47 protein-coding genes (2 of these 47 cut by a window edge) are annotated in these 57259 nt (G+C 68.3%); 21 read left to right on the forward strand and 26 right to left on the reverse strand.

Annotated features, from left to right (window positions below; all coding sequences use genetic code 11):
• On the forward strand, window positions 1-961 hold the 3' portion of the coding sequence (locus tag QHF84_RS37040; RefSeq protein ID WP_281318256.1) for an acyltransferase family protein. 857 nt of this gene lie to the left of the window's left edge; the window shows 961 of its 1818 coding nt (coding positions 858-1818); the start codon falls outside the window, past its left edge; the stop codon is at window positions 959-961.
• A complete protein-coding gene (locus QHF84_RS37045; protein ID WP_281318257.1) occupies window positions 925-2784 on the forward strand; it encodes a hypothetical protein in 1860 nt (619 codons plus the stop codon). The genes QHF84_RS37040 and QHF84_RS37045 overlap by 37 nt, the downstream gene beginning before the upstream one ends.
• Before the next feature lie 7 nt (window positions 2785-2791).
• Here the strand turns inward: QHF84_RS37045 and QHF84_RS37050 are convergent, their stop codons facing one another.
• The 3 genes from QHF84_RS37050 to QHF84_RS37060 form a co-directional block, all read right to left on the reverse strand.
• A complete protein-coding gene (locus tag QHF84_RS37050) occupies window positions 2792-3979 on the reverse strand; it encodes an NAD-dependent epimerase/dehydratase family protein (RefSeq protein ID WP_281318258.1) in 1188 nt (395 codons plus the stop codon).
• Window positions 3980-4036: 57 nt separating this feature from the next.
• Entirely contained in the window at window positions 4037-4963 is a 927-nt protein-coding gene (locus QHF84_RS37055; protein ID WP_281318259.1) for an exopolyphosphatase, read from the reverse strand.
• A gap of 71 nt (window positions 4964-5034) precedes the next feature.
• On the reverse strand, window positions 5035-5631 hold the full coding sequence (locus tag QHF84_RS37060; RefSeq protein ID WP_281318260.1) for a hypothetical protein: 597 nt from the start codon (window positions 5629-5631) through the stop codon (window positions 5035-5037).
• A 149-nt stretch (window positions 5632-5780) separates the two neighbouring features.
• Between QHF84_RS37060 and QHF84_RS37065 the strand changes: the two genes are divergently transcribed.
• Entirely contained in the window at window positions 5781-6920 is a 1140-nt protein-coding gene (locus tag QHF84_RS37065) for a cysteine desulfurase family protein (RefSeq protein ID WP_281318261.1), read from the forward strand.
• A 3-nt stretch (window positions 6921-6923) separates the two neighbouring features.
• Here QHF84_RS37065 and QHF84_RS37070 read toward each other — a convergent pair whose 3' ends face one another.
• Window positions 6924-7886: a tetratricopeptide repeat protein gene (locus QHF84_RS37070; RefSeq protein ID WP_281318262.1), complete on the reverse strand. Its 963-nt coding sequence runs from the start codon at window positions 7884-7886 to the stop codon at window positions 6924-6926.
• 146 nt (window positions 7887-8032) lie between these two features.
• On the opposite strand from QHF84_RS37070, the gene QHF84_RS37075 reads away from it, so the two are divergent.
• The gene (locus QHF84_RS37075; protein ID WP_281318263.1) at window positions 8033-8866 is read left to right on the forward strand and encodes an SAM-dependent methyltransferase; all 834 of its coding nucleotides are present in this window, start codon (window positions 8033-8035) and stop codon (window positions 8864-8866) included.
• 10 nt (window positions 8867-8876) lie between these two features.
• On the opposite strand, the gene QHF84_RS37080 is transcribed toward QHF84_RS37075, so the two are convergent.
• On the reverse strand, window positions 8877-9356 hold the full coding sequence (locus tag QHF84_RS37080; protein WP_281318264.1) for a hypothetical protein: 480 nt from the start codon (window positions 9354-9356) through the stop codon (window positions 8877-8879).
• Between the two features lie 100 nt (window positions 9357-9456).
• Here QHF84_RS37080 and QHF84_RS37085 point away from each other — a divergent pair, with 100 nt between their 5' ends.
• Window positions 9457-10800, forward strand: coding sequence for an alpha/beta hydrolase fold domain-containing protein (locus tag QHF84_RS37085; RefSeq protein ID WP_281318265.1), 1344 nt, complete (start codon window positions 9457-9459; stop codon window positions 10798-10800).
• Between the two features lie 7 nt (window positions 10801-10807).
• On the opposite strand, the gene QHF84_RS37090 is transcribed toward QHF84_RS37085, so the two are convergent.
• Window positions 10808-11359 (reverse strand): TlpA disulfide reductase family protein, encoded by a 552-nt coding sequence (locus tag QHF84_RS37090; protein WP_281318266.1) that lies wholly within the window; start codon window positions 11357-11359, stop codon window positions 10808-10810.
• Between the two features lie 119 nt (window positions 11360-11478).
• Here QHF84_RS37090 and QHF84_RS37095 point away from each other — a divergent pair, with 119 nt between their 5' ends.
• Window positions 11479-14241, forward strand: a complete 2763-nt coding sequence (locus tag QHF84_RS37095) for a HEAT repeat domain-containing protein (RefSeq protein ID WP_281318267.1) — start codon at window positions 11479-11481, stop codon at window positions 14239-14241.
• A gap of 72 nt (window positions 14242-14313) precedes the next feature.
• Here the strand turns inward: QHF84_RS37095 and QHF84_RS37100 are convergent, their stop codons facing one another.
• Window positions 14314-15525 carry a cytochrome P450 gene (locus tag QHF84_RS37100; RefSeq protein ID WP_281318268.1) on the reverse strand — a complete coding sequence of 404 codons (1212 nt, stop codon included), beginning with the start codon at window positions 15523-15525 and terminating at the stop codon, window positions 14314-14316.
• A gap of 88 nt (window positions 15526-15613) precedes the next feature.
• Here QHF84_RS37100 and QHF84_RS37105 point away from each other — a divergent pair, with 88 nt between their 5' ends.
• Window positions 15614-17443 carry a TIM-barrel domain-containing protein gene (locus tag QHF84_RS37105; RefSeq protein ID WP_281318269.1) on the forward strand — a complete coding sequence of 610 codons (1830 nt, stop codon included), beginning with the start codon at window positions 15614-15616 and terminating at the stop codon, window positions 17441-17443.
• Window positions 17444-17446: 3 nt separating this feature from the next.
• On the opposite strand, the gene QHF84_RS37110 is transcribed toward QHF84_RS37105, so the two are convergent.
• The 4 genes from QHF84_RS37110 to parA all read right to left on the reverse strand — a co-directional run bounded on the left by QHF84_RS37110 (window position 17447) and on the right by parA (window position 20956).
• A complete protein-coding gene (locus QHF84_RS37110; RefSeq protein WP_281318270.1) occupies window positions 17447-17905 on the reverse strand; it encodes a VOC family protein in 459 nt (152 codons plus the stop codon).
• 147 nt (window positions 17906-18052) lie between these two features.
• The gene (locus QHF84_RS37115; RefSeq protein WP_281318271.1) at window positions 18053-19441 is read right to left on the reverse strand and encodes a hypothetical protein; all 1389 of its coding nucleotides are present in this window, start codon (window positions 19439-19441) and stop codon (window positions 18053-18055) included.
• A gap of 218 nt (window positions 19442-19659) precedes the next feature.
• Window positions 19660-20322, reverse strand: a complete 663-nt coding sequence (locus QHF84_RS37120; RefSeq protein WP_281318272.1) for a hypothetical protein — start codon at window positions 20320-20322, stop codon at window positions 19660-19662.
• Window positions 20273-20956, reverse strand: a complete 684-nt coding sequence (gene parA / locus QHF84_RS37125) for a ParA family partition ATPase (protein ID WP_281318273.1) — start codon at window positions 20954-20956, stop codon at window positions 20273-20275. Before parA ends, QHF84_RS37120 begins: the two co-directional genes overlap by 50 nt.
• Before the next feature lie 138 nt (window positions 20957-21094).
• Here parA and QHF84_RS37130 point away from each other — a divergent pair, with 138 nt between their 5' ends.
• The gene (locus tag QHF84_RS37130) at window positions 21095-22021 is read left to right on the forward strand and encodes an STAS domain-containing protein (protein WP_281318274.1); all 927 of its coding nucleotides are present in this window, start codon (window positions 21095-21097) and stop codon (window positions 22019-22021) included.
• Between the two features lie 28 nt (window positions 22022-22049).
• On the opposite strand, the gene QHF84_RS37135 is transcribed toward QHF84_RS37130, so the two are convergent.
• The 5 genes from QHF84_RS37135 to QHF84_RS37155 form a co-directional block, all read right to left on the reverse strand.
• Window positions 22050-22802: a hypothetical protein gene (locus QHF84_RS37135; protein ID WP_281318275.1), complete on the reverse strand. Its 753-nt coding sequence runs from the start codon at window positions 22800-22802 to the stop codon at window positions 22050-22052.
• 61 nt (window positions 22803-22863) lie between these two features.
• The gene (locus QHF84_RS37140) at window positions 22864-23664 is read right to left on the reverse strand and encodes a hypothetical protein (protein WP_281318276.1); all 801 of its coding nucleotides are present in this window, start codon (window positions 23662-23664) and stop codon (window positions 22864-22866) included.
• A gap of 537 nt (window positions 23665-24201) precedes the next feature.
• Window positions 24202-25248: a hypothetical protein gene (locus QHF84_RS37145; protein WP_281318277.1), complete on the reverse strand. Its 1047-nt coding sequence runs from the start codon at window positions 25246-25248 to the stop codon at window positions 24202-24204.
• 127 nt (window positions 25249-25375) lie between these two features.
• Window positions 25376-30379, reverse strand: a complete 5004-nt coding sequence (locus QHF84_RS37150) for an AAA family ATPase (RefSeq protein WP_281318278.1) — start codon at window positions 30377-30379, stop codon at window positions 25376-25378.
• Between the two features lie 165 nt (window positions 30380-30544).
• Entirely contained in the window at window positions 30545-31348 is an 804-nt protein-coding gene (locus tag QHF84_RS37155) for an SUMF1/EgtB/PvdO family nonheme iron enzyme (RefSeq protein ID WP_281318279.1), read from the reverse strand.
• Here QHF84_RS37155 and QHF84_RS37160 point away from each other — a divergent pair.
• From QHF84_RS37160 to QHF84_RS37185, 6 genes are all read left to right on the forward strand, one after another.
• The gene (locus tag QHF84_RS37160; protein WP_281318280.1) at window positions 31332-31610 is read left to right on the forward strand and encodes a hypothetical protein; all 279 of its coding nucleotides are present in this window, start codon (window positions 31332-31334) and stop codon (window positions 31608-31610) included. The two genes, QHF84_RS37155 and QHF84_RS37160, sit on opposite strands and share 17 nt — an antisense overlap.
• Window positions 31611-31628: 18 nt before the next feature.
• The gene (gene sucC / locus QHF84_RS37165) at window positions 31629-32822 is read left to right on the forward strand and encodes an ADP-forming succinate--CoA ligase subunit beta (RefSeq protein ID WP_281318281.1); all 1194 of its coding nucleotides are present in this window, start codon (window positions 31629-31631) and stop codon (window positions 32820-32822) included.
• Window positions 32823-32862: 40 nt separating this feature from the next.
• Window positions 32863-33735 (forward strand): succinate--CoA ligase subunit alpha, encoded by an 873-nt coding sequence (gene sucD / locus QHF84_RS37170; RefSeq protein WP_281318282.1) that lies wholly within the window; start codon window positions 32863-32865, stop codon window positions 33733-33735.
• A gap of 267 nt (window positions 33736-34002) precedes the next feature.
• Window positions 34003-35040 (forward strand): alpha/beta hydrolase, encoded by a 1038-nt coding sequence (locus QHF84_RS37175; RefSeq protein WP_281318283.1) that lies wholly within the window; start codon window positions 34003-34005, stop codon window positions 35038-35040.
• Window positions 35041-35140: 100 nt separating this feature from the next.
• Window positions 35141-35761, forward strand: coding sequence for a DUF4360 domain-containing protein (locus QHF84_RS37180; RefSeq protein WP_281318284.1), 621 nt, complete (start codon window positions 35141-35143; stop codon window positions 35759-35761).
• 247 nt (window positions 35762-36008) lie between these two features.
• A complete protein-coding gene (locus QHF84_RS37185; protein WP_281318285.1) occupies window positions 36009-37775 on the forward strand; it encodes a GMC oxidoreductase in 1767 nt (588 codons plus the stop codon).
• Window positions 37776-37787: 12 nt separating this feature from the next.
• Here QHF84_RS37185 and QHF84_RS37190 read toward each other — a convergent pair whose 3' ends face one another.
• Together QHF84_RS37190 and pip are read right to left on the reverse strand one after the other, a co-directional pair.
• On the reverse strand, window positions 37788-38516 hold the full coding sequence (locus QHF84_RS37190; protein WP_281318286.1) for a protein phosphatase 2C domain-containing protein: 729 nt from the start codon (window positions 38514-38516) through the stop codon (window positions 37788-37790).
• A 52-nt stretch (window positions 38517-38568) separates the two neighbouring features.
• The gene (gene pip, locus QHF84_RS37195; protein WP_281318287.1) at window positions 38569-39543 is read right to left on the reverse strand and encodes a prolyl aminopeptidase; all 975 of its coding nucleotides are present in this window, start codon (window positions 39541-39543) and stop codon (window positions 38569-38571) included.
• A gap of 111 nt (window positions 39544-39654) precedes the next feature.
• On the opposite strand from pip, the gene QHF84_RS37200 reads away from it, so the two are divergent.
• Together QHF84_RS37200 and QHF84_RS37205 are read left to right on the forward strand one after the other, a co-directional pair.
• The gene (locus QHF84_RS37200; RefSeq protein WP_281318288.1) at window positions 39655-41496 is read left to right on the forward strand and encodes a hypothetical protein; all 1842 of its coding nucleotides are present in this window, start codon (window positions 39655-39657) and stop codon (window positions 41494-41496) included.
• 290 nt (window positions 41497-41786) lie between these two features.
• Window positions 41787-42248: a hypothetical protein gene (locus QHF84_RS37205; RefSeq protein WP_281318289.1), complete on the forward strand. Its 462-nt coding sequence runs from the start codon at window positions 41787-41789 to the stop codon at window positions 42246-42248.
• Between the two features lie 72 nt (window positions 42249-42320).
• On the opposite strand, the gene fumC is transcribed toward QHF84_RS37205, so the two are convergent.
• Window positions 42321-43709 (reverse strand): class II fumarate hydratase, encoded by a 1389-nt coding sequence (gene fumC, locus QHF84_RS37210; protein WP_281318290.1) that lies wholly within the window; start codon window positions 43707-43709, stop codon window positions 42321-42323.
• Between the two features lie 86 nt (window positions 43710-43795).
• On the opposite strand from fumC, the gene QHF84_RS37215 reads away from it, so the two are divergent.
• Window positions 43796-44806, forward strand: coding sequence for a fatty acid desaturase (locus QHF84_RS37215; RefSeq protein WP_281318291.1), 1011 nt, complete (start codon window positions 43796-43798; stop codon window positions 44804-44806).
• 7 nt (window positions 44807-44813) lie between these two features.
• Here the strand turns inward: QHF84_RS37215 and QHF84_RS37220 are convergent, their stop codons facing one another.
• Window positions 44814-45239, reverse strand: a complete 426-nt coding sequence (locus QHF84_RS37220; protein ID WP_281318292.1) for a hypothetical protein — start codon at window positions 45237-45239, stop codon at window positions 44814-44816.
• 264 nt (window positions 45240-45503) lie between these two features.
• Here QHF84_RS37220 and QHF84_RS37225 point away from each other — a divergent pair, with 264 nt between their 5' ends.
• Window positions 45504-46472 (forward strand): hypothetical protein, encoded by a 969-nt coding sequence (locus QHF84_RS37225; protein WP_281318293.1) that lies wholly within the window; start codon window positions 45504-45506, stop codon window positions 46470-46472.
• A gap of 15 nt (window positions 46473-46487) precedes the next feature.
• On the opposite strand, the gene QHF84_RS37230 is transcribed toward QHF84_RS37225, so the two are convergent.
• The 4 genes from QHF84_RS37230 to QHF84_RS37245 are packed head-to-tail and all read right to left on the reverse strand — an operon-like array spanning window position 46488 to window position 51134.
• On the reverse strand, window positions 46488-47525 hold the full coding sequence (locus tag QHF84_RS37230; protein ID WP_281318294.1) for an SUMF1/EgtB/PvdO family nonheme iron enzyme: 1038 nt from the start codon (window positions 47523-47525) through the stop codon (window positions 46488-46490).
• Complete coding sequence (locus tag QHF84_RS37235) at window positions 47522-49426, reverse strand: M20/M25/M40 family metallo-hydrolase (protein WP_281318295.1); 1905 nt, start codon at window positions 49424-49426, stop codon at window positions 47522-47524. Before QHF84_RS37235 ends, QHF84_RS37230 begins: the two co-directional genes overlap by 4 nt.
• Before the next feature lie 40 nt (window positions 49427-49466).
• Window positions 49467-49880 (reverse strand): hypothetical protein, encoded by a 414-nt coding sequence (locus QHF84_RS37240; RefSeq protein WP_281318296.1) that lies wholly within the window; start codon window positions 49878-49880, stop codon window positions 49467-49469.
• Window positions 49881-49940: 60 nt separating this feature from the next.
• Window positions 49941-51134 carry a mechanosensitive ion channel family protein gene (locus QHF84_RS37245; protein ID WP_281318297.1) on the reverse strand — a complete coding sequence of 398 codons (1194 nt, stop codon included), beginning with the start codon at window positions 51132-51134 and terminating at the stop codon, window positions 49941-49943.
• 46 nt (window positions 51135-51180) lie between these two features.
• On the opposite strand from QHF84_RS37245, the gene QHF84_RS37250 reads away from it, so the two are divergent.
• Window positions 51181-52068 carry an alpha/beta fold hydrolase gene (locus QHF84_RS37250; RefSeq protein WP_281318298.1) on the forward strand — a complete coding sequence of 296 codons (888 nt, stop codon included), beginning with the start codon at window positions 51181-51183 and terminating at the stop codon, window positions 52066-52068.
• Window positions 52069-52071: 3 nt separating this feature from the next.
• On the opposite strand, the gene QHF84_RS37255 is transcribed toward QHF84_RS37250, so the two are convergent.
• Complete coding sequence (locus tag QHF84_RS37255) at window positions 52072-52788, reverse strand: hypothetical protein (protein ID WP_281318299.1); 717 nt, start codon at window positions 52786-52788, stop codon at window positions 52072-52074.
• Between the two features lie 145 nt (window positions 52789-52933).
• Here QHF84_RS37255 and QHF84_RS37260 point away from each other — a divergent pair, with 145 nt between their 5' ends.
• Window positions 52934-54496 (forward strand): 4-hydroxyphenylacetate 3-hydroxylase N-terminal domain-containing protein, encoded by a 1563-nt coding sequence (locus tag QHF84_RS37260; RefSeq protein ID WP_281318300.1) that lies wholly within the window; start codon window positions 52934-52936, stop codon window positions 54494-54496.
• Window positions 54497-54509: 13 nt separating this feature from the next.
• Here the strand turns inward: QHF84_RS37260 and QHF84_RS37265 are convergent, their stop codons facing one another.
• The gene (locus QHF84_RS37265) at window positions 54510-55364 is read right to left on the reverse strand and encodes a hypothetical protein (protein ID WP_281318301.1); all 855 of its coding nucleotides are present in this window, start codon (window positions 55362-55364) and stop codon (window positions 54510-54512) included.
• Window positions 55365-55467: 103 nt separating this feature from the next.
• On the opposite strand from QHF84_RS37265, the gene QHF84_RS37270 reads away from it, so the two are divergent.
• Window positions 55468-57259 carry the 5' portion of an alpha-1,4-glucan--maltose-1-phosphate maltosyltransferase gene (locus QHF84_RS37270; RefSeq protein WP_281318302.1) on the forward strand. 221 nt of this gene lie beyond the right edge of the window, so the window shows 1792 of its 2013 coding nt (coding positions 1-1792); its start codon is at window positions 55468-55470; its stop codon lies beyond the right edge, outside the window.

Genomic DNA, 57259 nt, shown 5'->3' on the forward strand with positions numbered 1-57259 from the left:
CGCCTGGGTGGGGCTCGTGAGTTACGGGCTCTACCTCTGGCACTGGCCGATCTACGTGGTGCTGCGGCCGGAGCGAATTGGTTTGTCCGGGCTCGGGCTCTCGGCGCTCCGGTACGCGGCGACGTTCGGGGTGGCGCTGATCTCGTATCATTTCCTGGAGCAGCCGATCCGGAAGCGCGGCGCGCCGTTCGGGCGGCCGGCGATCGTGCTCTCGTCGTCGGTGGCGCTTTGCCTCGGCGCGCTGCTCGTCGGCACGCAGCACCGGGCGGTGATGCGGATCGGGCTCCAGCTCTTGCCGTGGCCGGCGAGCCCGAACGCGGTGAAGATCTTGATCATCGGCGACTCGGTGGCGGAGTCGCTCGGCGAGCGCATGCAATCGGTGCAGGCGGGCACGGGGACGATCGTGATCCAGCGAGGCACGCCGAATTGCAGCATCATGGAGGGGAAGCTGCCGACGCGCTCCTTGACGAACGAGCCCCATGCCGGCGGCGATTGCGGCAAGAACTGGGCGAGCGACGTGGAGGAGCTGCGCCCCGACGTGACGCTCGTGGTGCTCGGCGGCGGGTATTTCGCGCCGGTGGAGATCAACGGGCGCTGGCAACACGTGTGCGACGCGGAATGGGATGACGCGTACGCGGACGAGCTCGAGCGCAAGCTGAAGATCCTCGCGGACAAGAGCGGGCGAGTGATTCTGGCGCGCGTGCCGTATCCGGTGGGCGGGTGGCAGAGGCCGGGGCTGAACGCAGAGGTCGATTGCTACAACACGCTGCTCGAACGGACGGCGAAACGTGAGCCGCGCGTGCGCATGTTCGACCTCGGGACGCACCTCTGCCCCGGGGGAGAATGCACGATGGAGAGCGAAGGGGCGGCGATCCGGCCGGATGGAATGCATTTCGCGGGGCCCGGGGCGAAGGAGATCGCGCGATGGGTGATCGAGCAGGTCAAAGAGCCGGTGCGATAGGGCTTCTTTTCGCCCTCGCCGGTTGCGCTGCCTCGCCGTCGCCTGCCGCGGAAAACCCGGCGGCATCCGCGCCTCCGGCGCCGCTCACGCAGGAGCGAATCCAGGCGCTCGTCGCCGAGGTCGCGCATCTGCGTGGATTGCCGCAGCGCGCGCCCGTGCCGGTGTATTTGCTCGACGAGCCGGCGTTCCTCGCGGCGTTGCGCGAGCGGGCCGAGCGAAAGGCGGCCGCGGCCGAGAACGAGGCGCGTACGGCGTTTCATCTGGCGTTCGACCTCTTGCCCGACGGAAAGCCGGGCGCCGCGCCGCCGAGCTCCACGCGCGAGGTGCTCGAAGAGCAGGTGCGCGGGTTTTACGATCACGAACAAAGGATCATCGTGGTGCGAGCGTCCCGGCCGCGGAACGAGGCCGAGGCCGAGAAAGAGCGGGCGATCCTCGCGCACGAGATCGAGCACGCTCTGCAGGATCAGAGCTTCGGTCGGCCGGATGTGCAGAAGCAGGCGACGATGGGCGCGGACGAGTTTCTCGCGTACGGGTCGCTGCTCGAAGGCGACGCGATGCTCACGATGTTCGCGTATCTCGCGTCGACGCGCGGCGTGCCATTTCAGCGCATGGTGCGGCGGGCGGCGGACGTGATGCGGGACGTGCCGGCCGAGCGGTTTGTCGCAGGCGATGGGGACGCGGCGCTCTTTCGCGCGCTGCCGATCGTGCGCGAGCGGCTCCTCTTCCGGTATCACGCCGGGACGGCCATGGTCGCGGAGCTTTATCGCGCGGGTGGGCTCGATCTCGTCAATCGAATGTTCGTGTCGCCGCCGGTGTCGACCGAGCAGGTGATCCATCCGGAGAAATACCTCGCGGGGGAGCGGCCGGTCGTGCTCGCGGCGCCGCGGGCGCCCGAGGGGTATCGGACGCTCGATGAAGGGACGCTCGGCGAGCTGGAGACGCGTGTCGTGCTCGATCGGTGTTCGCCCTTTTCCGCCGCGGCGGCCGCGGGCTGGGGCGGCGATCGGTACACGCTGGTCGCGGCGCCGAACGGCGGCGTGGGGCTGCTCTGGAGCACGGCGTGGGATTCGGAGAGCGACGCGGCCGAGTTCGTCGCGGCCATCCAATCGAGGCCCGGTTGCCTGCGGGCGCTCGCGCTCGGGGCGACGTCGATCGACGGCGGGATCGTGGTGCGCGTCGAGAAGAACCGCGTGGCCGTGGTCCGTGGTTTGTCAGGGACGCTCGCCGAGGCGGCCGTGAAGCAGATCCTCGACGCGCCGATCGTCGCGCCCACGAGCCCGCCCGTGGTGCTGCCCTACCAGCTCCTGCCGCGCGCGCCCTTGCCGCAGCGGGAGCCTGGTTGGCTCGTGGGTCACGATTACCATAGCCGGTGGCTCGGCGTCGCTGGGCAGATCCCGCTCGGGGTGAACGCCGTCGTCGGATACGAGGGGCTCGAGCTCCGGATCAGCCGCCCCGACGTGCTCGTCAGCGGGGCCCTGTTCGTCTCGGACCTCGTGACGACGCCACGATTCCAGGAAAAACTCTTCGCCGATGTAGCGGGCGGGCTCGCGAAGGGCGCGGAAGGAAAGCAGGTGGTCGCCGCGAGGACCGGGCCCGTGGCGACGCCGCTCGGGGCCGGGATCGAGCGGTGGTGGACGATCGGAGAGACGGCCATTTCGGTGCGCGCCGTCATGGTCCCGATCTGCGGCGGGACGGGGTCGCTCGTGTTCCTGCAATCGTTCAATGACCCGACGGCGCAGCGCACGCTCGACGGGTGGCTTCAATCATTTCGCTGGAACACGAACGTGAAGCCGCCCGTCTGCGAGGCGCTCGATCCGCGTTGAGGCGCGGCTATTTCTTCTTCGATTCTTCGTGGAACGCGCGGAGCAGCTCGGCCTCGCGCTCGGGCGAGAGGCCCGCGCGGCGCTTGGCCTGGCGCTCCGGGGGCAATGCATTGAACCAGGCGAGCAGGTCCGTGACCGTCGTATCGATCGGGCGGAACGTGAGGCCCGCCTTGCGCGCGCGCTCGATGTTGACGAGGTGGAAGCCCGCCGTCTCGCCCTCGGCCGGCGCCCAGATGGGCAGGTCGATCGGCTCGCCGCCGCCCGATTCTTTCGACTTCAGCCACGAGGGCGGGACCCAGGTGAGCTTGACGTCGCTCTTCGGCGAGGCCTTTTTGCTGGCCTCGATCACGCCGCCCATCGTGAGCGGCGAGCCCGGGCCCGTCGCATTGAAGACGCCAGTCGTGCCGTCCGCGACGAGCTTGACGAGCCACTCGGCGAGGTCGCGGACGTCGATGACCTGAATCGGGTCGTTCGGCGTGCCGGGGACGAGCATTTCACCGCCCTTCGCGACGCGGAGCGGCCAGTACGTGAATCGATCGGTGCCGTCGCCCGGGCCGACGATGTACCCGGGCCGCACATTGGCGACGCGGCCGGGCATCGCTTTTTCGGCGGCCTGCTCGCAGAGCGCCTTCAAGGGGCCGTAATTCTCGAATTCCTTGCCCATGGTCTCGACCGTGGGATCGGGGATCGTCCCGACCGTCGCGGTCTCGTCCATGTTGGGCTTGGAGTTGTCCTTGTAGACCGAGATGCTGGAGATGAAGATGTATTGCTTGACGTTCTTCGCGAGCAGCTCCGCCGAGGCGCGGACGATACGCGGGACGTAGCCCGAGGTGTCGATGACCGCGTCGAAGCTCCGGCCTTCGAGGGCTTTCAGGCCCTCGTCCTTGTTCGGGTCGCGGTTGCCGCGGAGCTTCTCGATGTCGGGGAAGAGCTCGGGGCGGGTCTTGCCGCGATTGAAGAGGGTGATGGCAAACCCGCGCGCCCGCGCCGCCTCGACGACGGCGGGCCCGACGAACCCCGTGCCGCCGAGGATGAGCAGGCTCTTCTTCTGGTTCGTCGGGGGCGGAGGCGCCGCGCCCGCGCCCGCCGCAGCCGCAGGATCCGCGGGCGGCGTGGGGGGCTGAGACGCGCAGCCGAGGGTCGTGGACGCGGCCGCGGCGAGCGAGCCGACGAGAAACGAGCGACGTTTGATCATGGCGAGGGATGGACGATGGCCCGGGAAGGTTGTGAACGACGATCGCGCGAGGCGTGATCAGCCGTCGGCGTTGATGCGGCCGATGAGGGTCTTCAGCACGTCGTCGGCCTTGTCGTTGTCGATCTGGCAGGTGCCGGCCGCCTCGTGCCCGCCGCCACCGTATTCGAGCATGAGCGTGCCGACGTTCGTCTTGCTGCTGCGATCGAGGATCGATTTGCCGGTGGCGAAGACGGTGTTTTGCTTCTTGAGGCCCCACATCACGTGGATCGAGATGTTGCACTCCGGGTGGAGCGCGTAGATCACGAAACGGTTGCCCGCCCAGATCGTCTCCTCGTTCCGGAGGTCGAGCACGACGAGGTTCTTGTGCACCGTCGAGCAACGGCGGATCTGCTCCTTGAACCGCTCCTCGTGCTCGAAATACATGTCGACGCGCTCCTTGACGTCGGGCATCTCGAGGATCTCCTCGACCGAATGCTGGAGGCACGCGTCGATGAGGCGCATCATGAGGTCGTAGTTCGAGATGCGGAACTGTCGGAATCGGCCGAGGCCGGTGCGCGCATCCATGAGGTAGTTGAGCAGGACCCAGCCCTTCGGCGAGAGGATCTCGTCGCGGGAGAACTGCGCGGCGTCGGCCTTGTCGACCGCCTCCATCATCTCGTCGGGGATGTCGGCGAACCTTTCTTTGCCGCCGTAATGGCGCCACACGACACGCGCGGCCGAGGGGGCGTGGGGGTCGATGATGTGGTTGTCGCGCTTGCCAACCCGCTGCGTCTCGCTCGCGTGGTGATCAAAGGCGAGGTGGACACCCTCGACGTAGGGGAGGTTCGTCGTGATGTCCCGATCGGTGACGGGGACCTTGCCGTCCTGCATGTCCTTCGGGTGGACGAACTTGATTTCGTCGAGGATGCCGAGCTTCTTCAAGAGGACGGCGCACACGAGGCCGTCGAAGTCGCTCCGCGTCACCAGCCGGTACTTTTCCGCCATGATCTTGCCCTCCGGACCGCTTTTCGCGCCGGAGGATAACCGAGGCCGCGCGCGCGGGGAAGCCCCGAGGATCAGGGGACCTTGTCGCTGCACCACGGCTCGGCGCTCGCCGTGGAGAGGACGACCTCACCCGAGCCGGCCGTGAGGTCGACCATGCCCTCCCAGACGAGCGTGATGGCCGGGTCCTGGTCCGTCACGTTGCGCAGGATGCGCATCGATATCGTGGAGCTCTCGACGGGCGCGACGTCGGCCGCATAATCGAAGACACACATGCAGCCGCAGCGGGCCTCCGAACCGTCTTCGAGTTTTTCCGGGGCGTCGGTCTGCGTGACGACGTGGACGCCTTCCTCGACGGCGACGGCGATCGAGTGCCGGCCACAGCAATTGAGCTGGATGCGCGCGTCGAGCAGGCCGAGCGTGCGCGTTTCGGCGTCGTAATTCCAGAGGAGGCGCTCGGCCTCGCAATACGTGGCCGGATCGGGGGACGGCGGGATCTTCGCGCCCTCCGAGCCGGCGAGGAAGCCGCCGCACGCGCTGATCGAGGGCGTGACGTCGAGCGAAGAGGCGGGAGGCGTATTGTCGCTCCCGCTCGAGCCCTCGCCGCCGCTGCAGGCGAGGAAGGAGGTTGCCGAAAGGATCAGAAGTCCAAGGATGCCAAGCATTTTCATCGTACGTCTCCAGATCGAGCGGGCGCCGGAGCGCGACGCCCATAACGAATGGACGCACGAGCAGGAGCGACGCGTCAAGGCAGGCGCACGGGCGCTACCACGAAAGGCGCGCTTGACGCGAAGGCCGGGGCTGAGTACCGCGAGATATCGTGCGCGCCGAAGATCCGATCTACCTCGACTACAACGCATCGACGCCGCTCCTGCCCGAGGTGGTCGACGCCATGTTGCCCTGGCTGCGCGGCGGATTCGGCAATCCGTCGAGCAGCCACGTGTACGGAAGACGCGCGCGGGCCGCGATCGAGGCGGCGCGCGCGGAGGTCGCGGCGCTCATCGCATGCACGCCCGAAGAGCTCGTCTTCACGTCGGGCGGGACCGAGGCGAACAACCTGGCGATCCGAGGCGTGGCCGAGGCGCTGCCCGATCGAAGGCACATGATCACGTCGTCGATCGAGCATCCGGCGACGTCGAAGCTCTGCGCGTGGCTCGCGCGGCACGGGCATCGGGTCGATGTCGTGGGCGTCGACGCGGATGGTCGGGTGCGCGCGGAGGAGGTCGCCGCGAAGCTCGGCGACGAGACGGGCGTGATCACGGTGATGCACGCGAACAACGAGACGGGCGTGATCCAGCCGATCGAGGAGATCACGCGGGCGGCGTGGCGCGCGGGCGCGGTCGTGCATACGGACGCGGCGCAATCGGTGGGCAAGGTGCCGATCGACGTGGGCGCGCTCGGGGTGGATTTGCTGTCGATCGCAGGGCACAAGCTGTATGCGCCGAAAGGCGTGGGGGCGCTGTTCATCCGGAAAGACATGCCGATCGCGCCGTTCATGCTGGGCGCGGGGCACGAGCGGGGGATCCGGCCCGGGACGGAGAACGTGCCGTCGATCGTGGGGCTCGGGGTCGCGGCGAAGGCGGCCATGCGGGACCTCGCGGCGGAGGGCGCGCGGGTGCGGGTTTTTCGGGACAAGTTGTTTGTCCTGCTCCGCGAGCGGGTGCCGGGGCTCGCGTTGAATGGGCATTCGGAAAAACGATTGCCGAACACGCTGAACGTGCGGTTTCCGCGGGTGAGCGGGACGGCGCTGCTCGCGCAGGCGGAGGAGGTGGCGGCGTCGACGGGATCGGCTTGCCACGATGGGCACGAATCGGCGTCGAGCGTGATCCTCGCGATGGGCGTGAAGCCGGAGGAGGCGATCGGTTCGGTGCGATTGACGCTCGGTCGAGGGACGACCGAGGCGGAGATCGTGCGGGCGGCCGAGGTGCTCGCGGCGGCGTGGGCGAAGCTCTCGCGATAGCCCTCAGCGCGCGACGCAATGCAGCGCGTGCGCGCGGACGAGCTCGTCATGGCGCCTCGTCGCGACGGAGGACCTGAGCTTCGTCACGAGCTGGCCCTCACGGCGGCAATATGTCGCGTCGTAAAACCTCGCATTCGTGGAGAGCAGGACCGTCACCGCGTCGTCGTGCTTTTGCTGCTGGACGTAGAGCTCCGCGAGCGAGACGACCATGGCGAGGGCATTCGTGCGGTCGTCGCCCTTGTCTCCGCTCGCCGTCCGGAAAAAGTCGAACGCGGCGCTCGGCCGGCCCGCGTCGGCATACACGAAGACGAGGCCCGCGCGGGCGGGGGCGGCGAGCGCGGCCGCGCATTGCGCGGAAGGCTCTTTCGCCACGGCGCCCGCGACCCACTTCAGCGAATGGAGCGCCTGCGGGGGGTCGCCTTTGAGCCGGTAGATCTCGGCGAGGCGGGCGTTCGCCGCGATCCAGGCGGTGTTGTCCGGCAGGGGGAATGTGAGCACTTTGACGTACGACTGCTCCGCGAGATCGAGCTTGGTGGGGTCCATCCGGCCCTCCTTGAAGAAGAACTCGCCGAACGCGAAATAGACGAGCGGGACGTAGGGCGATTGCGGGTATTGCTGGATGATCTGCAGATACCCTTTCCGCGCTTCGTTCATGTTGTCCGCCCGCTCGGCCGCGAGGGTCTCGGCATATTTGGCCCCCTCGGGCGCGGCGGTCGCGCCCGAGGGCAAACCCTGGCCTTCGCGCATCCGCTCGATGCAGGCTTCGACCGGCTCGACCGCCTTCGCCTCCCGCGGCTCGGTCGCGCCGTCCTCCTCGGACCCCTGCGCGGGCAAGGGCGGCGCCTCGGGGCCGGATCCGACCTCGACGACGGGCGCCTTCGCCGGCTCCTGCTGCGCGGACGGCCCGCCGCCGCACGCAGCAAGAACGAGCAAAAACGAGAGGAATGGCGAGACGAGGGCGCGCATGGATTTCGAGCCTAGACCATCGTCCCGCGCAAATCGCTCGTCCTCGACGTAGACGTCCTCCCCGACGCACCCAAGCGAAGCGTGCGGTCCGTCCCGGGTGAAACGCAGACGTTGCGCACCGCGGCATACCCTGTCATTCTGGGGCGATGCAGCAGCCGAGCCGAACGGCGAGGATGGTGGCGGCCCTCCGAGCGCGAGCGACGGAGCGAGAAACGCCGCTCTGCGACGATCCGTTCGCCCGCACGCTCGCCGGTCCCGGCGGGTTCGAGGACGCGGCGCGTTACGAAAAAGGCTATCCGCACATCGAGCTCTTCGTGGCGCTGCGCACGGCGCTCTTCGACCGCGAGACGCGGCGCTGGCTTGCGCGAGGGTGTACCCAGGTGGTGCTGCTCGGCGCGGGGCTCGATACCCGCGCGGCGCGGCTCGGGCAGAAGGGCGTGCGCTTCTTCGAGGTGGATCACCCGACGACGCAGGCGGACAAACTCGCGCGTCTGTCCGCGCTGCCCGGGTATCCGTTCGAGAATGCGACGTACGTGCCGTGTGATTTCGCCGTGAACGATTTCGTGGAGCGGCTCGATTCGAGCGGGTTTCGCGCGGACCTGCCGGCGCTCCTGATCTGGGAAGGCGTGACGTATTACCTGGAAGAACCGGCCGTGCGGGCGACGCTGCGGCGCATCGCGGAGAAACTACACCCGAGCTCGGTGATCCTGTTCGACCACGTGGGCAAACGCATGGGCCAGGGGGACGTGCGCGACGCGTCGTCGATCGCGGCGCGCGACGGCGTCGCGGAGATGGGCGAGCCCGTGGTGTTCGGGATCAATCACGTGCTGCCGATGCTCTACGAGGAAGGGTTCCGGCGCGCGCGGTGTGCTTCGTTCGACGAGATCGCGCTGAACCTGACGGGGACGTACGATCGGGCGCGGACGTTCCGGTTCCAGCACGCGGTCGTGGCGAGCGTGGCCGAAGACGTGTGGGCGTGAAGCTCAGCCGCTACTGTTCGAGCGAAGCGTGGAGCTGCTCGATGAAGCGAACGACGTCGGGCTCGCGCGCGGGGGAGACCTCGAGCCAGACGAGCGCCTGGCGCAGGTCGGTCCGGGCAAACATGCGGTAAATCTGGGACGATTCGGGCCCGCCGCCGTCGCCGAACCGGCCGAGGAAACGGGTCGCGCGCGCGTGCTCCATCGCGCTCAAGGCATTCGTGACGACACGCGCGAAGAGCGATTCGCTGAGGATCGCAGCACGCGCGGAGTCCCTGCCGAACCTTCGTACGCGCTCGTCGAGGACGTGGCGCTGGGCCGCCGTGGGCGCGCCGCCCTCGGTGGAGACGAGCAACCGGGAACGGCCGCTCGCGCGGTGGTGCGCTTCCCAAACCTCGATGTACGCGTTCCATTCGGGGTCGGTCGGCGGCTCTTCGGCATGCACGAGGACGATCAGCTCGCCGAGCGTTCCGAACGCGAGCGTCTTCTTCATCGCGGCGCAGGATAGCGCAGGGAAGCGCCCGCCCGACGGCGCATTTCGTGCCCTTTCGGCGCGGGACAACACCACGCGCCTCGGTCATCCTCCACGCGACGTGCCCCTGCCCTTCCTGCTCCCCGCTCCCGTGCTTTTCCTGATGGCCGCCGCCGTCGGCGCCATGTTCACGCTGAACGCGCTCCGGCCGGCCCGGAAGTTCTGGCCGCTGATCGGCGCGGGGTTCTTCGCATCGTGGCTGACCGGCGAGCTCGCGGCGCATCACCTGTTCTGGCAAGCCGTCGCGACGGCCCTCTTCGTGTGGGCCGGTGGGCTCGACGGATGGCCCGGCTGGGTCGCGCTGCTCGTCGTGACGCTGTCGTGGGTGGGGCTCGTGCGGATCGTGATCGATGCACGCAAGGCGCGCGACGTGACGGAGGCGGCGCTGCGCGAGGGGCTTGGGACGGCGTATCGGAGCGTGATCCCCGAGGAGATCGGCGCGCACGTCGACGAGCATTTTTCCCTCCGGCAGCGCCTCTTCCCGCTGCCGGTGCTCGACGGTCGCGTGGAGGTCGTGCGCAACGTCGTCTTCTCGCGCGCGGGCGGCGTGAACCTCAAGCTCGACGTCTATCGGCCGCGCGGCAACACGAAGCCGCGGCCGACGGTGCTGTTCGTGCACGGCGGCGCGTGGGTGATCGGGAGCAAGGACGACCAGGGCAAACCCCTCGCGTATCGGCTCGCCGCGCACGGGTGGGTCGTGGTGTCGGCGAACTACCGGCTCTCGCCGCGCTTCACGTTCCCCGATCACCTGATCGACGTGAAGAGCGCGATCCGCTGGATCCGCGAGCACGGCAAGGAGCACGGCGCCGACCCGAGCTTCCTCGTGATCACGGGCGGATCGGCGGGCGGCCACCTCGCGGCGCTCGCGGCGCTCACGCCGAACGATCCGCGCTACCAGCCGGGCTTCGAGGACGTGGACACGCGCGTGCAAGCCTGCGTGCCGTTCTACGGGGTCTACGACTTCACGGACAGGCGCGGGATCTGGAAGGGCACGCTGCTCCGCACGATCCTCGAAAAGAGCGTGATGAAGAAGCGGCTCGACGAGGATCACGCGGCGTTCGAGGCAGCCTCACCGATGAGCCTCGTGCGCAAGGACGCGCCGCCGTTCTTCGTGGTGCACGGCGATCGTGATTCACTCGTGCCCGTGCAGGAGGCGCGGCTCTTCGTGGAGCTTCTGCGCGCCGAGAGCCGCGCGCCGGTGCTCTACGCGGAGCTGCCGGGCGCGCAGCACGCGTTCGAGGTGTTTCCGTCGGAGCGCACGGGGCACGCGCTCGCCGCGGTGGAGCGGTTCCTCGCGCACCAGTGGGCGAAGCATCGCCGCGAGGTCGCGGGGGCCGAGAGCGCGGAGGTCACGCGCGCGCCGAGCACGCTCGGCGAGCCCGACGGCGCGACGTCGGCGGCCTAGCCATCATCTACAACGTCGCCGCGACGATCTCGTCGAGCGAAGCCTCGTCGACGAGGCCCGTCATGTACCGGACGACGCGGCCTTCGCGATCGATGACCACGAGGCTCGGCAGGTTCTGCACGTCGTACGCCTGCGCCGCCTCCTGGCCCGCGTCGATCACGATGGGATACGAAAGTCCCTTTTTTTCCGCGTAACTCTTCGCCTTCGCGGGCGGGTCGTGCGCGTTCACGCCGAGCACGATGAGGCCCTGCTTCTCGTAACGGCGCGCGATGCGGTCGAGGATCGGGGCCTGCGCGGCGCAAGGGCCACACCAGGTCGCCCAGAAGTCCAGGACCACCGGGTGGCCCTTGAGGCTCTCGATCTGCATGCGCGCCCCGGGATCGCCGTTCGCCGCGACCGCGAAGACCGCGTCGGGCGCCGGCTTGCCCTCGAACGGGCTCCCCCCGCGGACGACGCGGGGCAAGAGAGAGACCCCCACGAGCGCCCCGAGGCCGAGAAGGCCCGCAAACACCCAGGAGCGAAGCTTGCCATCGGAGGGAGCGGGGGCGGGCGTCGGCACCCGTTCTCCTTAGCAAGTTCTTTGCGGCTGCGCCCGAAAGGCGTCCCCTGGTATGTTCGGTCCCCGCAAAGCGGCGCCGCCGCTCCGCCGGTCGCACGAGAGCGACGCGGGGAGGAACCATGCTCGATCGTCCGAACTCACAGCCCGAACCGTCTCCTCTTCCCAACGGAAAACAGCCTCCTCCCCGGGGGATCGGGGGCACCGAGAAACCCATCAAGCGCAGGCTCCGCACGCCCGATCGGCTCGACCTCGCGAAATGGCCGCCCGACGACGCCGATCTCCCCGGCGCGCCCGGTGGAGGCGCGGTGCCCCCCGCGCCCGCTGGCGGCGGCGGCGCCGACTTCGGCGACGGCGACTTCAAGAAAGGTCGCTTCAACCCCGTCACGATCATCGTGGCGCTGCTCATCGTCGCCGGCGGCGCGGCCGCGCTCTTCTTCGGCATCAAGCAGGGCCAGGAGAAGATGACGGTCGAGCAGGTCGTCAAGGAGAAGAAGAACATCTTCGTCCTGCCCGTGAAGGACCAGATCCCGCGCTGGCGCACCTGGGCCGCGAACCCGAACGAGTGGGCCCTGCAGCAAGAGGCGCTGATCCAGCTCGCCTACGCCGAAGATCCCGAGGGCGTGACGCACGCGATCAAGGCGCTCGAACAGCCCGATCACCGCGTGAAGGGCGTCGCCGCGCAGGTGCTCGCCTACTACGGTTCGCCGAAGGGCGACGCCGGCAAAGCGGGGCTGCTCGCCGCGCTCAAGGAGGCCGACGACAGCGACAAGCCGCAGATCGTGTGGGCCCTCGTCATGCTGAAGGAGCCGCAGGTCTTCAAGGACGCGATGGACCAGTACAGGAAGGGCTTCCTGTCGAAGGTCGAGCGTCTCGGCGGCGGCACCGCGTTCGATCCGGAGCGGCTCGCGAGCCTCGTGTCGCTCGACGAGTTCGCCAAGCTCGCGGGTGATCAGAGCCCGTCGGTGCGTCAGCTCGTGGCCACGCTGCTCTCGCGCGACGCGAACCCGAAGTGGACGCAGACGCTCATCCAGCTCGTGAAGGATCCCGACTCCGAGGTCGGCCGCGAGGCCGCCACGGGCCTCGGCAAGATCGGCGACGAGACCGCGCGCGCGCCCTTGCTCTCGGCGCTCAGCACGTCCAGCAAGGAGAACCGCCAGAAGTTCCTGGAGGCGCTTCGTGACGGCATCGGCGGCGAGGGCCTCGTGCTCGCGCTCGCCAGCGTGAAGAAGGATCCGCCCGAGAGCGAGTGGTTCCAGACGAAGCAGCTCATGGAGATGATGAAGGACGTCGCCGATCCGCGCGTCGGTGACTCGCTCGTGAAGTGGCTCGAGGCGTCGCCGAAGCCCACGCTGCACTGGCAAGGCGAGGCCGGCACGCGTCTCGCCGAGGTCGGCGACATCCGCGCGGCGAAGTATCTCGGCGAGCGCATGCGCGCCGATCCCTCGAAGCTCTACGCGCAGGAGCGGTTCTGGGAGGCCGACGAGGGTGGTCACCTGTCGCGCACGGATCTGCCGCGCGTCGTCGCCAGCCGCATGCTCGCGGACCTCGCGATGATCCACCCCGACAAGAAGGACGAGCTCAAGGCCGCGGCCGAGGACGGCGTGATCTTCTGGATCAAGGACCGCCCGCAGCCGCACGCGAACGGCCTGCGTTTCCTCGCCGCCGTGCAGAGCGACAAGATCAAGAACGATCTCCGCGACTGGGCGTTCCCGAAGGATCCGCTCCCGAAGGAGGGCGCGCAGCCTCCCTTCCCCACGGCCTTCGAGACGGCGCAGAGCGCGCTCCGCTACGTCGGCTTGATGAAGGACGAGCCGACGTTCCCGAAGCTGCTCGAGCAGTTCAAGCGCAAGCCCGACAAGAAGATGGACATCACGCAGGAGGCGCTGAACGGCGCGGGCCTGGCGATGCTCGGCATGGCGCTCCGCGCGGTCGCCTACGGCGCGGCGCAGGGCCTCGGGCAGTGGGGTGACAACCGCGCCTCGAAGCCGCTCATGGAGCTCATCGAGGACGAGTCGTGGCACGAGGAGGCCCGCGCGGCCGCCTGCGACGCGCTCGCGTGGTGCGCCGACGACAAGACGATGAGCGAGGTCGCGAAGAAGGCGAAGGACTACGGAGCGAAGAAGGAGCCGCGCAAGCAGCTCATCGGCGCCTGCTACGCCTCGACGCTGTCGCTCAAGCCCGTGCCGGCGATCTCGGGCGAGCTCGCGGACCTGCTCACGCCCGACCTCGACATCGGTCTGCGCATGGCCTACGCCCGCGCGATCGGCATCGGCGGCTTCGATCAGGGGACGGAGGCGAAGCTCTTCGAGAAGCTCCAGAACCCGGAGATCCGCAACGCGGCGGCGCTCGCGTTGATCCTCGGCGGCACGGCGGAGACGGCGGCGCGTACGGTCGCGATGTACGGCGACTTCGGCCCCGACGCGCTGAACGATCTGAAGGATCACTACTTCCGCGCGTTCGGCTACTGGTCGGACGAGGACTTCAAGCGCGGCAACATCTACCGCTGGGTGACGAACGCCGAGGCGATCGCGCGCATCAAGGTGGCGGACACGCCGCAGGAGTGGTCGCGTCAGCGCCTGCAGTCGCAGTTCGACAACCTCAAGTTCGACAACGGCCCGCACTCCGAGACGCGCGTCGTGCTTCGTTACCGGCTCTGGCAGGACGCGAAGAGCGGCGACGCGGCGCGGAAAAAGGGCGCGATCCAGACGCTCAAGTTCATGAAGGAGCGCGGCGTTCTGATGGCGCTCCGTCAGGAGCAGGGCGAGACGGGTGAGATGGCGAAGAGGGCCTTCTTCGAGATCATGAACCCGAAGGCGATCGTCGCCGAGGACCTCTCGGCGCTGCAGTCGAAGGACAAGGGCGGCAAGGGCGACAAGCAGTAAGACGCCTCCGCTCGTACATCCCGAGACCCCCTCTCATCCGCGATGGGAGGGGGTTTCGTGTTTCGAAGGGGATCAGAACGCGACGGGCAGCGCTTCGAGGCCACGCACGATGTACGTGGGGCGCCAGCGCAGGGTGTTCGGCGCGGCGTCGAGGCGCAGACCGGGCAGCGTGCGGAGGAGCGTGGCGAGCGCGATCTGGCCTTCGAGCCGCGCGAGCGGGGCGCCGAGGCAATAATGGATGCCCTGGCCGAACGCGACGTGGCGGTTCGGGTCGCGCGTGATGTCGAGTTTGTCCGGGTCCTCGAACTGCGCCGCGTCGCGGTTCGCGGAGGCGAGGACCACGAGGACGAGCTCGCCGCGGGGGATCGTGACGCCTCCGAGCTCGACGTCCTCGCTCGCATATCGCTCGGTCGCCATCTCGACGGGGTTCGTGAAGCGGAGCAGCTCTTCGATGGCCGATTTGAGCAGCGTGGGATCCTTCTGGAGACGCTCGAGCTCGCGCGGGTGCTGGAGGAGCGCGAGCGTGCCGGAGGCAATGAGGTTCACCGTGGTCTCGTGACCGGCGACGGTCAGGAGGACGATCATCGCGAGCAGCTCGTTTTCGCTGAGGTGGCTGCCCTCCTGCTCGGCTTGCACGAGCGCGGTGAGCAGATCGTCGCGAGGCCGCGCGCGTTTCTCCGCGATGAGCGCGCGCAGGTCGCGCACCATGAACCAGAAGAGCGGCAGCGAGAGCATCATCTTCAGGTTCGAGGTGGTCTGCATCAGGGCGCTCGAAAAACGGTGATACCGGGGGCGCGCCGCCTCGGGGATGCCGAGCAGCTCGGCGATCACGGTGAGCGGCAAGGGGAGCGCGAAATCGCGCACGATATCCATCCGGCCGCGTAAAGCGACCTTTGCGAGGAGCTCGTCTGCGATCGCTTGCACGCGCGCGCGCATGTCCTCGACCATGCGCGGGGTGAATACCTGGTGAATGAGGTTTCGCAGGCGCCGGTGATCGGGCTCGTCGACGTCGAGCATGTTGCGCTCGAGGGGCTTCAAGAAAGCCGGGACCCAGGGCTGCTTCGCCTCTTGCTCCGGGGTGAGGACCTTCGTGCGGTCCTTGACGAAGCGCGGATCCTTGAGGACGGAGACGACGTCGTCGTAACGCGTGATGAAGTAGACCGTGCGCCCGTCTTCGAGCTTCGTGCGAAAGACGGGCGCCTCGGCCCGGAGGCGAGCATAGTATGGAAATGGATCCGCCTTGAATGCGGGGGCGAGGATGTCGACCGGCGTGATCGGGGGCATCGCAGTCGAGCATACCACGCGCCTCGAAATGAGGCAGGCGGCGCCGGCGCGGATGACAGGGGCGGACGAGCCGCGATAGGTTCGCGGAATGAAAATGCTTTCGCTCCCGCTCCGTGCTCTGCCTTTGTCCCTCCTCGCGCTCCTCGGGTGCCCGGAGGATCCGGATACACCGCCCGCGGGCCCGGCCGACCCCTGCGTCCGGCCCGCCGAGAACCTGCCGGAGCCGACGCGCCACACGCCGCGCTGGGCGTTCGAGCCGTGGATCTCGAAAGACATCTCGGACGGCCCGGACACGTATGCCTTCGTGTCCGGCTTCCGCGAGCGCGACATCCCGGTCGGCGCCGTGGTCCTCGATAGCCCCTGGGAGACCCATTACAACACGTTCATCCCGAACCCCTCGCGGTACCCCGATTTCGGCAAGATGGTGGAGGACATGCACGCGGACGGCGTGCGGGTCGTCCTGTGGATCACGAACCTCGTGAACTCGGTGTCGTACGACCTCGAAGAGGGCGGCGATGCGTACGAGGGCGCCGCGCCGAACCTCGCGGAGGGCGAGGCGTGTGGGTATTTCGTGGAGGATTCGCTCAGGTTTTCGTGGTGGAAAGGCTCGGGCGCCGCGGTCGATTTCATGAATCCGTCGGCGCGGGCTTGGTGGCACGAGCAGCAGAACGGCGTGCTCGACATGGGGATCGACGGCTGGAAGATCGATTTCGGCGACAGCTACGTCCGGCTCGATCCGGTGACGACGGCCGCGGGGCCCGTGCCGCACCAGGAATACTCGGAGGCCTATTACCAGGATTTTCTTGCGTACGGCGTAGCGCGGCGCGGGCGCGAGTTCGTCACGATGGTCCGCGCGTGGGACGAGTCGTACGATTTCAAGGGCCGGTTCTTCGCTCGCAAGGAGCACGCGCCCGTCGCGTGGATGGGCGACAACCGCCGCGATTGGGTGGGCCTCGCGGACGCGCTCGATCACACGTTCCGCTCGGCGGCCGCGGGATACGTGGTGCTCGGATCGGACATCGGCGGATATCTCGATCGGGACGACAAGGACCTGCTCGGCGAGCAGATCCCGCTCGACCCCGTGAACTTCGCGCGCTGGACGGCGATCGGCGCGCTGTCGCCTTTCATGCAGCTCCACGGCCGCGCGAACATCACGCCCTGGACCGTGCCGCAGAATGGGACCGAGATCGCGGACATCTATCGCTTCTGGTCGAAGCTGCACCACGAGCTCGTTCCCTTCTGGTACAGCCTCTCCGAGGAGGCCTATGCCGGGGCCGCGGTGCCCATCCGGCCCGTGGGCGCGGAGGCGAGCTGGGCCGGCGATTATCGTTATGCGATCGGCGACGCGCTCTTCGTGGCACCGCTGCTCGACGGTACGGGAAAGCGGGACGTCGAGCTTCCGGCGGGAGCGCGTTATTATGATTTCTGGTCACCCGCGGCGGCGCCGCTCGAGGGTGGGACGACGGTGTCCGCCGATTTCTCGACCGATCTGCAAAAGGTGCCGCTGTATTTCCGGTCGGGCGCGATCGTGCCGATGCACGTCGCGGACGACGTCACCGGGCTCGGCAATGCTGCCTCGGCCGGCAAGCTGACGGTGCTCGTGTTCCCGGACGCGGCGCCTTCGAGTTTTTCGCTGCACGATACGGATGACGCGGTCACCAAGGTCGAGGCGAGCGCGACGGCGACCGGGGCCACCGCGACGATTTCGCGCACGCTCGTCGATACGTTGTTCCGCGTCCGCGTGGAAGAGGAGCCGGCGGGCGTCACGGTCGCCGGCAATGCAGCGACCAAACACGCCACCCGGGATGCATTCGATGCGGCGCCCTCGGGCTACTATTACGAAGCGGCGACGCGCGCTCTGTGGGTGAAGGTCCCCAAGGCCGCCGGCGAGAGCACCATCGAGGTGCAGAACCCCTGACGTTCAGGTCTTCGGATTGCGGAGCCGCTGGTAAAACCACCAGTGGTGACCACCGATGTCCACACACTCGTATCCGCGCTCCGACCAGTATTCCTCGCCGTGGTCGACCGTCTCCGGCTCCCGGACGATCCTCGCGCCCGCGGCCCGGGCCCGCGCGCAGTGCGCCTCCACGTCGTCGACGTACACCATCATGTTCTGCGTGTTCGCGCCGCCGATTTGGCTCGGGGCCCGCGTCTGCGGGAATCTCTCCGGTTTGGGATGACTCACCATGATGAGCCCTTCGCCGTAGACGAGCTCCGAGTGCCTGACAGAGCCGTCCTCCCCCTCGACGAGCAGCCGCACCTGGAAGCCGAAGGCGCGGCAGAGCCAGTCGATCGCGGCCCTCGAATCCTCGTAGTAGATCGCGGACGAAATGCGGGGCCAGTTGGGCGGTGCCGGCTTCGACGGTTCTTGCGTGGTCATGACGTTCCCTCCTCTTGGCGAGCGGGCAGAGCTTTCCCAAGGCCCGCGCGAGCGTCAAGGCATTCGGGTCACAGAGGAGGTTTTTCTGGGAAATGGGCGGGGCGAGGGGGAGCGCAGGAAAACCGCGCTCCCCCCTCGCGCGCGGGATCACTCGAGCGTGATCGAGAGGTTGTACAGGGCGCCGGAGTAGCCGTACGTCGAGTTCGAGACCTTGATGTAGTACTTGCCGGGCGTCGGGATCGGCTCGCTCGTGAAGTCCTCGTGGTAGTTCGAGTCCTCGCTCACGCCGAGCGACGTCGTGCAGTCCGAGCCCACGACCTCGACGACCGTGTCCGTCTGCGCCTCGCCGGGCGACGTCACGACGTGGATGACCTTGCCCACGTCCGCCTCCGCGATGTCGACGACGAGCCAGTCCTGGTCGTCCTTGTCCGCCATCTTGAACGCGTCGAGCGTCGCCGGCAGCGACGCGACCGCTTGCGCCTCGCCGCAGGCGTTGTTCGGCTCGACCTCCGCCGGGACGATCTCCTTGACCGTCACGTCGATGTTGTAGCCGGACACGCCCGAGTTGTCCCAGTACACGAAGTAGACCGGCTCGGCGCCGACCTCGATCGTGGGCGCCGCCTCGAACGCGATGATCTCGGAGAACTTGCCGCTCGACGGCAGCACCGCGAAGCCCGTCGTCGCGTCGGCCGAGTCGGCCAGCGCCTCGACGGAGATGATCTTGCCCGGGCCCGAGGGCGTGTACGAGTAGAGCAGCGTGGCGAACGGCTGATCGACCGTGCCGCTGACGCTCATGCCCGCCGTGAGCGCGGTCGGCTGCCGCGCCGCGATCTGCAAGCCGCCCGGCGCGGGCGAGAGGATCTCCTCGCCTTGCGGGCCGCTCGCGACCGCGATGTCCGCGGCGCCCGCGGGCGTGTTCACGTCCGTGAAGACGAGCATGCTGACGCCGTAGAGCTGCGCGTCCTCCACGCTGCCGAAGATGCCGGACGAGCCGGAGACGGCGAGGTTCGTGTAGACGATCGGCTCGAAGAACCCGTCGCCGGTGTACGTCAGGTCGAACGGCGTCGAGAGGTCCTTCTGCTTGGCGCTCGCGATGAGGATCGAGCCCTGCGCCTGCGTGCCTTCGACCGACACCTCGAGCGGTGCGTCGAGGGAGAACGCGCCCTTGTAGGTGACCGTCGAACCGCCCTCGGTGACGTTCACGTCGCGCGCGCCGACCGCGGCCTTGTCGGAGATCTCGATCTCCGCGACGATCGCCGTCGGGCTCGCGATCTTCTTCTCGATGACCGTGATTTCCGGCCCGAAGTCGAGCGTCACTGCGTCGGTCCAGGTCGTGTTGAAGCCGCTGATCGTGACCTCGGCGCGGCGCGAGACGAACGCCTTGCTCGGCGTGATGGCGCTGATGCTCGGGTCCGCGCTCGGCCCCTCCGTGCCCGGCTGTCCTGCGGGCCCCTGCGGACCGGTCTCCCCGGTGCAACCGAGCGCAAACAGCGTGACGAGAGACAAAGACAGTAGACCCACTCGGCTCATTCGCATGGGAAGAAGCTCCTCGTAAGGGGGATTGGAGGCCTCCCTCGGCACGTCCGAGCGAGAGCCACCAACCGTTGAGAGTAGTCAGTGTAACGAAGTCACGGCGACGGGGGGCCGACGCCGAGGGGCCATGTTCAGCGCAAAGGCGGGGCGCTTTCAACGGCCTTGCAAGATTTCTCCGATGTGAGGCGCCCGCGCGAGACGGAAATACGTCACGCGCAGGACTACGCGGTCGCGGCGTATCCGCGCCGACGCACGACGCCGAGCAGGATACGGCCGATCTCGACGATCTGATCGAAGCGGCGGGGCGGCCATTCCACCTGCGGGAAGGGCGCCTTGCCCCAGAAGGCCGAGGGGCGCGGGGGCGGGGCGTCGCCGGGCGCGGGGGCGGCTTCGGTCGTGCCGGCGCCGAGGCGCGGCGCGAGGTGATTCGTGAGGGCCTCGCCGATGACGTTGCTCACGTCGCGATCGTGCTGAATGCAATGGATCGTGAGGCGATCGGCAAGCTCGGGCGCGAGGTAAATGGTAACGGCGCGGAGCGGCACGCCTCCCACGATCGTCGGCTCGGGCAGCGGCGCAGGCGCCGGAGCGGCGGGCGCGGCCGCGGGCTCCGCAGGCGCAGGCTCGGCCGGCGCGGTGGCGCGTGCTTCGACGGCGACGACGGCGCTCTCGGGGACGGGCGTGACGCTCGGCGGGACGGGCGAGGTCTCGGTCCACGCTTGGGTGCTCCGCTCGGACGCCCCCGCGCGCTCCGATTTCGCCGGGGCGCGACGGGCGCGCTTCGGCGCGGCCGCGACCGCGGGCGGCTCGTCTCCGCTGACGAATGCGTCGATCGATTCAGGCGACGGCGGCTTGCGGAGCGAAACCGCGACTTGCTTCTTGGCCATGGTGGAACCTCGTGAGCTCGTCGAGCAATTGGTGAATCTCTTTTGCGGAGGCGTCGCGCGGGGCGTACGTGGTGACGCCCTTCCCCACGGCGATCGCCTCCTGGTAGGCCACGCGAAACCCGAGCTCGGTGTCGAGCACCGGCAGGCCCGAGGTCTCGAGTGCCGTGCGCGCGCTCTTGGCGAGCGCGGTGCGGCCTTGCTTGCGCGTGATGAGGACGCAGCCGGCGAGTTTGTCCCGGAGCGCGCGCGCCTCCTGGAACACCTCGATCGCGGCGGTGAGCGCCCAGGCGTCGGCGGCCGTCGGCCCGCAGGGGAAGACGGCGACGTCCGCGACCATGAGCGCCGAGCGGGAGATCTCTCCGTGCCGCGGCGGGCAATCGATGATCGTGAGGTCGTACGCGGGAGAGACCGCATCGAGCTGCCCGGGTCGGTGCATCTGCGCGCCCATGGCGACGATGGTCGGCGTCTTGTGCCCCGCCTCGCTCGCGACCTCGCCCCACGTGCGCACCGTGCCCTGCGGATCGGCGTCCACGAGGAGCACGCGCTGTCCTCGCGAGAGCGCCGCCACGGCGAGGCTCACCGCCGTGGTGCTCTTGCCGATCCCACCCTTCTGTCCGGTGAGCGCGATGATCATGAAGCCCCCCTACCGGAAGCGACGCCCGAGGGCCCAATTTTTGGTGACGCACCTCGGACGCGCTGCGCCATGAGTGAGCCGATGGCGGATCCGGAAGCACTGGAAACGCCGGGCGAAGAGGACCTAGGATGACGCCTCGTGGCGACCGAGGCCGAGGGCAGCATCGAGGATCGCGTCGCGGCGCTCGAACGAGCCCTCGCCGAGAAGGAGCGCGAGGCCGAGGCGCTTCGCTTGGAGCTCACACGACTGCACGTGGTGGAGCTGCGCAAGGCAAACGACGCGGCGCGCATCTTCGCGGCGCTGGCGGAGCACACGCCGGACGCGGTGGTGCTCGCGAGCCCCGAGGGCGACGTGACGCACGTGAACGGCGCGTACCACCGGCTGTTCGGCAGTGACGAATCGGTGATCGGCACGCCGCTCGTCGACGCGCTCCGGCCGGGCGACGCGTCGGCGCGCGAGGCGCTCTACGCGGCGCTCGTGGACGGCAGCTCGTATCGCGGGACGCTCACGCTGCGCGACGGAAGCGGCGCGCCGTTGCCGGCACAGGTGGACTGCTACGTGGTGCGCGCGGGCCCCGAGGAGGTGCTCGGCCTCGCGGCGATCGTGCGTGACCTCTCGGAGGAGCAGCGGGCGGAGGTGGAGCGAGCGGATCTCGAAGCGAAGGTGATCACCTCGCAAGAGGCGCTGATCCGCGAGCTCTCGACGCCGCTCATGCCGATCGCGGAGAGCGTCATCGCGATGCCGCTCGTCGGCTCGATCGGCGACACGCGCGCGCAGCAGATCCTCGAAGCGCTCCTGGCCGGGATCCAGGAGCACCAGGCGGAGACGGCGATCCTCGACATCACGGGCGTGTCGACGATGGACACGTCGGCGGCGAACGCGCTGATCGCGGCGGCGCAGGCGGCGCGGCTGCTCGGGACGAAGGTGATCCTGTCGGGGATCGGGCCGGCCGTGGCGCGGACGCTGGTGGAGCTCGGCGTGGAGATGCGAGGGATGACCACGAAGAGCACGCTGGCGGCGGCGATTGCGGAGGCGATCGGGCGGAAGGGCGTGGCTCGGCGGTAGGGTCGCCCGGGAAGGGTCCTCGGACGAGCTACTTGGTCCGGCGGCGCATGGCCGGTCGATATGCGCCCCCTTTGGGGCCTTCCACGTACTCCATGTAGAATTCGTAATCGTCGTTGGGCTCCTCGTTCTCGGCGATCACCCGGGGCTTCAGGTCGTCCGGGTGCGGGAGTTCGGCAGAGACGATGACGTGGAGAGAGATGCCTCCCGGCTCGGTGATCGACTTGTAGAGCTCCAGCCACGGATTCATGTACCGGCCGCCTGGACCATGGCGGATGTACGGCTCGTAAATCGAACCACCCACCTCCGTGAGGAACCATTCGCCTCCGGTCGCCTTGCGCAGGACTTCCCCGGCGTATGCGATGAGCCCCGGGAAGAGGTTGGGGATTTCGAGGATGCGCCTCTTGGGACGGATCTTCTTCAGGGCTTTTTCCACGAGGTAGAGGCTATCGAAGGAGCAGTCGAGGGACTCGCGGGGGACTTTGAGGATGCGCGCGAGCTCGTCGATGAGCGAGGGCACCGCCTCGATGAAATGGGGGCCCTGGGGGAGGTTGCCTTCGAGGACGTGCTGTGGCTGGGGCTCGCTGGCCCTCGCGGCGCTCTTCTCCATCAGCTCCTGTCGCGACGCATAGAGGAGGCCCTTCCCGCTCGCAGAGACGAAGAGGAGCTCACCACGATCGGAGACATAAGCAGGATGATGGGGAATGCTGTGCTCGGGATCCAGCGTCCACTTCTCCTCGGCCAGGAGCGCCTCGACCTCGGATTTTTTGACAGACCAGCACACAGCCCAACCTTTTGTATTGGTGGGACGACGACTACGCGGGTCGCTCTTCATGGGATTTCTCTCAATGGGGGCGCGTGTTGCCAGGCGTCCCAGGGTGTCCGACGAGGCCGTCATCGAGGATCGGCTTGTCCAGGCCCCGGTCGCCCGAAGCGCGTAGCTTCTGAACATAAAACGAAGGGCCGTCGAGGGTGGGGGCAGGGAGCTGCTTGCCTTGGAGGACGGCTCCGCAGTTCATGCACCAAGGGCGATGCACCTGGAGCTTGCCACCCCCGTGATCAACAACCGAGGACACCCAGACGAGGATGTTGCGGGAAGCAGCAACGTCTCCGATATCCGTACCGATCGTCGTGTCACCACACACGACGAAGTACAGCGAGGGATAGGCCCGATCGGGTCCTGTTGAGAAGGCCGCCGGCGACTTGGAGAGCGCGTCGAGCATGCCGAGGATCTGGTACTGGGCGTACTCCAGGTTGACGACCCCCTTGACAGCCTTGACTTCCACGAACGTGCTCTCGGGGTGCGTGCTGATGACCGGATGGAGCGATCCATGGAATCCCTCGACAGCGCCGGTCACGCCGTCGGGTATCACAGACCGAAAGCGTCCGCTGCGTCTCTCGCGCTCCCCTGACGTGAAAGGCTTCCTGTTCGACTGGAGCACCCTCGGCCCCGGCAACGCCCCGAGCACGTCCCTCTGGAACTGGAGCCCCACGGCCTGGTTGTACGTGATCCCCGTGTAGTTGTTCGGATTCCCGTAATACTCCCGCAGCTTCGCCGTCGTCACCATGTCGGTGAGCGCCGGCATGTCGTCGACGATGCACCCGGTCGTCGAGACGACGAGCACCACCCAGCCAAACGCGAACATCACGAACCGTGCGAACGCCCTCCACGTCGTGGTTGCGCCGCCCGAGTATCGATGCATGAGTTCCCGCCCTCCCTTCGAGGATATTCCCCCTTACCATGATCGCCTGGACCGACGAAACCCGTGCATGCGGCGAATGCAGAGCCATCGCTCTCGCGCAGGTGGATGCCGTCGATGACGATTGCGTAGGCGAGCGGCCGAGGTGATAGGCGACCTCGTTCGCAAGGTTTAAGGACCTCGTCCTCAACGTCCACGGACCTCGTCCTCAACCTCGGCGACCTCGCTCTCAAGGTCACGGGACCTCGTCCTCAACCTCGGCGACCTCGTTCTCAAGGTCGGCGGACCTCGTCCTCAACGTCACGGACCTCGCTCTCAAGGTCGGCGGACCTCGTCCTCAACGTCACGGACCTCGTCCTCAACGTCACGGACCTCGTCCTCAATCTCCAAGGACCTCGTCCTCAACCTCCAAGGACCTCGTCCTCAACCTCCACAGACCTCGTCCTCAAGGTCCAGGAACGCCGAACGACAAGGGCTGACGTATCAGGGCGCAGGCCGCGCCGCGGCCGTGACCCCTCCGCGCCGCCGCGCGGTCAACGTCGGCCAGGCCAGCACCGCAATCGCCGCCAGCACCATGGCCGCACCCACCATCTCGCTCACCGGCGTGGGCCGACCGAGCCCGAGCCACGCGAGCGTCGCCGACGCGAGCACCCCGGCGAGCACGCTCGACGCGCGATTCACCGGCACGCAAAACGCATTCTCGCGCCCATCGAGCAGAATGAGCGCGCCAAAAACCCCCGTGCCCTGCGAGAGCAAGCCAATCGCAATCGCCGGAAAAAGCGCGCCCGTATCCCCGATCGAGACGAACCCGGCGCGCAGCTCTTCGAGCGCCGCGCCCTTGCCGATCACCGCGCCCACCACGAGCAAGAGCACCACCACCGGCGTCGCGACCATCTGCTCTTCGACGAAATAACGATATGTGTCGTGCGGGTCGTCCGATTTCGCCAGATGGCTCATGAAGCGAAGCCGCACGAAATAACTGGCGAGGTATGCGGCGACGTCGGCCGCCGCGAGCATGGTCATCTCGTACCTCGCGCCCCCTCCGAGCGTCACGGCGAGCGAGGCGAGGCTGAGCCCGAGCGCGATCCACGAGGCCACACGGACGCGGCGACCGCTCCACGCGTCGACGAACGGCGCGAGGACGAGCACGCCGCCGCGCATGAAGAGCATCATGAGGACGATCGAGACGCCGTCGAACGTGTACGCGAGCGTGGTCGTCGCAATGATGACCGCCGTGGCCACGCCCGAGAGGAAGGTCCAGCGCGTGGGGACGGGGATCGACCGGCCGAGCACGATGCGATGCGTCGCGTACCGAAACAGGCCACGCCACGAGAGGAAGACGAGCATGCCCACGAGCGAGGCGATCGTCGTGACGGGCAGAAGCTCGAAGCCCGAGAGCGCGCGCGTCATGCCGGGGATCTGGCCCTGCGAAGCGAGCTTGGTGAGCGCGCTGTAGGGCCAGTAGCAGGCGAAATAGCCGAACGCGTAGAGCCAGATCCGGGCGTCGTGGGCGGGGCGGGCGTCGGTCACCCGTGGCCCGAAAGGAAGAATCGGACCAGCGGCGCGAGGCCTCGCGTTTCTCGGGCCGAACAGGCTCGGGCAGAGGCGCGGGATGCAGCGGTTGCGCAGGCGCGCAAGGGGTGCGCGGAGGCGCGATCTAGCTCCGCTTCCTCGCGCCCATCGCAAACGCGATCCCCGCCTGCAAGCTCCCCTTCGTCACGATCCCCGTGAGCTCGGCCGAGCTACCCACGAGCGACCGCGCCACGTCCGCGCGCATGCCCGTCAGGATCGCCTGCGCGCCGAGGAGCTTCAGCGCCGACGCCGTTCGCACGAGCGCCTCCGCGATGTACACGTCGCCGCCCTTCACGCCCGTCACGTCGAGGATCACCGCGCGCGCGCCGCGCAGCGAAGCGCCCCGCAGCGCCGCGCTCATCACCTCGTCCGAGCGCGCTCGATCCATCGTCCCGATGAGCGGCATCACCACGACGTCGTCCGTGATCGGGATGATCGGGGTCGAGAGCTCCGCCAGGCGCTCGCGCTGCACCTCGATGATGTGCTGCTGCAGCGACTCGCGCTCGAGCTCCGTGATCATGCGTTGTTCGAGTTCGAGGCGCAGTTGCTCCGCCGTCTCGTTCGCCTCCCGCGTGCGCCGCGCGACCTCTTCTTCGAGGCCCTCGTTCGTACGGAGCAACTCCTCCGTCACGCGCTGCACCTCCGTGTAGAGCAGCGCGCTCTCCACGGCGGCGCCCGCCTGCGAGGCGAGGAAGTCCACGAGCACGAGCCGCGCCGGCACGAACGCCTCCGTCGCGAGCGCGTGCTCCAGGTAGATGATCCCCACGAGCCGGCCCTTGTGCAGCATCGGCGTGCACAGGATCGAGCGCGGCGCGCGCGCCATCATGTAGCGATCCTTCGCGAAGCGCCGATCCGAGCGCGCATCGCCGAGCAGGAGCGGCTCGCGCGTGCGCCGCACGTACTCCACCACCGAGAGCGGCAGCTCCTCCGTCTCTTCCGCCAGCACGCTCGGGCCCGCCGAGAGCCGCTCCGGATCGACGACCATCGTCGCCTCGACCCAGAGACGACCTCCCCGCTCGATGAGCAGCATCCCCCGGTCCGCGCCCGCGCTCTCGATCACCGCGCGCACGACCCGCAAGAGCACACGTTCGAGGAGGATCTCGCCCGCGATCGCCTGCGCCGCGCGGATGACCGTGGCCGTATCGAGCGTCGCGAACGAACGCTCGCCGGGGCTCGAGTTCGCCGGCATGTCCCACGGCGGCGTCTCGTTCTCCCAGAGATCCTCGTACCGCGCCGCGATGTTCTCGACCTTCGCGCGCGCGCCCCAGCGCTGGTAGGCCTTGCGCGCGTCGAGCACGTAGGCGCGCGCGAGGCGCTTGCGACCCCGCGCGATGTGATGCACGGCAGCGCGCTCGCTCGCGAGCGCCTCGTCCTTGATGAAGTTGTGCTCGCACGCGCCCGCGATCGCCGCCTCGAAGAGGTCGATCGCCTCGGCGTCGCGCCCCTCGGCGCGCGCGCGCTCGGCGCGGACGAGGTCGAGCCGGTGCTGGTAGGTCTCCGGGCAGCTCCGCGCGAGCGCCGAAAGCTCGGCCTCGCGACGATCGAGCTCCGCCCGCCTTCGCGCCTGATCCGCAGGCGTGCCCGCATGGAGCCGGGCCGCCGCGACGATCGCGCCGTGGAAGATGACCTCCGTCGCGAAGTACTGCGCGACGACCGTGGGGAGAAGCGCCTCGGCCTCGGTGGCCGCCTTCTCCGCGAGCTCGAGGTCGTGGAAGAGCAAGCCGAGCTCGAGGCGCGCCGCGTGATAGCGGCACGCGATGAACGGGAGCTTCCTCTCGACGAGCGAGGCGACGAACGAGACCTCTTCGAACTCCCGATCCGAGAGCGAGATCCGACCCCGCGTCCGGCCGCGCAGGCATCGGATGAGCTGGTACATGATCCGCAGGTACGCCTCCGACGTCGCGTCCCGCGTCTTCTGCATCAGCGTGAGGAAGCCCTCGGCCTCCTGCTCGACGACGGCGAGGTCCTCGCCGATCCCGAGCCGCACCATCGTCGTGGAGAAACACGCGTACGACAGGAACGAGAAGTCGCCCGTCGCGAGCCCCTCGCGCTGCGCGCGTTCGAGGAACGGCAGGCACGCCGGGAGCGGGCGGCGGAACGGGTGCAAGGTCGCGCCCTGGTTCAGGTAGACCTTGCACGCGATGTTCGGGCTCGGCAGCCGATCGTGCAGGCGCAGCGCGATCTCGCCCATCCGATGGGCCTCTTCGTATCGCCGCGCCGCGACGAGGCTCATGCCGTAGGCCGAGAACCCGTACGCGGAGAGCTCGGTCGGGCCCCACGCGAGCGTCGCGCGCACCATCCGCGTGCACACGAGGAACAGGAGCGACGGCGACGTGCCGTACGTCGCCGACACGAGGTGCATGAGCGTCCGCAGGGTCGCGCGCTTGCGCGCATCGTCGAGCGGCGGCGCCGAGGTGATCGACTCGATCGAGCGCGCTTCGAGCTCGGTCGAGAGCTCCGCTTGCTCTTTCGCGAGCGCCGCTTCGAGCTCCGCCTCGTCGGGCAGCGTCTCGCCGAGCAGCGCGAGCGCCTCGCGGCCCACGCGCACCGCGTCGGCGAACCGCCCCTGCGTCACGTAGAGCACGACGAGCAGGTCGTGCACGCCCGCCCGATCGAGCGCCGAGGTCGCGTGCGAAAGGAGGAGCGCGAAGAGCTGCTCGGCCTCGTGGAACTGGCCCGTGAGGTAGGCGCACGCCGCGCGGTCGCGCGCGAGCGCGAACGTGAGGAACGACTGCTCCTCCCAGCCGCGCTCGCCCACGAGCTCCATGCCCGTCGCGAGGTAACCGATCGCCGCCTCGTACGCGGCCGCGCCCTTCGCTTGTTGCCCGCCGTCGAGCGCGAGCCGCGCGACCTCCAGCCGCTCGGCCGGATCCGTCATCACCGCGATGCCGCGGCTCATGTGCAAGAGCAGCTCGAAGAGCCCATCCCCCTCCGCGCCGATCTCGTCGCGCAGCCGCCGCCCGATCGCGAGGTGCAAGTGCGGCACCTCCTCCGGGCGCAGGAGCGAGTAGGCCGCTTGCTGCACCCTGTCGTGCGAGAACCGGAACGCACGCGGCGCGCTCGGCCTGGGCGGAGTCGACTTGCCCGACCCGCGCGACGGCGGTGGCCGCACGCGCACGGGGAGCACGAGCCCTTCCGTCAGCGCCGCGGCGAGGTCCGCGCGCACCTCGGTCTCGCTGCGCTCGGCGAGCGCCGCGAGCGCGTCGATCTCGAACTCGTGCCCGAAGACCGACGCGAGCACGAGCGTCCGCTGCGCCGCGGGCGAGAGGTCGCCGATCTTGTCGAGCAAGAGCGTCACGATGTCGTCGGTGACGGTCTCCTCGATACGCGCCTCGTCCGAGATCACGGCGCCCGTCGCCGGATCCACCTCGACGAGGCCCTCGCGCACGAGCGTGCCGAGGAGCTGCCGGATGAAGAGCGGATTGCCGCTCGTCTTGCTCCACAAGAGCACGCCGAGCGACTCCACGTCCGCGAGGTCGCAGCCGAGCAGCCCCGCGACGAGGCCACGCACGTCGGACGGGCGCAAGGGCCGCAGCTCCACCTTCGACACGGGCACGCCCTGCCACTCGATCTCGTCGATCACGCGCCCGATGGACCGGAAGCCGTCGCCATCCTCGCGGCCGCGGAACGCCACGATGACGAGCAGGTACGTCGACTGCGGATCGGCGAGCAGGTCGCGAAGGAGCTTGAGCGACGCAGGGTCGGCCCACTGCAGATCGTCGAGGAACAAGAGCACCGGGCGGCGCCGCGTGAACACCGACAAGAAGCGCTGCACGACGAGCGCGAAGCGGTTCTGCGACTCGATCGGCCCGAGGTCCGGCGCGGCCTCCGCAGGCCCGCCGAAGAGGAGCCCCACCTCGGGGACGACGCGCGTGACGAGCTCGGCGTTCGGTCCGAGCGCCGTGTCGATCTCGCTGCGGATGCGCGCGAGCTCGGACTCGCTCTCCGCGAGCGCCGCACGCACGAGCTCGCCGAGCGCGTGACCAAAGCCCGAGAACGGCAGGCCCTGCCCGATGGGATCGAACTTGCCCGTGACGATGTAGGCGTCCTCGGGGCCGATACGCGTGGCCGCGTCGAGCACGAGCGCGGTCTTGCCCATGCCGGCGCCGCCCTGGATGGCGAAGAGCTCACGCCCTCCGCGCCGCGCTCGCTCGATCGCCGAGGCGAACGCCTCGCGCTCGGCGTCGCGGCCGTAGAGCCGCACGGCCGACGCGAGCATCGTCGGCCGGTCCTGACCACCGAGCGGGAACGGATCGATGCGGCCCGATTTGCGCAGGCGCGTGAGGCACGTCTCGAGGTCGGCGACGAGCCCACGCGCGCTCTGGTACCGATCGTCGGCGCCCTTCGCGAGCAGCTTGAGCACGATGCGCGACACGGCCGGCGGCACGTTCGGCTCGAGCTCGTGCGGCGGCTTCGGCGTGCGCGCGAGGTGCGCGTGCACGAGCGTGACCGGGTCCTGCGTGGTGAAGGGCGGCGAGCCCGTCAGCATCTCGTAGAGCACGGCGCCGAGCCCGTAGAGGTCGGCGCGGTGATCGACGGGGCGGTTCGTGCGGCCCGTCTGCTCGGGCGGCATGTACGCGAGCGTCCCCTCGGGCGCTTGCGGGTTCGGCGTGCGCAGAGACTCCTCGCCGACACGCGCGGCCGACGTGAAGTGCAGGATCCAGACAGCGTCGTCTTCCTCGCGGAAGAGCACGTTCTTCGGCGCGATGTCGCGGTGGACGATGCCGTGCGCCGCGAGCGTCGAGAGCGCCCGGCCGAGCGAGGCCGTGATCTCGAGCGCGGTCTCGATCCGCAACCTGCGCGACGCGAGCAGCTCCGCGAGCGTGCATCCGCCGGGATCGGCGCGCAGCAGCGCGAACACGTCGCCGTGCTCGACGAGGCCGAGCGTGCGCGGGACGATGGACTCGCCGAGGTCCTTGGCGATCGCGTGGGCGCGGCGGATCCTCGCGCGTTCCTCGCCGCGGGCGCGGGCACGCGCCGTCTCGACGAGCACGGGCGTGCCGTCTTCGAGGTGGCCGCGATGCAGCGCGAAGCGCGCGTCCTCAGCGAGGGTTGCGAAGATGGTGCAGCCGGGGAACTCGGGGACCATGCGGGGGAAGCCTCCGCCGGAGGGGGAGTTTCGACCGAACGATACGGCGGGTTGGCGCGTGGATGGAAGGGCCGAGCATGCCCGGAAATGTGCTCGATTCCCCACCCGAGCCCCTCTCCCTCCCGGAAGGTGGAAGGGGAGAGGGACGAACCACGCGGAAAAACCTCAGGGCTTCGACACGGTCGGCTGGTGGGGGGCGCGCGTCTTCGGCGTCCACCCCTTGGAAAAGGCGCCGTGTTTTTTCGGGGTGGGCTGGGGCGGCGGGCGCCAAAGGGTCGGATCGGCGTCGGCCGCGGGATCGGGGGCGGCGTCGGCGCAGCAGCGGAAGGAGACGAAGTAATAGGTGAACTCCGGCTCGTGGCTCACGGTCATCGGCCGGCAGGCGTTGCGCACGTGGCCCCAGGCGCCGCCTTTGAGCCCTGCCCACTTCGACTTTTCGTAGTTCTTCTCCGCGTTGACCCACTCGTCCACGTTTCCGGTTTGATCGTGGACGCCGAACCCGCTCACGCAGCCGGGCATCTCGCCGCTCGACACGCTCTGGTCGAGCCGAAAGAGCTCCTGATCCTGGATCCAGGCCTCGCGCGAATAAATGTTCTTGAGGACGGGCTGATACCAGGGGTTGTCGATGTTGCAGGTTTTCGGGTCGCGCTTGTATCCATAAGGAAAAGGCGTCTTTTTCGGCCCTTCACAGGCCGCGACCCACTCGCTCTCCCAGCAGAGGCGTTTTCCCTGCTCCTGGCACATCTCTAGCGAGTCGTACCAGTCGACCATGACCGGCGGATGCGCGCCCTCTTTGTTCGGGTACTCGTATTTGTCGATGCAGTATCGCTGCCGCCGGAGCTCCGTCTTGCACTTCTGCGCTTGCTCGGCGAACTCGTGGCAGATGATGATCTTGTTCGGCTTGTTGTGCTCTTTTTTCAGGCACTCGAGCTCGACGTCGGGGCAATACGTCGTGTCGACGAAGGCCATGTCCTCCGGGCAGGGCGACTTCGGTTTGGCCTCGCTCGCCGGCGTCGCCGAAACCGCTGCCGCGCTCGCCGCCGGCGCGGCCGTTTCCGCCGCAGGAACGAGCTCCGCCGGAGGCGCGCTCGGCGTCACGCTGGGCACGCCCGTCGCGTTCGCCCCTTTTGGTAACTCCGTCGGACCGCCGCAGCTCGATGCCGTGAGGGACATCACGGCCGCTGCGGTCAACCTGCTCAAATTCGATCCCATGCTGGACTCATGCGTGTGATACCTTGCCCGCCCTCGCATGAAAATCCACGAGTATCAAGCCAAGCAAATCTTCGCACGCTACGGGATCCCCGTGCCGAAGGGTGAGCCTGCCTTCTCCGTGGCGGAGGCCGAGGCCGCGGCGCAGCGCCTGATCGAGGCGACCGGGATCCCGGTGGTCGTCGTGAAGGCCCAGATCCACGCCGGCGGTCGAGGCAAAGGCGGCGGCGTGAAGGTCGCCAAAGGCGGCGTCGCCGACGCGCGCGCTCTCGCCGAAAAGATCCTCGGCATGCAGCTCATCACGGTGCAGACGGGCCCCGCCGGGCAGAAGGTCCGCAGGCTCTACATCGAGCAGGGCCTCGACATCGACCGCGAGATCTACCTCGCGCTCACGCTCGACCGCGATCGCCGCCGCATCGCGATCATGGCCTCCCGCGAGGGCGGCATGGACATCGAGCAGGTCGCCCACGACACGCCCGAGAAGATCCACACGCTGCACGTCGACCCCGTGATCGGCCTCGCGCCCTACCAGGCCCGCAAGCTCGGGTACGCGCTCGGGCTCGGGGCGAAGGAGCAGATGCGGCAGTTCACGAAGCTCCTCGACGGCCTCTACAAGTGCTTCCTCGCCGAGGACTGCTCGCTCGTCGAGATCAACCCGCTCGTCGTGACGAAGAAGGGCGACATCGTCGCGCTCGACGGCAAGGTGACGTTCGACGACAACGCCGAGATCCGCCACCCCGAGTGGGCGGATCTGCGCGACGCGGACGAGGAGGATCCGGTCGAGCTCGAGGCGAAGAAGGTGGGCATCTCCTACGTTTCGCTCGACGGCGACATCGGCTGTCTCGTGAACGGCGCGGGCCTCGCGATGGGCACGATGGACATCATCCTGCACTACGGCGGCAAACCCGCGAACTTCCTCGACGTCGGCGGCGGCGCCTCGAAGGAGCAGGTGAAGAAGGCGTTCCAGATGATCCTCCGCTCCGACAAGGTGAAGGGCATCTTCGTCAACATCTTCGGCGGCATCATGCGCTGCGACGTGGTCGCGGAGGGCGTCGTCGCCGCGACGAAGGAGCTCGGTTTGTCGGTGCCGCTCGTGGTGCGGCTCGAAGGCACGAACGTCGAGGCCGGGAAAAAGATCCTCGACGAGAGCGGCCTCAAAATCGAGAGCGCCTCCTCCATGGGCGACGGCGCGCAAAAGATCGTCGCCGCGGTGAAGCAGGGCGCCGCGGCCTGATGCCGGGGATGATTTTCGTCACGAAAAGGAACCAGTTGCGATGAGCATTCTCGTCAACAAGGACACGCGGGTCGTCATCCAGGGCATCACCGGGGAGTACGGCTCGCAGCATGCCCGCGCCTGTCTCGCCTACGGCACGAAGGTCGTCGCCGGCGTCACGCCCGGCCGCGGCGGCCAGCGGTTCGAGGACAAGGTCCCGCTGTACGACACGGTGGAAGACGCCGTGAAGAAAGAGGGCGCCGACGTCTCGTGTATCTTCGTCCCGCCCGCGGGCGCGGCCGACGCGATCGTCGAGGCCGCGGACGCCGGCTGCCGGCTCGTCATCTGCATCACGGAGGGCATTCCGGTGCTCGACATGGTGAAGGTGCGCCGGTATCTCGAGGGCAAACCCACGCGCCTCATCGGGCCGAATTGCCCCGGCATCATCACGCCCGAGGAATGCAAGATCGGCATCATGCCGGGGCATATCCACAAGAAGGGCCATATCGGCGTCCTGTCGAAGTCGGGCACGCTCACGTACGAGGCCGTCGGACAGCTCACGGCGCTCGGCGTGGGCCAATCGTCGTGCGTGGGTATCGGCGGCGACCCGGTCGCGGGCATGGACTTCATCGACGTGCTCGAGCTCTTCAACGAGGACCCGGACACGCACGGCGTGATCATGATCGGCGAGATCGGCGGCGGCGCGGAGCAGAAGGCCGCGGCGTGGATCAAGGCGAACATGAAGAAGCCCGTGGCGGCGTTGATCGCCGGCCGCGCCGCGCCTCCCGGCAAGCGCATGGGTCATGCGGGCGCCATCATCTCGGGCGGCAAGGGCACGGCGGCCGAAAAGATCGAGGCGCTCGAAGACGCCGGCGTGAAGGTCGCCCCGACCCCGGCCGACATGGCGTCGACGCTGATGAGCCTGATGAAGTAATCGGCTCGCGTCCCTCCTCTCGTTCCCTCCCCCGCACATTCCCTCGTTTCTCGCCTCTCCGGGCGGGCTCAGCGCATCACGTCTCCGGCGCTCGTGTCCGTCGCCGCGGGTTTCTCCCGTGTGCTCTCTTTCTCCAGTGCGCTCACCGATGCCTGGCCTGCGAATGGCAAGCAGAGGCGATCGAGTGTCGTGGTGCCGCGCGGCCAAACGAGGCGCTTCGACCCCGCCTGGTTGCTTCCGGCTGTGCCGGAACGGGGAGGACGTCCAATGAAATCCGTGGCCCTTTGGAGCAGCCTGCTTTCGACGGTGACACTCCTTTTTGCGCTCCCCGCATCCGCGGACCCGCCGGGCGAGCAGGTCCTCTCGCTCCCTGTGGAGCTGAGCCCCGGAGTGACGGCCGATATCGCGGCCCAGGTGCTCGTGAATCCAGACCATCCGAACGGAGGCCGCACGTTCGTGATGCTCCACGGCCTGGCCCACACGGGCAATACCTTTCGGCCTCTGGCCGACGCCGTCTTCGCCGACAACAAGCTCGACGCACGGCGGGTGGTGCTCCTCGACCTGCCCGGCCATGGCGAGAGCCCGCTGCCTCAGGGGATTCTCTTCGGGCTGCTCTCGCTCGGCGATGACGTGGCGGCCCTGACGGGCGCCCTGGATGCTCTCGGGCCTCTCGGGCTTCACGCCGACGTCCTCGTGGGGCACAGCCTGGGAGGGGAAATCATCGAGCTCACGCAGAACGAGCTGATCACCGAGGGGACGAGCCTCCGAGCCCGCTTCGCCGTCAACGACGTCGTGCTGCTCGCCCCTGCGATCCCGAGCCCATTACCTTGGTCCCTCGCGGACAGCGGCGCGGGCGCGGCGGCTCTTGCGCCCTTCGTCGTCCTGGGGGATCCGCTCCTCGGCCCTCATCTATTCATCCCCGCTCCGGCCTGGCAGGGCCTGTTTTTCACGAACAGCAAGGACAAGCTCGTGCAAGGTCCGCCGAGCGTCGCCGAAATTGTCGCCCAAGGATACATCGCCCCCGAGGCGCTGGTCGCCAGCCAGGAGCTGCTCGGCGTCGGCACCGTACGCCCCACGGTGAGCGCGGGAATCTTCGATCCATCCCACGGGAGTGATGCTTGCGTCGTTGCCTTCAGCGAGGACCTCTTCCTCCCGGCCGGCGAGGAGAGGCCTCATTATCGCTATCTCACGGGCGACACACAGGACGAACGCTTCGTGGTCGTGACTCGCTTCGGTGCTGTCCACGACATGCTCATCTCGGATCCCGATGCCGTGGCCAACGCGATGCGGACATGCTCGAAATGAGCGCCGAGCCGCCCAGCCTTTTCCCGACTGTCCAGGCTGGGTGAAGCTCGCTTGCCGAGCAGGCGGAGTCGTCTCATGGAGGCCACGGGAGGCCACGACCATGAGGCATTTCGCGCTCTCTTTCCTCGCCTTCTCCGCCGCGATCGCCGCCTTCTCCGCGGAAGCGCGGGCCGAGGCGCCGGAGTCGTTCGCCATCCGCGACCTCAAATACTCGGGCCCCGGCTGCCCCGCAGGATCCGTCGCTTACCTCGCCTCGCAGGACGCGGAGGCGTTTACGATTCTCTTTTCCAAGCTCTACACCGAGGTCGGCCCGAACGTGGACCGCGGCGACGCAGAGAAGCGCTGCAACCTGAACATTCTCTTCGATTTTCCGCCTGGCTGGTCCTTCGCGATCGAGGGCGGCGACGTGCGCGGGTATGCCTTCCTCGAAGCGGGCCTCAGCGGCATCATCCGCTCGACGTATTCGTTCCCCGGCCTGTCCCGCGAGGAGCGCGCCTTCGAGATCGTTCTCCAGGGCGAGATGGACGACAACTACGAGAAACACGACGTCGTCAATCCGGACCGCCCCGTCCCCTGCACGGGCCGGAAAAACCTGCACATCAAGACCGATACCCTCCTCGACGACCGCTTCGCCCGCGGCAAGCGCGGCCTGCTCACCGTCGACAGCGTGGACGGAGTGGTTCGACAAACGTATCGATTGCGCTGGACCCGCTGCCGCTGACGAGAGTCGGCTCTGCCGCGGGCGCGAGGGCACGCCCGAGGGCCCCGCCTGGCGCGTCGAGCCGGTGCACGGGGCCGTGCGCGAAAAGTCTTGACGTCGGGACGCGATTGACGTTGCATCGTCGTACGATCGCCCACCGAGTACCCACCACACGACGTCCGTGCTGGCGGTGTGCAGCGGCGAGCGTGGGCTCGTCATGTCCGAGCTCGAGGGGGCCATCACAATACATCTGAAAGGGGAGGGGCTCATGAGCGCAGCCTCGTCATCTTCCAATTTCAATTACGGTTTTCCGACGCCCGGCCCGCAGACACCCACCGGTCAGCAGGTGATGAACCACGTCTTCTTCCTCTCCGAGACGGGCTGGAAGAACGTGCGAGAAGAGGTGAAGCTCGATCTCATCATCATCGGCAGCGGCTTCTGCGCGTTGGCCCTCGCCGAGCGCACGCTCGACCGGAACCCGCACGCCAAGATCCTCATCATCGAGCGCGGCTCGTTTTTCCTACCGCAGCACTTCCAGAACCTGCCCATCTCCTATCAACGCACCCTGGGCGGCCTCTCCGAGACCTTCCCCTGGACGCTGTCGGCCAATACGAGGAAGCAGCCGAAGGGCAACATCCAGTACCAGCACGGAATGGTGCCTTTCTTCGGCGGCCGCAGCACCCTGTGGAGCGCGTGGTGCCCCCGCCCCACGCACGAGGAGATGGCGGGCTGGCCCGAGGAGGTCATTCAAGCCGCGAACCGCTACTTCGAGGATGCCGAAAAGCTCCTCAACGTCGTCCCCGCCGACAAGATCGACGAAAACCTCGATGAGCCCAAGCTCCGGCGCAAGGTCGCCCAGAGCCGCCCGGTTTACTCCAAGCTGCAGAGGCGCCTGCAGAGCATGCTCAAGGACAACCGCCACGAGATCCCGTCGATGACGCGTTTCATGGCGGCGCCGCTGGCGGTCGGGGCCGGCGTTCAGGAGGGGCTCGATTTTGCGAAGTTCTCGACGCCTGCCCCGCTGCTCAACCTCATCGACCGTCAGGCGCGGCTCGCGGGGAAGGGCGAAGGCAGCCCGCTGTACATCGTGACCGACTGCGTGGTCACCCGGATCCTCCAGCAGGAGGTCCTTCGAGGCGAGAGCAAGGAGTACCACGCCACCGCGCTCGAAACCTCGCGCGGCGTGCTCAACGTGGGTGACGCGAAAGTGGTCCTGGCCATGGGGACGCTGCCGGCGACCACGCTGGTGCTCAATTCATTTCCGCAGGTGGAAAAGGCGGGCAGGCGCTTCACGTCGCATTTCATCACCTCGGTGGTCGCGCGGATCCCCCGGGACGCCTACTCCTTCGGCGACGAGCTCGAGGAGCTCGAGCTCGCGGCGATCTACGTCGCGGGAGAGGACCCGAGGAGCAAGATGCAGTACCACGTTCAGCTCTCCGTGCTCTCGGACAAAAACCCCGAAAAGTTCGCTGAAAAGGCGGCTCGCTACATGCCCGACGTCGTGGCGACGGCTTCGCCCGAGCAGCTCGCGACGTCCAAGGACCACCTGGTCTTCGTGTGCGCCGTGCTCGGAGAAATCGATCACGACAACCCCGACAATTTCTTCCGCCCGAACGGCGGGTCGGATCCCACCACCAACGTGACCTTGCAGGTGCTCGCCAGCGACAAGGACCGGCAAACGTGGGATACGATGGATGAGGGCACGTTCCAGCTCCTCGAACGCGCGCTTTTGCCGAAGGGCGCGAATGACAAGGGGCTCGAATACTGGCACGGCGAACCCAACGAGGGCACATGGTCGCAGGTGCGCCCGAGCCCCACGCAGCGCCGCGTCCCAGGCCTCGTCCACGAAGGATCGACCCTCTGGATCGGCAAGGGCAACGAGGGCGTGGTCGACCTGAACTACAAGCTCAACGGCGTGGAGAACGTGTACGTGACGGGCGGCGGACTCTGGCCGACGAGCGGCTCGTGGAACCCCACCCTGACGATGGTCGCGCTCGCGCAGCACCTCGCCGACAAGCTGGCCAAGCGAACCTAGGCAATCCGGCGCTCAGGGAAACCGGCTCCGCCGCCTGCGCGAAGGCACGCCCGAGCTCCGCTTCGGGCCTCCGGTGAGGATCCGCCGCGGCACCTTCGAGATACGCTTTCGCGCCACCGGGTTTGGCGGCAAAAACGAGATCGCCACCGCGGCGACGTCCACCTCGTTCGCGCCCTGCCGCGCCGCCACGAGCCCCCCGTCGAGGAAACGGTGGACGAGGCTCTCCATGGCCTCGTCCGCGCCGGACGCGAAGAGACCGTCCGTGAACAGAAGCAAGTGCCGCACGCCCGCGAGCTTGCGCGTGCCCGCACGCACGTACGCCTCGGCCGAAGGCTCGCCGGAGAGCACGTGCTCGTCCTCCGGCGCGAGCCGCTCGAACGAGCCGTCCGCCCGCACCACGACGACCTGACTCCGTCCGACCATCAGCCACTCGAACGCGTCCTTCGCGACCCGCACCACGGCCGCCGCGGTGCCCGTGTGCGCCCCGCCCTGCGCCCGCGCCTCGCCGATGCGCCGATTCGCCTCCTGACAGAGCTCCGCGAGCGACGCGCGTGTCCGATCGCCGAACACCTCGCTCGCGATCGTCCCGCTCGGCCCCCCGTCGAACACGCCGTAGACGTGCCCCGACACGAGCAGCACGTCCTCGTTCGGGGTCGTGTCCCCGGGCGTTTTGGACGAGGCCGCTTCGAAGAGCGTCTCGACCGTCATGGCCAGCGCTTTCCGGGGGGCCTTTCGTTTCATGTCCCAGGCGATTCAACCAGGCTCGCGGAGCGCCGTCAATCGCCGGGCACGCTCACTTCTTGCTGCGAAAAGCGTCCGTCGCCGTGACGAGCTCGTGGACGATCCCCGGCTCGAACGCCGAGTGCCCCGCGTCGGGCACGATACGCAGGTTTGCCTCGGGAAACGCGCGGTAGAGGTCCCAGGCGCTCTTCGCGGGGCAAACCACGTCGTAGCGGCCCTGCACGATGACCGTGGGGATGTGGCGAATGCGGCCCACGTCCGTGAGGAGCTGCCCGTCGTGCTCGAAAAACCCGCGATTCACGAAATAATGGCATTCGATACGGGCGAATGCGTCCGCGAACGTGTCGCCCGCACACCGCGCGATGTAGTCCTGGTTCTGCAAGAGGAAGCTCGTGCTGCCCTCCCACACGCTCCACGCGCGCGCCGCGGCTTGCCGCACGGCCGCGTCGTCGCTCGTGAGGCGCTTGTAATACGCGGCCACGATGTCGCCGCGCTCCGCCTCGGGGATCGCGGCGAGGTAAGGCTCCCAGGCGTCGGGGAAAAACGCGGCCGCGCCGATGTCCTGGTAAAACCAGTCGATCTCCCACTGGCGCAGGAGGAAGATCCCCCGCAGCACGATCTCGGTGACGCGCTCGGGGTGCTTCTCCGCGTAGGCGAGCGCGAGCGTCGAGCCCCACGAGCCGCCGAACACCTGCCACCGCTCGATCCCGAGGTGCTCGCGCAATCGCTCGATGTCCGAGACGAGGTGCCAGGTCGTATTGTCCACGAGCGAGGCGTGGGGCGTGCTCTTGCCGCAGCCGCGCTGGTCGAAGAGGACGATGCGGTAATGGGCGGGATCGAAGAACCGCCGCTGCTTCGCGTCGCTGCCGCCCCCGGGCCCGCCGTGCAGGAAGACCACGGGTTTTCCGGCGGGATTGCCGGACTCCTCGAAGTAGAGCTCGTGCACGTCGGAGACGCGCAGGCGCCCGGTGCGATACGGCTCGATTTCGGGGTACAGCGTCTTGAGAATCGGGAGCGTTCCGGCCATGGGCGCGCGAGCTTGCCAGACGACCTCACGCGTGTCCATCGGGGGAATCTTCCAGGCCGCTCGGAACGCGTGGTATGTGTCGGGCCCCCCAGGGAGGGAGAACGCTCCACCATGAACGAACCCATTTCCTCACACGCGGCCGATCACGAGCCGCCCCCGCCCGAGCCCGTCGACGAGCTCGTGGAGGATCGCAAGAAACGCGGGCGCCGGGTCCTCACGATCGGGGCGCTCGCGCTCGTGATCGGGGGCGGCGGCCTCTTCGGGCTGCTCCGCTATCAGGACGCGCAAAACACGAAGGCGATCTCCGAGGCGTGGAGCGCGTTCGCCACGTGCACGATCGGCCCCGAGCTCGACGAGAACGAGCCCGCGAGCAAGCGCTTCCGGCGCGTGCAGCTCGAAGCGATGACGATGACGGACGCCGAGCGGATGACGCCCGGCGTGGACAAACCCTGGCCCGCCGCGTGCGCGCCGCTCGGCCACGCCGTCGCCGAGGTCTGGAAGAGCGCGGGGCGCACCGAGGAAGGCGGCAAGGACCTCGGCGCGACGGCCGAATCCCTGGCGAAATCCCTGGGCGAACCGACGGCGCGCACGGCCGACCTCTCCGAGGCGATCGACGCGGCCTTCACGCAGGCGAAAAAGGCCGCCGTGCAGCGCGTGGTCGTCGAGAAGGGCCCGCGCGCGCCCGAGCCGGTGCGTCCCCTCGATGCGACGCGCCTCGACGAGCTCGCCGACCCGCTCTCGCGCACGGCGTTCACCTTCAAGGCGGCCTACACGGACGCGCACCCGGCGGGCGTGATGCGCCTGCTCATCGAGGAAAAAGGCGTGGAAAAGGCGCCGTTCCTCTGCACGTTCGCCACGAAGGACGCGAAGGCCACCTGCAAATCGCTCCCGGGCTCGCTGCCGAAGGGCCACGGCCTGCGCCTCTGGGGCACGGCCGACGACGACTCCGCGCCGCTCGTCTTCGCGGGCGAACGTGGCCAGGCCGGCATCTTCCGCGCGGACAGCGGCGACAAGATCGACGCGATGTACAGCTACGGCGGTTATGCCAAGAAAGACGGCGCGGCCGCGGCGCTCGGCTTCGACGAGAAGACGAAAGACCTGCTCCTCACGCGCAGGCCTCCCGGCAGCACGCCCGGACGCACCAAGATCGAGCCTGATTTCCGGATCGGCAATTATTACTATTCGACGCAGATCCTCTGGGACCACCTCGTCCTGCGCGGCGTGACCAAGCAGAACGAGCGCCGCCTCTTCGTCTCGCCGTATGGCGTCGCGGGCAAAACCGAGCCTTCGTTCGTCGACATCGGCGAGCTGCCCGAGCCGGGGCTCGTCGAGGGCGGCGCGGACGAACCTCCGCACATCGGCGGCTGCCGTTCGTCCGAGGCCATGGTCGTACGCGTGAAGGGCTACGACAACGATTTCATGAGCTTCCTCGTGGGCGGCAAGTGGAGCCCGCCGATGTCGCCGAAGGTCAGCGACGGCGTGCTCTCCTGCCACGGCACCGAGGCCGTGGTCACGCGGCTTTATCCGGGCGGCCCGGACAAAGGCTGGGCCACGAAGATCGCCCAGAGCCAGTGCACGACCGCCGGCTGCACCGTGCACGACGTCTCGTTCGACAAGATCCTGAAGGGCCAATACGAGTTCGGCCCGCGCGAGATGAAGGTCGACGCGGTCGACGTCAACGGAAAGCTGCTCGTCGTGTGGGCGGCGGGCGAGCGTGGCGGCGTGCGCATGCGTTATGCCAAGGCCGAAGAAATCGAGCGCGCGGACGACTCGATCCTCTACGACGACCTCTACAAGGACGGCCAGGTCCAGAAGCTCTCGACGCTCTTCGACCTCCGGCTCTTCTCGCGTGATGGATTCGCGATCCTGCTCCTCTCGACGGTGACGGGCGTGTATGCGCTGCGCTTCGACGCCGCGGGCGGGATGACGCCGGTCGAAGTCACCTGGGAGTGACGCGGCCGCGCGGCGGTAACGACATCCACCCATCATGTTTGCCGCCGCGTGTCACGTCCGGGCGGGGCAAGCAGCCGCCTGAGGAACGGCCGTAGGCGCGTCGGGCCCCTCCGCCGACGAGCGGCTCGGAACGCGACCGCGCGCTGGAAAATGCGGCCTGCGTGAGGAGACCCTCTTTTCACTGTCGCTGGCACTCGCTATATTCGTGTTTGCCATTGGATTCGGGGGCGGTCCGCCGCCTCTCACGGTCACCGGCGCGCGCATGGCGTGCGTCCATGGAGGAGCGTGCGATGGGAGCTTGCACGAAGGTGCTGGGAGCGGTCGTCGCGATAGGGATCGCGTTCGGCGCGCCTGCTTCGGCTTGGGCACAGGAGCCGCTGGGCCCGCTCTCGGGCGGCAGCCTGCCGTGGCAGCCTGGTCAGGTGTTTGCACGAGCGACCCCGTTCGGGGACGGCTACCGCCGCGTCTTGCGCGATACGTTCGAGGCATTCGAGGCATTCGCGGATCTCTCCCGTTATGGCGCGCCGCGCGCCATCACGCCGGCGGTACAGGTGACCGTCCCCTCGCAATTCTGGGGCGCGGACGCGCGGACGTACATTCCGCAGAGCCCCGAGCAGCCCACCATTTACGTGGGACCGGCGCGGGCTCAGCTCATCCCGGTCGAGACCGCCACGACGGTCGTCGCGGAATCTCGCGGCATGCAGGGCGTGCTCGTGGGCTTTCAGCTCGAGCTGCCCTGGATGATTCCGTAGGGGCTCAAACGAAAGCTGCTGGGCGCCGGGCGCGCGTGGTGATCCCCCTGGCCACGCGCGCCCGGTATTTCTTCAGCTCGAACCGATCATGCGCTCGGGCCGCACGATCGCGTCGAACTCCTCACCCGTGAGGAGCCCGAGCGCGAGCGTCGCCTCGCGGAGCGTCGTCCCCTCGGCGTGCGCCTTCTTCGCGATACGCGCGGCCGCGTCGTAGCCGAGCCGCGGCGCGAGCGCGGTCACGAGCATCAGGCTCTTCTGGAGGTTCTCCGCGATGCGGGCGCGGTTCGGCTCGATCCCGCGCGCGCAGTGCTCCTCGAACGAGGCCATCGCGTCGCCGAGCAGCCGGATCGACTGGAGCGTCACGTGCAAGAGGAGCGGCTTCATCACGTTGAGCTCGAAGTTGCCGCCCGCGCCGGCGATCCCCACGGCGACGTCGTTCCCTTGCACCATGGCGGCCACCATGATCACGGCCTCGCTCTGCGTCGGGTTCACCTTGCCCGGCATGATGGAGCTGCCGGGCTCGTTCTCGGGGATCGTGATCTCGCCGAGCCCGGCGCGCGGCCCGCTCGACAGCCACCGGACGTCGTTCGCGATCTTCGTCAGGCTCGCGGCGAGCGTCTTCAGCGCGCCGTGGGCGAACACGATCGCCTCGTGCCCCGCGAGCGCCTGGAACTTGTTCGGCGCGGGCACGAACGGTAGCCCCGTGAGCGCGGCGATCTTCGCGACGGAGCGCGCGGAAAACTCCGGATGCGTGTTGAGCCCCGTGCCGACCGCGGTCCCGCCGAGCGCGAGCTCGAAGAGCGGCGGCAGCGCCCGCTCGATCATCCCCTTCGCTTGATCGAGCTGCGCGACCCAGCCCGAGATCTCCTGCCCGAGCGTGAGCGGCGTCGCGTCTTGCAGGTGCGTCCTTCCGATCTTCACGACGTCCGCGCACGCGTCGGCTTTCCGCGCGAGCGTCTCGCGCAGCGTCGCGAGCTTCGGCAGCAGCGTGGCCGTGATCTCGGAGGCGATGGCCACGTGCATCGCGGTGGGGAACACGTCGTTCGAGCTCTGCCCGAGGTTCACGTGATCGTTCGGGTGGATCGGCTTCTTCGAGCCGAGCACGCCGCCGCTCGTCTCGATGGCGCGGTTCGCGATCACCTCGTTCGCGTTCATGTTCGTCTGCGTCCCGCTGCCGGTCTGCCAGATCGAGAGCGGAAAATGCGCGTCGTGCTGGCCTTGGATCACCTCGTCGGCGGCGGCCACGATCCACCGCGATTCCTGCTGCCCGAGGAGCCCGAGCTCGGCGTTCGTGAGCGCGGCGGCCTTCTTCACGAGGCCGAGGGCTCGGAGGAACGGCCTCGGGAAGCGCTCGGTGCCGATGGCGAAGTGATGCAGCGATCGCTCGGTCTGGGCGCCCCAGTAGCGGGAGGCCTCGACCTCGATGGGTCCGAACGTGTCGGTCTCGATGCGCGTCGTCATACCGCAGGCTTAGCAGTGTCCGCGCTTGTCATCTGTCCCGATCTTTGCCACCTTCCGCCCCCGACGATTCTTACGTGGAGCGAGTGATGGCCGGACAGGGCATGGACGCGGTACCCAAGGAGATCTTGCGCGCGGCCTACGAGCGCAAGCCGATCTACCTGCTGAAAATTCCGCTGCATTATGGCCTCTGGGCGGGCCTCGCGTGGGTCCTCTACGCGACGCAGCATCATCGTTTCGCGATCCCGATCGGCATCGTGGTCGCGTTTACGATCGCGAACCTGATCCGCGGGCTCGGGGCTGCGGGGCACGACGCCGTGCACGGAAACCTCTCGCGTTCGAAGACGATCTCGTACTGGCTCGCGCTCCTCTGCTGGTCCCCGTCGGGGTTTCCGGTGACGCTCTACGCGAACTATCACCTGCACCATCACAAGATCACGAACACGTATCCCGACGTCGACAACGTCGTGGTCACCGATTACACGAAAAACCCCACGCTCGCGAAGCTCTTCCTCTTCTGCGTCTACACGTTCGCGTACCCGATGTATTTCCTCGGGCAGATGCTGAAGTTCTACATGAAGCGCCTCACGCCGGCGCTCCAGTTGCGGACGCACCTCGAGACGCTCGGTTACTTCTCGCTCGTGGGCCTCGCCGCGTGGAAGATGCCGTTCCAGGTGTGGTTCTTCTGCTTCGCGCTGCCCTTCATCTTCGGGGCGATGCTCGCCAGCGTGACCTCGATGATCGAGCATTTCGAGATGCCGGCGACGGACGACGACGCTTACAGCTCACGCACGTACGGGACGAAGAGCGATTTCCTCAATTTCTTGTGGAACAACGTCACGTACCACAACGAGCACCACAAGTACCCGGGGATCCCGTTCTACAACCTGAAGAGCTTCCACCACGCCGCGTACCCCTATTACGACGAGCGGGTGAAGGCCGAATGTTACACCTCGGTGCTCGGCCCGACGTTCATGCTCTGGGGCCGCATCCTGAAGCTCGACATGGGCAAGCTCGAGGAGAAGTACAGCGGCCTCGACAAGCAAAAAGAGCGCGAGAAGATGCTCGCGGTGCAGGGCATTCAGCCCGGCGCGGCCTGATCTCCCCTCACGGTCCTCCGGGCACGCAGATCGCGGTCGGCCCGCCCGCCCCCAGACACGAAAATCCAGGATTGCAATCCTGCGCCGAGCCGCAGGGCATCGCACACCGTCCGGTCTGCGCATTGCAGCGATGGCCGCCGCACACGATCGCGGTGGCCTCGGTGCACAGGGGCGAGAGCGGGCTCGGCGGCGGCGTGGCCGTACCCGTGGGCGCCGCGGGCGCCTGACCGTATCCCGCGACCTGCCCCTGGGGCGTGGTGCCATAAGATCCGGCGACGGTGCCTTGCCCGGGCGCGGGCGCGTACGCGTTGCCGCCCTCGACCGTCGGGGGCGAACCGTCGGCCTGGCTGCCGCCACATGCTGCGAAGAAGAGCACCGCGACGAGCGCGAGCCCGCCTCGGAAGCCATGTCGCCCACGATGTCCTGGCCCCATGCCCGCAGCCTAGCGGAGACGAGGGCCCGTGGAAAACCTTAACGAGAGGCGGGGGCGTGCTCGACGCGGTGGGTCAAAAGGCGGGGATCGTGCCGCCGGGCTGTGCCGGGGACGGAGAAGGAGGCATCCGAGCGGGGCTGTGTTGACGCGACTTTTTATTTTAGAAATTTACGAGTGTTGATGCACATTTTTGGACAAACGTTTTTCTTGACGGAACCCTCGGACAAACGTAAGCGTTGCGCGGCCGTCCTGGAAGGAGGTTCGATGACCGATTCCGTGGAAGAAAACGACAGCGTCGACCTGATCCTCCGCCACGTCTCGCACCGTTTTCCCGAGGATCTCGCGCGCGGCTTGCTCGGCGTCGAAGGCCCGCTCTCGGCGACCGTACTCGAAACGCAGGTCGCCTCGCGGCACCGCCAGCTCGACCGCACGCTCGATGTCGAGGTGAAGGGCAAACGAAGGCTGCTCCACCTCGAATGGCAGGGGGAGATGCCCGCGAACATGCCATTCCGGAGCTACGAGTACCAATCGCTCATGGCGCTCGCCATGGTGGCCGAAAGCCGCGCGGGCTCGCAGCTCGTACCGCCGATCGAGAGCGTGGTCGTGCTCCTCGGCGGCCGAGCGGAGCCCTGGCCGCCGCATGGCTCGTATCGCCTCTCTCCCCCGGATGCGCCGTTTTCCGGGGTGCATTTTCGTATCGAGCCCGTGTACCAGCGGACCGTCGCCGAGCTTGCGGCGCGCGGCCCCTTCTGGCTCATCTTCGCGCCGCTCGCTGTGGATGCGGACGAGCCCCGCATGCGCCGGGTCGTGGACGATCTCCGGGCGCAAGTATCGCCCGAGGCGTTCGAGGAGCTCGGCGTGGCGATGGCGGTCCTCGCGGAAGCCGATCAGCGAGGCCGAGATCTCCGAACTGTGATAAGAACTTTGTTGCCCAGGGAGCTGGTCATGAATAACTGGATCTTCAGGGAAGGATTGGAAGAGGGGCGGCAGAAGGGGCGCGAAGAGGGGCGCGAAGAAGGACGCGAGGAGGGGCGCGAGGAGGGCCTCCAGAAAGGCCTCGCCCCGCTCGCTCACCTGTTCGAACGCCGCCTCCGCCGCCTTCTCACGCCGGCCGAACGTGCCACGCTGGCCGAGCGGCTCCTTCAGCAAGGCGCCGAGCGGCTCGGCGACGTGGTCCTCGACCTCTCCGCCGAGGACCTCGCCTCCTGGCTCGCCGCGACGAACGGGCACTGACGCCCGTCCGCCCCGTCAGTTCCCCTCCGCCTTCTTGCAGCAGCGGAACCCTTCCTCGTAGCCGTAATCGTCTTCCTTGTGGAACCCCACCGTCGGCCGGCAGCGGCCGCGCACCGGGCCCCACCAGCCGCCTTTCAGCCCGCTCCGGTTCGGGTATTTCTGCTTCGGCCGGACCACCCATTCGTTGATGTTGCCGTTCAGGTCGTACACCCCGAACGGCGACACGCAACGCGGCATCGAGCCCGTCGGCAAGCGCTGATCGAGCTTCTCGAGCTCCGCCTTGCACTCCGGGCGCTTCAAGCACCGCTCGTACTTGAACAGCTTCTTTTCGCGTTTTCGATAGGGTTTGTCGATGTTGCACGCCGTCGGGTCGCGCTCGTAACCGTACGTGTACGGCAGCATCGCCTCGCCCTCGCAGGCGAAATTGAACTCGGCCTCCGAGCAGAGGCGTTTTCCCTTCGCCTCGCAAAGCTTCTGCGCGTCGCCCCACGAGACCAGGAGCGCCGGCAGCTCGCCTTTCTGGTTCGGCCATTCATAACGGTCCATGCAGAACCGCATCGGCGTGCGTTTCTTCGAGAGGCACACCGACGGCTCCTCGTACCGCATGCACCGCTCGCTCACCGTGCTCGGGCCGGATCCCTCGCCCTGCTCGGACGCCTTTTTCTTCTTCGCCTGGTCCTTCTCGAATTCGTCGTGGTGCTCGACGCACCGCTGCTGCACGAGCGGGCAATACTCGCCCGCGACGAGCACCATGTCGGACGGACAACCCTCGCTCGTCCCAGGCAGCGCCGCATTCGCGTCCGTCGCCGCGTCCACTTCCGCCGCCGCATCCGCGTCGGCGTCTGCATCGGCATCCAGCGCCGCATCGGCGATCGCCGCGTCGAGCTCGGCGCGTGCCTCCGCAGCCTCGATCGCCGCATCGGCAGCCGCGTCGGGCGCCGGAGGCGTGGAGCTACCCCCCGAGCATGCGGGCGCCGTCGCCGAGGTGGCGAGCGCGACGCAGAAGAACACGCCGAGGCCAAGCCTCGACGGACTCGTAAAACGCTCGCTCATCGGCCCGGGGCGGGGATGATCTTCAAAGCCACGCGCTTGCCGTCGCGCTCGACCTCGACCGTGATTTCGCGCCCCGGCTCCAGGTCGCCGAGCGCGAACACGTAGTCGTGCACGTTCGTGATCTCGTGCTTGTCGAGCTTCACGATGATGTCCCCCGCCTGCAGGCCCGCGCGCGCCGCGGGTGCGTCCGGACGCACGCCCGTGAGCTTCACGCCCTTGCCCTGCCACGCGTAGTCCGGGATCGAACCGAGCGACGCCCGGAACCCTCGCCCGCCGCCTCCGCCGCCCTTGTGCGGATCCTGCGCCGCCGGCGCCTCGACGAACGCGAGCCGCTCCGGCCGCTCCGCCACCGCCTGCGTGAGCCGCGCGGCGAGCGTCGCGGCGAGGTCGATGCCGCCGATGTCGACCTTGTCGGAGGTGTCGCTCGGCTTGTGGTAGTCGTCGTGCACGCCCGTGAACAGGAACGCCACGGGCACGCGCGCCGCCGTGAACGAGGCGTGATCACTCGCGCCGAAGCCCTCGGCGCCGAGCTTCAGCGTGAGCGAGAGCCCCGCGTTCGCCGCGTTCACGAGCTCCGGCCACGCTGCCGCCGTCCCCGTGCCGTCGACGACCAGCGTCCGGTCACGCATGCGGCCGACCATGTCCGCGTTGATCATCGCCGTCACCGAGCCGATCGGCACGGGCGGGTGCTCGACCCAGTGCCGCGATCCCAGCGTGCCGAGCTCCTCGGCCCCGAACGCGATGAACACGATGCTGCGCGCGGGCTTGTCGGCGAGCTTCGAGAAGCGCCGCGCCACGTCGAGCAGGAGCGCCGTCCCCGAGGCGTTGTCGTCCGCGCCGTGATGAATCTCGCGCGAGCCCGGCGCGCGCGAGTGCGACGTGCCGCCCCTGCCGAGATGATCGTAGTGCGCCCCGACCACGACGTACTCCTCGGCCGTCTTCGATCCCGCGCGCGCGGGCAGCCGCCCGACCACGTTCCACGCGTCCGCGAGCGTCGGCTCGATCCGCGTCGCGACCGAAAGCTCCGTGCCTGCGAGCGCCTTCGGCTTCCCCGCGGCCTTCGGCGAGCTCACCGCCGCGTCGTCCCACTTGATCTCCGGGAACAGCGCCTTCGCTGCGCTCCGCTTGATCACCACGGCCGGGATGCCCATCCCGCTCGCGCTCTCCGGCGCGGCCGGAAGCTCCTCGCCCGCGACCACCACGATCGCCGCCACGGCCTTGTGCTCGCGGGCCGTGCGCAACTTGTACCGCACGCTCTTGAAGTCGCGCAGCGCCTCGGCGTTCTTGCCGCCGGACTCGGGCTTTGGCGCGCCGTCCACGATCAGCGCCACCTTCCCCGCGATCTCCTTGCCGGCGTAGTCGTCCCACGACGCCGCGGGCGCGGTCACGCCGTGCCCGACGAACACGACCTCGCCCTTCGCCTCGCCCGTCTGCGCGCCTTCCGCCGTGATCACGTCGGCCGGCGCCGGCGTCTTCGCCGCCTTCTGGCCCTTCTTCGCGAGCGAGACCGTCGGCGCTTCCACCTTCGCGCCGACGCGCGCGGAAAACTTCTGCTTGAAGCCCTTCGCGTTCCCCTCCGCGTCGCCGAACGGCTCGAGCCCGAGCTCGCGGAAGCGCTTCTCCACGTGCTCGGCCGCTTGCTGCGCGCCCGGATCCCCTGTCCCGCGACCTCCGAGATCGTCCGACGCGAGTCGCTTCACGTCCTCGTCGATCCGCTGCGGATCACCCTTTTCGATCGGGTTTTCCGCCTTCGCCGCGGGCGCTGCGCTGGGCAGCTCCGGCGGCACGGGCGGCGGCGGGGTGACGGGCTCGGCCGCGGGTCCACAGGCGACGAGCAGGGCGAGGATGGACGCGGAGATCGCGAGGCGCCCACGAAGGCGCGGCAGGAGAGTCGGCTTCACGGCCAACGCCTCTACCACGAACTCGGCCGCGCGATCACCATCACCAGGGCGATGCCTTCTGCGCCGTACGCACGAGCTCGACAGCGCGGCGGCCGATGTACTCCTCCACGTCGGCGGGGGCGATGTGCCGGTCCTTGGCGAAGTCGAACTCGCGCGGCTTGCCGTCGCCGAACGTCACGCGCACGACGGCCGCGTCCCGGGCGAGCTCCACGCGCAGGCTGAAATCGCCGAGCTTCAGCTTGAAGTCGTCCGCCTGCTCGTTGAACGAGGGCGACTGCCCCTTGTCGCGCAGCCGATCGCGGGTGAAGCGCAGCGCCTCCGCGCCGAGCGAGAGCGCCGCCTCGGCCGTGTGGAGCGCCTCTTGGACGCGCTTTCGATGCCGTTCCTGCTCCTCGGCGTCGCGCTCCGCCTTGGTCTTCGCTGCCTCGATGAGCTCGTCTCGCCAGCTTGCCACGGGGCCTCCTCGTCTCGGACTTTTGTCACGTATCCTTCAGAACGGTCCCGCTGTAAAGCCTCACCGCTCGTGCCTCTTCTCGGCCGGGCCCGGCTGCGGAGGGGACGGATAAGACGCCACGTGGACCGTCTGCGTCGGAAACGCGAACGACGAGCCGTTTTTCTCGACGATCTCCATCAGCCCGAGCAGGATCTCCTCCCGCCACGTGAGGAACTCGGTCCACTCGCACGAGTCGAGCCACACCATCACCTCGACCGTGAGCGACGAGTCGCCGAAGCCGATGAAGTTCACGTTGATCGCGTCCGGGTAAATCCCCGGCCGCTCGGCGAGATAACTCCGCATCTCCTCCACGATCCGCCGCATCGCCGCCGGGCTCGTCGAATACACGAGGCCGATCCTCGCGTGCAGGCGCAGTCGGTCGCGGGCGCTGTAGTTCTCGATCCGCATGTCCGAGAGCCGCCCGTTCGGCATCGTCACGAGCGTCCGGTCGAGCGTCCGGATCCGCGTCGAGCGCAGGCCGATCTGCTCCACGGTCCCCACGAGATCGTCGACCTTGACGAAATCGCCGATGTGCAGCGGCCGATCCACGCCGATCGTGAACGAGCCGAACAGGTTCTCCAGCGTCTTCTGGCTCGCGAGCGCGACCGCGATACCGCCGATCCCGAGGCCCGCGATGATGCCCGTCACGTTGAGCCCGAGCTGCCCGAGCACCAGGATGAACCCGAAGATCACGAGCAGGACCTTCGCGGCCTTCGTGCAGATCGCCACGAACGAGAGAGCGCCGCCGCGATCCTTCGTGTCGCCTCCCTTCGCGATGCGCGCCCCCACGCGATGCGCGAGCACGTCGAGCAGGCCGAAGAGGCCCCAGAGCAGGCTCGCGACGAGCAGCGCGTCCACGCCTCGGCCCACCACGTCGCTCGCCGCGCGGCGCAGCGCGATCGCGGGCTCGACGGACCAGAATGCCGTCGTCCCGAGGAACAACGTCGCGGGTCCGCGGAGCGCGACGAGCAGCTCGTCGTCCCAGGTCGTCGCCGTGCGCCGGGCGATCGGCGAGGTGAGGCGCACGAAAATCGCGGACAGGAGCGCCCCCGTGAGCATCGACAGCACGAACGCGAGCGGCAGCGCGACCCACTGCCACATGGCCACGCCATAAACCGACTTCGTGTAAGACCAGGTCGGCAGGTTGCGGATCACCCATCCCGGCGTCACGCCGGGCTGCGCGGCGAACAGGGCGATCGGCGGTTCGTCCAGCATGGCGCGCACTGTAGCGAAGGATCCGGCACGTGGTAGCCTCGTCCCCATGATCGCAATCGGGCCCGTCTCCGCCCGGACCGACGACGGCTGGCACCTCCGCGGCGAGGTGCTCGCCGAAGGCCGTCGACCCGCGGTGGCGCTGCTCCTGCACGCGATGATGGCGAGCCGAAGGAGCATGGACAAACCACGCGGCGCGGGCCTCGCCTCGACGCTCGCCGCGGCTGGGCTCTCGGTCGTCTCCATGGACCTGCGTGGCCACGGCGAGAGCGGCCCCTCCGCGCGGGAGGGCGCGAGGTACACGTACGATGATTACGTGCTCTTCGACGTCCCCGCGCTCGTCGGGCTCACGCGCTCCTTGTTCCCGGACAAACGTGTGATGGTCGTGGGCCACAGCCTCGGCGCGCACGCCGCGCTCGCCTCGGCCGGCGTTTTTCCCGACAAGGCGCCCGACGCCATCGCCTCGATCGCCGGCAACTTCTGGTTCCCTTCGGACGAACCGAGCCTCGCGCGTCGCGCCGCTAAGGCGGCCGTGCTCCGGACCTGGCTCGCCGTGACCGAGACGATCGGTCACTTCGACCCCAAACCTTTCCGCATCGGCACGGACGCCGTCGCGCTGCCGTACATCCGACAGTTCTGGAAGGTCTGGTCCTCCGATCGTTACGGCAGCGTCGACGACCGGTACGATTATGCCGAGGCGCTCTCGCGCGTCACGTGCCCCGTCCTCGCCGTGGCGAGCGAGGGCGACAAACTGCTCGCGCACCCCGAATCCGTGGCGCGTTTCTTCGCGCGCATCGGCAGCCCGAACAAGGCTTTGCGCATCGTCACGCACGCCGAGCACGAAGGGAGGGCGCCCGATCACATGGGGCTCGTGACCGATCCGCGTTCGCTCCCCGTCTGGCGAGAAATCGCGGAATGGGCGGCGTCGCTCGCCTGACGCTCAATCGATCTGCAAATGCCAATGCGGCGGCGCCGACTCCTCGAGCAGCGTCACGCCCTTCGCCTCGTTCACGGCCGCGACGAACGCCTTCTTGTCGGCGGACGACATGTCGCGGTTTCGCACGTCCACGGCCCCGGCGCGCAGGTGCGCCGAAATGTACACACCGCGGGCGATCTGCGATTTGAGCACCTCGTGCATCGCCGCGACGATGTCGTCCGGCTCCTTGCGCGCCGCCCGCGCTCGCTCGTACGCCTGCTTGATCTCCCGCGCGGCCTCCTTGTTCCGGTAGAGCTGCATCGGATCACCGCCGAGGCGCAGCATCTTGTACATCGCCTTCGCTTGCCGCGCGGCGTCCCGCGTCCCGCTCGTGACCGTGACGTGTTTTCCCGTCCGCCGGAAATACGCCTCGTCGATTGCGTCCACCTTGTCCGCGACCGGATCCGGCAGCGTCACGTCGTTGAGCGCGCTCCACGCCGGAGGTTTTCCCCGCGGCGTCGACTTTTCGAGGCGCGGCGGCGATAGGGGCGGACGGGCGGCCTCCTCGGGCGACAGCGGGGGCAGATCGTCGCAGTCGAGGGCGAGCGCGGCGCGTGGCTCGGCCGTGGAGATCGGCGGCAGGAGGAAGGACGCGTCGAGCTCGGCGACCTCGCGCGAGCAGCCTGTGCCGAGGACGAGCGTACAGGCGAGGGCGACCGTTCGAGCGAGCGAGCTCCGCATGAGGGCGCCCGCGATGTTGCCTCGGCTGGCCGTGCGCGCCAAAAAAGCGACGTCCTTTCGCGACGCTGTGGGGTATTCTCGGCGAAATTTACAGGATGACGGGCAGACCGGGGTAGACTCCCGGGCTTCGCCAGGAGACGACCTCATGAGCGCCCCTCGCACGAATGGCACCGCGGCCCCTCGCCCACGCCCGCTCACCGGCGCGGAGTACCTCGAGAGCCTGCGCGACGGGCGTGAGGTCTGGATCCGCGGCGAGCGGGTCACCGACCTCCCGAGCCACCCGGTCTTCCGCAACGCCACGCGCATGCTCGCGCGGCTCTACGACGCCCTGCACGATCCCACGAGGCAAGCCGCGCTCACGGCGGAGACGGAAAGCGGCTCGGGCGTCCGTACGCACCGCTTCTTCTGCATCCCGCGCAGCATCGACGACCTCGTCGCGACCCGCGACGCCATCGCGGAATGGGCGCGCATCACGTACGGCTGGATGGGACAGAGCCCGGAAGAAGGCGCGAGCCTCATCACGACGCTCGGCGCCGCGCCCGAGGTGTATGGCCGCTTCGCCGAGAACGCGCGGAGCTGGTATCGCAAAGCGAGCGGGCAGGCCCTCTTTTTCCACCACGCGATGCTCGATCGCAAAAGCCACCCGCCGAACGCCGCGGCCCCCCCGCCGCTCTACATCGAGCGCGAGACCGACGCCGGGATCGTCGTCAATGGCACGACGCCCGTCCCCTCGGTCGCCGCGCTCTCCCATGGCAGTTTCGTCGTGCATCCGGGCATCCTGCGCGACGAGGAGCTCCTCCTCTCGTTCGTCGTGCCGCTCGGCACCCGCGGCGTGAAGCTGCAATGCCGCCCGAGCGTCACCACGAGCACCAAGCTCCACGGAAGCCCCTTCGATCATCCGCTGACGAGCCGCCTCGAAGACGACGAGGCCGTCCTCTCGTTCGACGAGGTGCTCGTGCCCTGGGAAAACATCTTTCTTTATCGCGACGACGGCGGGCGGGCGGCGGCCTTCCAGCGCGCCTCGTTCGCCGCGCGCGCGAGCTTCCAGGAGTGCACGCGCCTCAGCATCAAGCTCGAATTCCTCGCGGGCCTGCTCCTTCGCTCCTCCGAGGCGGCGGGCACGGGCGGCTCGCCCGAGGTCCGCGCCTCGCTCGGCGAGGTCCTCTCGTATCGCAATCTGTTCTGGGGCCTCACCGAGGCGCAGGCGCGGGCCCCGGCCCCCTGGGCAAACGGCGCATTGCTGCCGAACCCGGAGCACGGTTTGTCCTTCCGCATCTTTTCGACCCTCGCTTATCCGCGGCTGCGCGACGTCATCGAGCGGGCGGTGGGCAATGGCCAGGTCTTCCTCTCCGCGAATGCGAGCGATTTCCAGAACCCCGAGACACGGGCGTACCTCGAGCGCTTCGTGCGCGTGGAGAACGGCTATACCGCGCTCGATCGGGTCAAGCTCACGAAGCTGCTCTGGGACGCGCTCGGCGGCCAGATCGACAGCCACTTCGCCTCCGGCGACGGATACGAGAGCGCCGACGACATGCGCATCGACGTGCTCTCCGCGGCCGCCACGAGCGGGCTCGCCGAGCGCTGCAAGGCCTTCGCCGGCCGCTGCCTCGACGAGTACGACCTCGAAGGTTGGCGCACCAAGGATCTCTTCACCCCGAACGAGCTCATCCCGGTCGTCTCCTCGCGGCGGCGGCCGTCGTCGTGGTGAATGCGGGGACTCCTCAGAAAAACCCCTCCAGCGCAATCACGCAAAGCTCCGCGGGCCGCTCCGGGTCATCGGGATCGGTGACGGCCCAGATCGTCTTCCGCTCGGGATCGAACGTGATCCCTTCGACCTTGCGGCACGACCCCTCCCCCGAGGGCTCTTCGAGCATCGCATACCTCGCCTGATCCCCCGCGAGAATGCCAACGGCAGCGCCCACGACCGGCCCGTCGTCGATCGCGTTCGGCGTGCCCTCCGCGACGGCGAGATACAGCGTCCGCCCGCCGAACACCGCCGCGTCCGTGAAATGCAGCGGCACGCCGCCCGCGAATCCGAGGTCGTAAAATGCGTGCCCGAGGACCTCCACGGCGCGCCCTTCGAGCACGCTCCCGACGACGTCCACGATCGCGCTCGCCCGAGGCCCCGCGCCGCGATGAAACAGCCGCAAAACCTCGCCGGCGAGCACCGCGCCCTCGACGTTCGGCCGGACGCCGATCCGCGCCTCGACGGCGTCGAAGAGCGCTCCGAGGTCCGTCACGTGCACGCGGCCCGAATCGAGATCGACCGACGCCTTGTGCCTGCGCCTCTCCGCCGACCCCGACCCGAGCACGGTCACGGCCCGCCCCGGCCCCACGAACGCCGCCTCGAAATCGGGCTTTCGCGCCTTGGGCAGCTCCTCCCCGCTCCCTGCGAGCGTCGCGCGCGACATCTCCCCCGAGGCGGGATCGACCCACACCACCGAGAACGCGTCGTCCTGGATCACGAGCAACCGTCGGTCGTGCCAAACCACGGCCGAGCCCGCACGCACCCCGGGCAGGGGCCGGGACGCGAGGATGCGGGCGCGCAAATGGGAATCCGGGGAAGCTTTGATCACACGTCCGCCACTACCCTGGATTGCGGCCGGACGACAACCTTTCTCTCCCCGCGCCCGCCCGCTCGAACAACCGCCCACCCCCGAGGCGCATCGAAGCGCCTCGGTGGATCTCGACAAGCTCCCTGAAGAAGGCCGCCGGCGTGTGCAGATCGAGCGCGTCCGTCCCGAGATCGACGGCGGACGCTTCCCGATCAAGCGAATCCTCGGCGATCGGATCGACGTCTCGGCCATCGTTTATGCCGACGGGCACGATCTGCTCACCGGCTCGCTTCTCTATCGCCCCGCGCCTTCCATCGGCGACCCCGATCCGCCCTGGCTCTCCGTCCCCCTCGAAGCCACGGCAGAGCCCGATCGATTCGTCGCTTCGTTCATGCCCGACACGCTCGGCGTCTGGCAATACACCGTCGAGGCCCTGATCGATCGATTCGGCACGTTTCGGCGCGACCTCAAAAAGCGCGTCGAGGCGGCGCAGGACGTCTCGGTCGACATCCTCGACGGCGCGACCCTGCTCGAACAGGCCGCCAAAGACGCGACCGGCGACGACGCCCGCTCCCTCGCGGACGTGGCCGCGCGCCTGCGCGACGACACCATTTCGCTCACGGAGCGAATCACGCTCGCGCTCGACAGCGGCCTCTGCATGGCCGCCGCGCGCCACCCCGATCGCCGCCTCGCCTCGCGGTATCCGGGCATCCTCGAGGTCGTCGTCGACCCCGAAAAGGCCCGCTTCTCCTCCTGGTACGAGCTCTTTCCCCGCTCCTTCGGCGAAGGCGGCCGCCACGGCACCTTCGCCGACGCCGAGGCGCGATTGCCGTACGTCGCCGACATGGGCTTCGACGTCCTCTATCTCCCGCCGATCCATCCGATTGGCCAGACGAACCGCAAAGGGAAAAACAATACCCTCATCGCGGAGCACGGCGACGTCGGCAGCCCCTGGGCCATCGGCGCGCCCCAGGGCGGGCATACCGCGGTGCACCCCTCGCTCGGCACCCTCGACGATTTCGACAGGTTTTTCCAGGCCGCACAACGCCTCGGCATCGACGTCGCGCTCGACGTCGCCTTGCAGGCCTCGCCGGATCACCCCTGGGTCCACGAGCATCCCGGTTGGTTCCCGCGCCGCGCCGACGGCACGGCCCGGTATGCCGAGAATCCGCCCAAGAAATACCAGGACATCCACCCCTTCGATTTCGAGACCGAGGAGTGGCCCGAGCTCTGGCGCTCGCTCGAAGGCATCTTCCGGTTCTGGATCGCCCGCGGCGTCCGCTTCTTCCGGGTCGACAACCCGCACACGAAGCCCCTGCCCTTCTGGGAATGGGTCATCCGCTCGATCAAGCGCGACCACCCCGAGGTCGTCTTCCTCTCCGAGGCATTTACACGCCCCGCGCTCATGTACGGCCTCGCCAAACGCGGCTTCACCCAGTCGTACACCTATTTCACCTGGCGCGTCTCCAAGGACGAGATCACGTCCTACATGCACGACCTCACGAAGACGGAGATCGCCGAGTTTTACCGGCCGAACTTCTGGCCGAACACGCCCGACATCCTGCCCGAGCACCTGCAGAACGGCGCGCCCGCGGCATTCCTGATCCGGCTCGTCCTCGCCGCGACGCTGTCGAGCTCGTACGGCATTTATGGCCCGGCGTTCGAGCTCATGGAGCACAAGCCCCCGCGCGAGGGCGCCGAGGAATATGCGTACAGCGAGAAATACGAGCTCCGCCGCTGGGACCTCCGCCGCCCGGACAGCCTGCGCCCCATGATCACGCGCATCAACCGCATTCGCATGGAGCACCCCGCGCTCGGGCGCAACGACAATCTCCGTTTTTTCCACACCGACAGCGACCTCGTCCTCGCGTATGGCAAGACGCACGTGGACGACACGCTGATCGTCGTCGTCAACC

It is taken from the genome of Polyangium sp. y55x31, from assembly GCF_029946505.1.
Taxonomy (GTDB): Bacteria; Myxococcota_A; Polyangia; order Polyangiales; family Polyangiaceae; genus Polyangium.

Excerpts from the sequence above, each read along its gene's own strand:
- QHF84_RS37045 (WP_281318257.1), top strand. The coding sequence starts at position 925 with ATGGGTGATCGAGCAGGTCAAAGAGCCGGTGCGATAGGGCTTCTTTTC.
- QHF84_RS37050 (WP_281318258.1), bottom strand. The coding sequence starts at position 3,979 with ATGATCAAACGTCGCTCGTTTCTCGTCGGCTCGCTCGCCGCGGCCGCG.
- QHF84_RS37055 (WP_281318259.1), bottom strand. The coding sequence starts at position 4,963 with ATGGCGGAAAAGTACCGGCTGGTGACGCGGAGCGACTTCGACGGCCTC.
- QHF84_RS37060 (WP_281318260.1), bottom strand. The coding sequence starts at position 5,631 with ATGAAAATGCTTGGCATCCTTGGACTTCTGATCCTTTCGGCAACCTCC.
- QHF84_RS37070 (WP_281318262.1), bottom strand. The coding sequence starts at position 7,886 with ATGCGCGCCCTCGTCTCGCCATTCCTCTCGTTTTTGCTCGTTCTTGCT.
- QHF84_RS37075 (WP_281318263.1), top strand. The coding sequence starts at position 8,033 with ATGCAGCAGCCGAGCCGAACGGCGAGGATGGTGGCGGCCCTCCGAGCG.
- QHF84_RS37080 (WP_281318264.1), bottom strand. The coding sequence starts at position 9,356 with ATGAAGAAGACGCTCGCGTTCGGAACGCTCGGCGAGCTGATCGTCCTC.
- QHF84_RS37095 (WP_281318267.1), top strand. The coding sequence starts at position 11,479 with ATGCTCGATCGTCCGAACTCACAGCCCGAACCGTCTCCTCTTCCCAAC.
- QHF84_RS37100 (WP_281318268.1), bottom strand. The coding sequence starts at position 15,525 with ATGCCCCCGATCACGCCGGTCGACATCCTCGCCCCCGCATTCAAGGCG.
- QHF84_RS37105 (WP_281318269.1), top strand. The coding sequence starts at position 15,614 with ATGAAAATGCTTTCGCTCCCGCTCCGTGCTCTGCCTTTGTCCCTCCTC.
- QHF84_RS37110 (WP_281318270.1), bottom strand. The coding sequence starts at position 17,905 with ATGACCACGCAAGAACCGTCGAAGCCGGCACCGCCCAACTGGCCCCGC.
- QHF84_RS37115 (WP_281318271.1), bottom strand. The coding sequence starts at position 19,441 with ATGCGAATGAGCCGAGTGGGTCTACTGTCTTTGTCTCTCGTCACGCTG.
- QHF84_RS37120 (WP_281318272.1), bottom strand. The coding sequence starts at position 20,322 with ATGGCCAAGAAGCAAGTCGCGGTTTCGCTCCGCAAGCCGCCGTCGCCT.
- parA (WP_281318273.1), bottom strand. The coding sequence starts at position 20,956 with ATGATCATCGCGCTCACCGGACAGAAGGGTGGGATCGGCAAGAGCACC.
- QHF84_RS37140 (WP_281318276.1), bottom strand. The coding sequence starts at position 23,664 with ATGTTCGCGTTTGGCTGGGTGGTGCTCGTCGTCTCGACGACCGGGTGC.
- QHF84_RS37150 (WP_281318278.1), bottom strand. The coding sequence starts at position 30,379 with ATGGTCCCCGAGTTCCCCGGCTGCACCATCTTCGCAACCCTCGCTGAG.
- QHF84_RS37155 (WP_281318279.1), bottom strand. The coding sequence starts at position 31,348 with ATGGCCTTCGTCGACACGACGTATTGCCCCGACGTCGAGCTCGAGTGC.
- sucC (WP_281318281.1), top strand. The coding sequence starts at position 31,629 with ATGAAAATCCACGAGTATCAAGCCAAGCAAATCTTCGCACGCTACGGG.
- sucD (WP_281318282.1), top strand. The coding sequence starts at position 32,863 with ATGAGCATTCTCGTCAACAAGGACACGCGGGTCGTCATCCAGGGCATC.
- QHF84_RS37175 (WP_281318283.1), top strand. The coding sequence starts at position 34,003 with ATGAAATCCGTGGCCCTTTGGAGCAGCCTGCTTTCGACGGTGACACTC.
- QHF84_RS37180 (WP_281318284.1), top strand. The coding sequence starts at position 35,141 with ATGAGGCATTTCGCGCTCTCTTTCCTCGCCTTCTCCGCCGCGATCGCC.
- QHF84_RS37185 (WP_281318285.1), top strand. The coding sequence starts at position 36,009 with ATGAGCGCAGCCTCGTCATCTTCCAATTTCAATTACGGTTTTCCGACG.
- QHF84_RS37190 (WP_281318286.1), bottom strand. The coding sequence starts at position 38,516 with ATGAAACGAAAGGCCCCCCGGAAAGCGCTGGCCATGACGGTCGAGACG.
- pip (WP_281318287.1), bottom strand. The coding sequence starts at position 39,543 with ATGGCCGGAACGCTCCCGATTCTCAAGACGCTGTACCCCGAAATCGAG.
- QHF84_RS37200 (WP_281318288.1), top strand. The coding sequence starts at position 39,655 with ATGAACGAACCCATTTCCTCACACGCGGCCGATCACGAGCCGCCCCCG.
- QHF84_RS37205 (WP_281318289.1), top strand. The coding sequence starts at position 41,787 with ATGGGAGCTTGCACGAAGGTGCTGGGAGCGGTCGTCGCGATAGGGATC.
- fumC (WP_281318290.1), bottom strand. The coding sequence starts at position 43,709 with ATGACGACGCGCATCGAGACCGACACGTTCGGACCCATCGAGGTCGAG.
- QHF84_RS37215 (WP_281318291.1), top strand. The coding sequence starts at position 43,796 with ATGGCCGGACAGGGCATGGACGCGGTACCCAAGGAGATCTTGCGCGCG.
- QHF84_RS37220 (WP_281318292.1), bottom strand. The coding sequence starts at position 45,239 with ATGGGGCCAGGACATCGTGGGCGACATGGCTTCCGAGGCGGGCTCGCG.
- QHF84_RS37225 (WP_281318293.1), top strand. The coding sequence starts at position 45,504 with ATGACCGATTCCGTGGAAGAAAACGACAGCGTCGACCTGATCCTCCGC.
- QHF84_RS37230 (WP_281318294.1), bottom strand. The coding sequence starts at position 47,525 with ATGAGCGAGCGTTTTACGAGTCCGTCGAGGCTTGGCCTCGGCGTGTTC.
- QHF84_RS37245 (WP_281318297.1), bottom strand. The coding sequence starts at position 51,134 with ATGCTGGACGAACCGCCGATCGCCCTGTTCGCCGCGCAGCCCGGCGTG.
- QHF84_RS37250 (WP_281318298.1), top strand. The coding sequence starts at position 51,181 with ATGATCGCAATCGGGCCCGTCTCCGCCCGGACCGACGACGGCTGGCAC.
- QHF84_RS37255 (WP_281318299.1), bottom strand. The coding sequence starts at position 52,788 with ATGCGGAGCTCGCTCGCTCGAACGGTCGCCCTCGCCTGTACGCTCGTC.
- QHF84_RS37260 (WP_281318300.1), top strand. The coding sequence starts at position 52,934 with ATGAGCGCCCCTCGCACGAATGGCACCGCGGCCCCTCGCCCACGCCCG.